The sequence below is a fragment of the Rahnella sp. ATs2 genome (assembly GCF_051851855.1).
In the GTDB taxonomy this organism is placed as follows: Bacteria; Pseudomonadota; Gammaproteobacteria; order Enterobacterales; family Enterobacteriaceae; genus Rahnella; species Rahnella variigena.
In genome coordinates, this window is record NZ_JBLYPL010000007.1 from 230,687 (window position 1) to 288,357 (window position 57,671).

A 57,671-nucleotide genomic window follows, 5' to 3' on the forward strand; every position below is an offset into this window, starting at 1 on the left:
TCTTGTTAACAGACAGGTAGTTATTGAATGGATCTTCAGCCAGTTGCTTCACGCCCAGGGAGATACGTTCACGTTCTGCGTCAACTTGCAGGACCACAGCTGCGATTTCGTCGCCTTTTTTGTATTCACGTACTGCTTCTTCGCCTGCAACGTTCCAGGAGATGTCAGACAGGTGAACCAGGCCGTCGATGCCGCCGTCCAGACCAATGAAGATACCGAAGTCAGTGATTGACTTGATTTTACCTTCAACACGGTCGTTCTTGTTGTGGGTCTCTGCGAATTGCTGCCATGGGTTGTTTTTGCATTGTTTCAGGCCCAGGGAGATACGACGACGTTCTTCGTCGATATCCAGAACCATAACTTCAACAACATCGCCCACGTTAACAACTTTAGATGGGTGGATGTTTTTGTTAGTCCAATCCATTTCAGAAACGTGAACCAGACCTTCAACGCCTTCTTCGATTTCTACGAAGCAGCCGTAATCAGTCAGGTTGGTAACGCGACCAGTCAGTTTAGTACCTTCTGGGTAACGTTTAGCGATAGCGACCCATGGATCTTCGCCCAGTTGTTTCAGACCCAGTGACACACGGGTACGTTCGCGGTCGAATTTAAGGACTTTAACAGTGATTTCATCGCCGACATTAACGATTTCGCTTGGGTGCTTAACGCGCTTCCAAGCCATGTCAGTGATGTGCAGCAGGCCGTCAACGCCGCCCAGATCAACGAATGCACCGTAGTCAGTGAGGTTCTTAACGATACCTTTAACTTCCATGCCTTCCTGCAGGTTTTCCAGCAGCTGATCGCGCTCTGCGCTGTTCTCAGACTCAATTACTGCACGACGGGAAACAACAACGTTGTTGCGTTTCTGGTCCAGTTTGATGACTTTGAACTCAAGATCTTTGCCTTCGAGATGCAGCGTGTCGCGAACAGGACGAACGTCTACCAGTGAACCTGGCAGGAACGCACGGATACCGTTCAGCTCAACAGTGAAACCGCCTTTAACTTTACCGTTGATAACACCGGTAACAGTTGCAGATTCTTCGTAAGCTTTTTCCAGCGTGATCCAAGCTTCATGACGTTTAGCTTTTTCACGGGACAGCAGAGTTTCACCGAAGCCGTCTTCAACAGCGTCCAGCGCAACATCAACTTCGTCGCCAACCTGGATTTCCAGTTCGCCCTGTGCGTTTTTGAATTGTTCTGCCGGGATTGCAGACTCAGATTTCAGACCGGCGTCAACCAGTACGATATCTTTGTCGATTGACACAACAACACCACGAACGATGGAACCAGGACGGGTTTCGATTGTTTTTAAGGATTCTTCAAAGAGTTGAGCAAAAGATTCAGTCATGTTGATAATCTTTAGGTTCTTAAGTTTAACGTCCATCTGGCTTCCTGCTGGATGGGGTTGTTTCAAATGCCCCGCTACAGATCCTTGCGGCGAGGTTAAAAAAAACTATAGCCAAAACTGGCACTGAATATTCTTCAGCACCAGATTACGGCTCGATTACCGGGTTTGTTTTTGCGGCAATCCTAGAATTTCTGTGGCATAAGCCAGCGCTTTTTCGATGACTTCGTCGATGGACATGCTGGTTGAATCCAGCAATAACGCATCGGAAGCAGCCACTAAAGGCGCAATAGATCTATTACGATCACGATCATCGCGTTCTTTGATCTCGGCTAAAAGCCGTTCAAAGTTAACACTAAAGCCTTTTTCCTGCAACTGTAGCATTCTTCTGTTTGCACGCTCTTCGGAACTGGCATCCAGAAATATCTTTACAGGGGCATCAGGGAAAACCACGGTGCCCATATCTCGACCATCGGCAATCAGGCCCGGTGTATCGCGGAATGCGCGCTGCCGGCGCAATAATGCTTCACGAACGCGGGGAAATGCCGCCGCCTGAGACGCCGTATTCCCAACTGTTTCGGTGCGGATTTCGTTGGTAACATCCTCACCTTCTAAAATAACGTGTAACTGCCCATCCTGAGCCACAAAACGAACATCGAGATGTGCGGCAAGCGGAACGAGCGCCTCTTCTGAGACAATATCAACCTGATGATGCAAAGCCGCCAGCGCTAATACGCGGTAAATCGCGCCGGAATCGAGCAGATGCCAGTTAAAGGCTTCGGCCAGTGCCTTGCACAACGTACCTTTACCTGCACCACTTGGCCCATCAACGGTGATTACCGGGGCTAAAGCCGTCATTTTTGTCTCCTTTCGGTGGGGTATACCCGCTTCATTAGTCTCACAGGACTAATTCAGGAGCGGCATTATACGCTGCCTTTACGACAACTGTTACCCCACAATTTTCAGTTGCCTAAAAAGCGGACGGTTCTGAGCCTGAAAACAAAAAAACGGACATCGTGTGATTGATGTCCGTTCGCTCAGTGGCATTCACAGTGAAAGACTATGCCAGAGTGCTGATTCCTGCCAGACGTTCAAAATAGTCCGGGAATGTTTTCGCCGTGCATTTCGGGTCCAGAATAGTCACCGGCGTATCCGATAACGCCACCAGCGAGAAACACATCGCCATGCGGTGATCATTATAGGTTCCGATCTCGGCAAACTTCAGTGATTTTGGCGGTTCAACGCGAATATAATCTTCGCCCTCTTCCACTGTCGCACCGACTTTACGCAATTCTGTCGCCATTGCCGCCAGACGATCGGTTTCTTTAACGCGCCAGTTATAGATATTACGCAGCGTCGTCGGGCCTTCGGCAAACAATGCGGCGGTAGCAATGGTCATCGCGGCATCTGGAATATGGTTCATGTCCATGTCGATGCCTTTCAGCTCGCCACGGGTACATTCAATGTAGTCATCAGCCCAGTGAATGGTTGCGCCCATTTTTTCCAGCACATCTGCAAAACGGATATCGCCCTGCATACTGTTTTTACCGATACCGGTCACGCGAACCGTGCCGCCTTTGATCGCAGCTGCGGCCAGGAAATAGGACGCGGAAGACGCATCGCCTTCGACCAGATAAGAACCCGGGGACACATATTGCTGACGACCTTTAATACTGAATTTCTGATACTGGTGGTTTTCCACTTCAATACCGAAGGTTTTCATCAGGTTAAGGGTAATGTCGATATAAGGTTTGGAAACCAGATCACCTTTAATCTGAATCGTCGTGTCGTTGTCTGCCAGCGGAGCTGTCATTAACAGCGCAGTCAGGAACTGGCTGGAAACGCTGCCATCAACACTGACGTCGCCACCACTAAAACCACCGCGCAGACGCAGCGGCGGATAATTTTCCTGCTCCAGATAATCAATCTGCGCGCCGCCCTGACGAAGTGCATCCACCAGATGACCGATCGGACGCTCTTTCATGCGCGGCTCGCCGGTCAGCACGACATCTTGTTCGCCCAGACATAACGCCGCAGCCAGCGGACGCATTGCGGTGCCCGCATTGCCCAGAAAAAGTTCCAGACCTTTAGCGTTGGAAAAAGCGTGGCCCAGACCATCAATTTCGCATTCGGTACGATCCGCCGATAAACGATGCGTAACGCCCAGTTGCGTCAGTGCGGTGAGCATATGGCGAACATCGTCGCTGTCGAGCAGGTTAGTCAGGCGGGTAGTGCCCTGTGCAAAAGCAGCCAGTAAAAGTGCGCGGTTGGAAACACTTTTTGAGCCAGGTAAATTGATGCTGCCGTTAACCAGTGCAACGGGTTGTAATGTCAGGGATTCCACTCTTTCTCCAATTCTTCTTTTCATAAAATGACCCCGGACATTGAGCCGGGGTCATTTTTAAGGCTACTTACTTAAGCATTCTGCGGGCCCGAAAGCCAGCACGCTTAGCCGTGGCGTTTTTCAAACTCTGCCATGAAGTCGGTCAGTGCTTTCACGCCTTCAATCGGCATCGCATTATAAATAGATGCACGCATACCACCAGCCACACGGTGGCCTTTCAATGCCTGCAGACCGGCTTCCTGCGCCTGATCCAGGAAAAGTTTGTCCAGAGAAGCATCAGCCATCTGGAAAGGAACGTTCATCCACGAACGGTTTTCCGCAGCCACCGGGTTACGGTAGAAACCGGTACGGTCGATAGCACCATACAACAGTTCGGCTTTCGCGCGGTTGCGTTTTTCCATTTCACGCAGACCACCTTGCTCTTTCAGCCACTTGAATACCATGCCTGATAAATACCACGCGAAGGTCGGCGGGGTATTGAACATAGAGTCGTTCTCAGCCAGCACGGTATAATCAAGAATGGAAGGCAATTCAGTGCGCGCTTTACCCAGCAAGTCTTCGCGAACGATAACCAGTGTCAGGCCGGCAGGACCGATGTTTTTCTGTGCGCCGGCATAAATCACACCAAAACGGCTGACATCAATCGGGCGGGAGAGAATGCAGGATGAGTAATCCGCAACGACGATTTTGTCACCAAAATCAGGCATTTCGTCGATAGCGATACCATCGATAGTTTCATTTGGGCAGTAATGAACGTAGGCAGAATCTGCATTCAGCTTCCATTCATTCATTGGCAGAATGCCACGTTTACCGTCAACGGTCGTCGTGACATCAATAACATTCGGTGTGCAATATTTTTTCGCTTCGTTGACTGCGCTGTGAGCCCAGTAACCACCATCAATATAATCGGCTGAGGATTTATCACCCAGCAGGTTCATTGGCACAGCAGCAAATTGCGCGCGTGCGCCGCCGTGGCAAAAGAGCACTTTGTAGTTCGAGGGAATATTCAGCAGATCACGGATATCCTTTTCGGACTCTTCAGCAACCTGGATAAACTCCTTACTGCGGTGACTGATTTCCATCACCGAGGTACCCAGTCCGTGCCAGTTACAAAGTTCCTGTTCTGCACGACGCAACACTTCAGCCGGGATCATTGCCGGACCTGCACTAAAATTATAAACCTGAGTCATTTCCCCTCACCACTTCTCTGAGACAGCCACATAGTTGCCTTTAATTTACCGGTTTTATCATTGGAAACAAGCCATCTGTAACGGTTATTCCTCATGACCTGATAAAGCGCGTTGAGATCTGCGTCACAAGGTTATTTACTCCCTGGAAAGCTGATTTAGCAGGATTATCTGTTCACACCCGCACAGTGCTCAGTGCTCTCACCCAGGTGATATTCTGACACCGTGGGCAGGTGGCTTTTTCACCTACTTTGAATGACTTAATCAGGCTGCACCGATGGCAGGCATAGAGCCCGCTGGTCATCATCAGGGTTTCGATATCGATATAATCTTCGGGTAAAACCGGCAACCCCGGCTCCACATCGTCTTCCTGACGGAAGTAAACGCTCAGGCCGCCATTGGCTTCCAGAAAAGCCAGCCGGACCTGTCCAAGATGTTCGACACCTTTTTGGCGCAACTCCATATAAAACTCGCCTTTGGTAATATTTTCCCTCGCCATGGTTTCCCACTCGAACATACCGTCGCGAATAATGATCAGCGGTTTGCCTTCCATCCAGTTCTGAAAATGGCGGCTTTTATCCATCAGCCAGGTAGAAAGACGGTAAAGCAGCAGGATGGAGAAGAAGACCGCAAACACCGGCAGCAAAGGTACATCGTCATAGAAAGTGACGTCACCGGCCGCAGAGCCCAGCGTCAGAATAATCACCACTTCGAATAAAGAAAGCTGGTTGACCCCGCGACGCCCGGTGAGTTTCAGAAATATAAACACCACTACAAAGATGAAAAAACAACGGAATGTTACCTCTCCCAGATACTCCAGAGGGAACTTATCCAGTGTCATACGTTTGATATCAAAAGCCTGCATAGATGCCTCACGGGAAGTGAAAACAGCGGCTTACGGACCGCGGATTTACAGACAAGCTTAGCGCGTTACAACGCGATTACATTCTTAACACGAATACATGGAGCTAATACGCAAAACCCCGTATCATTGCGCGTTTTTAGCACGCTCAAAAGTGAACTCAATGACGCAAACTTTTATTCCTGGTAAAGACGCGGCGCTGGAAGACTCCATTTCCCGCTTCCAACAAAAACTCACCGATCTCGGCTTTAATATCGAAGAAGCTTCTTGGCTGAATCCGGTTCCCCACGTCTGGTCAGTGCACATTCGCGACCGCGACTGCCCGCTGTGCTTCACCAACGGTAAAGGCGCCAGCAAAAAAGCTGCTCTGGCTTCTGCTCTGGGTGAATATTTTGAGCGTCTGTCGACCAACTATTTCTTCGCGGATTTCTATCTTGGCAAAGACATCGCCAATGGCGATTTCGTCCACTATCCGAATGAGAAGTGGTTCCCGCTGCCGGAAGATGACAGCCTGCCAGCTGGCATTCTGGATGAACGTCTGCACGATTTTTATGACGCAGAGAAAGAACTGGTTGCCAGTGATCTGATCGACCTGCAATCCGGCAATCCTGATCGTGGTATCTGCGCCCTGCCGTTTACCCGTCAGTCAGATCTGCAAACCGTTTATATTCCGATGAACATCATCGGCAACCTGTACGTTTCCAACGGGATGTCCGCGGGTAACACCGCTAATGAAGCGCGCGTTCAGGGTCTGTCCGAAGTCTTCGAGCGCTACGTCAAAAATCGCATCATTGCAGAATCCATCAGCCTGCCAGAAATTCCTGCTGAGGTTCTGGCGCGCTATCCGGGTGTGGTTGAAGCCATCGCCAAACTGGAAGAAGAAGGTTTCCCTATTCTTTCTTATGACGCCTCTCTGGGCGGCAATTATCCGGTTATTTGTGTGGTTCTTTTCAACCCGGCGAACGGCACCTGTTTCGCTTCCTTTGGTGCGCACCCGGATTTCGGCGTGGCACTGGAACGTACCGTCACTGAGCTGTTGCAGGGCCGCAGCCTGAAAGATCTGGATGTCTTCACTGCACCGACCTTCGATGACGAAGAAGTGGCCGAGCACGCCAACCTTGAAACTCACTTCATCGATTCAAGTGGTCTGATTTCGTGGGATATGTTCAAACAGGACGCAGACTATCCGTTTGCAGACTGGAGCTTCAGCGGCACCACTGAAGAAGAATTCGCCACTTTGATGGCTATCTTCGATAAAGAAGATGCTGAAGTGTATATCGCTGATTACGAACATCTGGACGTGTATGCCTGCCGCATTATCGTTCCGGGCATGTCCGACATCTATCCTGCAGAAGATCTGCTGCTGGCCAACAACAGCATGGGTGCGCATCTGCGTGACCAACTGCTGGCGTTGCCGGACAGTGACCTGCCAAAAGAAACCTATCTTGAGATGATCACTCAGCTCGATGATGAAGGTCTGGATGACTTCACCCGCGTACGTGAATTGCTGGGCATTGCCAGCGGTAAAGACAACGGCTGGTACACGCTGCGTGTCGGTGAGCTGAAATCTATGCTGGCACTGGCCGGTGGTGATTTGGATCAGGCGCTGACCTGGGCTGAATGGGCGCATGAGTTCAACTCTTCCGTCTACAGCGATGAGCGCAACAACTATTACCGTTGTCTGCAAACTCTGCTGCAATTGTCCCTGGAAGAAGATCGCGAACCCGCACAGTACTACAACGCCTTCGTGAAAATGTACGGTCAGAAAGCGGTTGAAGATGCTTCTGCAGCTATCAGCGGTGAAGTTCGTTTCCATAGCCTGTTTGCAGTTGATCCTGAACTTAAAGCATTGCCAGCCCACCAGGCGCTGCTTGGCGCATACGAAAAACTGCAAGTCGCAAAACGTCGTCACTGGTCGAAAGCGTAATCAAACGGACATGATGAATTGATTAAAGCCAGCGGGATTTCCTGCTGGTTTTTTTATTTATACATTCAACGCAGATCCTGCGCATGTGCTGCTCTCTTTGTCCGCAAAGGTTTGACTCAGCCATTAAAATGACGTGTAATTCCGCGCGAAATAATGTGCTTTTGGCGTTTTTACGACAAAAATATGACACTTATTTTTATGCATTTTTTTATGGGTTAAATCAAAGTGAAATTTACAGACTAAAAATAGTGATATTAATTAACATTAAAGCCTTATTATTAACCCGAAAGTAAAAATAATTTTGAGCACCCTCAACTTTATTTGCAAAAATTAAAATGTTTTTATATCAGCATTTTCAATGATTTAACACCAAAACCACCCCTTCAGTAGTACGCCGAAAACCACCAAAAACCGCCTCGTATGATCCACGTCAATTTTTACGTTATACTGCTTTGCTAGTATCTCGTTGCGCAGTGCATAGCCCTGAATAAGAGAGTTAATGTGAAAGCTGACAACCCCTTCGATCTCATTTTACCCGCCGCTACAGCAAAAGTTGCTGAAGATGCCGGCGTTTATAAAGCCACCAAACAGCCGTTAAAAACATTCTTTTTAGCCATTACTGCTGGCGTCTTTATTTCTATTGCTTTTGCTTTTTATATCACCGCCACCACAGGCACCGGAACCGTACCTTATGGTCTTGCAAAACTCGTCGGGGGCATCTGCTTCTCACTGGGTCTGATGCTGGTCGTAGTGTGTGGCGCTGACCTGTTCACTTCCACTGTGCTTATCGTGATTGCAAAAGCCAGCGGTCGTATCACCTGGGGGCAATTGGCGTGCAATTGGGTCAATGTCTATATTGGTAACCTGATTGGCTGCCTGTTCTTTGTGGCTCTGATTTGGTTCTCCGGTGAATACATGGTCGATAATGGCTTGTGGGGCCTCAATGTCTTGCAAACCGCTGACCATAAAATGCATCACACATTTATCGAAGCCGTATGTCTTGGGATCCTCGCTAACCTGATGGTTTGTCTGGCGGTATGGATGAGTTACTCCGGCCGTAGCTTGATGGACAAAATGTTCGCCATGATTTTGCCAGTGGGTATGTTCGTCGCCAGCGGCTTTGAACACAGCATTGCCAACATGTTCATGATCCCTTTAGGTATCGTAGTGAAAAACTTTGCGACACCAGAATTCTGGCAGGCTGTCGGGGCAACACCGGCACAATTCGCAGAACTGAACATCTCTAACTTTATCATCGACAATCTCATCCCTGTGACCATAGGTAACATCATCGGGGGCGGTTTGCTGGTAGGGTTAACGTACTGGGTTATATATCTTCGCGATGAGAAGCACCACTGATACAACGTGGCAGTCTTGTTACGACAGTTTTACTCGTGATTTTTAAAGAAATCCAAATTAGAAGGTAGGTGCAAAATGTCCAAGCTCAATGAAAAATTGACCAACGCATGGCAAGGTTTTAGTGCTGGTGAATGGCAGAATGGCGTAAACGTCCGTGACTTCATTCAGAAGAACTACACACCGTATGAAGGTGATGAGTCCTTCCTGGCTGCCGCTACCGAAGCGACAACCACCCTGTGGGATAAAGTAATGGATGGTATCAAACTGGAGAACCGCACTAAGGCTCCTGTTGATTTCGATACTGACGTTGCCTCTACCATCACTTCTCACGATGCCGGTTACATCAATAAATCTCTGGAAACTATCGTTGGTCTGCAAACTGACGCGCCATTGAAACGTGCTCTGATCCCATTCGGCGGCATCAAAATGGTTGAAGGTTCATGTAAAGTTTATGGCCGTGAACTGGATCCAGCGCTGAAAAAAGTTTTCACTGATTATCGTAAAACGCACAACCAGGGCGTATTTGATGTTTACACCAAAGACATCCTGAACTGCCGTAAATCCGGTGTTCTGACTGGTCTGCCAGATGCGTATGGCCGTGGCCGTATCATCGGTGACTACCGTCGCGTTGCACTGTACGGTATCGACTTCCTGATGGCCGATAAATACGCACAATTCCAGTCTCTGCAAGACGACCTGGAAAATGGCGTAAACCTGGAAATGACCATCCAGCTGCGTGAAGAAATCTCTGAACAACACCGTGCACTGGGCCAGATTAAAGAAATGGCTGCTAAATACGGTTGCGACATTTCTGGTCCTGCGACTAACGCACAGGAAGCTGTACAGTGGACTTACTTCGGCTACCTGGCTGCAGTTAAATCTCAGAACGGCGCTGCAATGTCCTTCGGCCGCGTATCAACTTTCCTTGACGTGTTCATCGAACGTGATATCAAAGCAGGCAAACTGACAGAAGAACAAGCTCAGGAACTGATTGACCATCTGGTCATGAAACTGCGTATGGTTCGTTTCCTGCGTACACCTGAGTATGATGAACTGTTCTCCGGTGACCCAATCTGGGCAACTGAATCTCTGGCAGGTATGGGCGTTGACGGCCGTACTCTGGTTACCAAAAGCAGCTTCCGCTTCCTGAATACCCTGTACACCATGGGGCCTTCACCTGAGCCGAACATGACCATCCTGTGGTCTGAAAAACTGCCAATGAACTTCAAAAAGTACGCAGCGAAAGTGTCTATCGATACCTCATCTGTACAGTATGAGAACGATGACCTGATGCGTCCTGACTTCAACAACGATGATTATGCTATCGCTTGTTGTGTGAGCCCGATGGTTGTGGGTAAACAAATGCAGTTCTTCGGCGCTCGTGCAAACCTGGCAAAAACCATGTTGTACGCAATCAACGGCGGCGTTGATGAAAAAATGAAAATCCAGGTTGGTCCTAAAGAAGCACCAATGATGGATGAAGTCCTGACCTTTGATAAAGTCATGGACCGCATGGATCACTTCATGGACTGGTTGGCTAAACAGTACGTGACTGCGCTGAACATCATTCACTACATGCACGACAAATACAGCTACGAAGCATCGCTGATGGCTCTGCATGACCGTGACGTTTATCGCACCATGGCGTGTGGTATCGCAGGTCTGTCAGTTGCTGCTGACTCCCTGTCTGCTATCAAATACGCAAAAGTTAGCACCATCCGTGACGAAGACGGCCTGGCTGTAGACTTCAAAATTGAAGGCGAATATCCACAGTTCGGTAACAACGATTCTCGCGTAGATGACATCGCTTGTGACCTGGTAGAACGTTTCATGAAGAAAATTCAGAAACTGCGTACCTACCGTGGCGCTGTAGCAACTCAGTCTGTTCTGACCATCACCTCTAACGTGGTTTATGGTAAGAAAACGGGTAACACTCCAGACGGTCGTCGCGCTGGCGCTCCATTTGGTCCAGGTGCTAACCCAATGCACGGTCGTGACCAGAAAGGTGCGGTTGCCTCTCTGACTTCTGTTGCTAAACTGCCGTTTGCTTACGCGAAAGATGGTATTTCTTATACCTTCTCTATCGTTCCAAATGCGCTGGGTAAAGACGATGATGTGCGTAAAGCAAACCTCGCTGGCCTTATGGATGGTTACTTCCACCACGAAGCGTCCATTGAAGGTGGTCAACACCTGAACGTGAACGTGATGAACCGCGAAATGCTGTTAGATGCGATGGAACATCCTGAAAACTATCCTCAGCTGACCATCCGTGTTTCTGGTTACGCAGTGCGTTTCAACTCACTGACTAAAGAACAGCAACAAGACGTTATTACTCGTACTTTCACCAAGTCCCTGTAATAACTCAGCCTTGTAATCTGGTCTGATAAAAGGCTCCACAATGTGGAGCCTTTGTTTCATCTCTCCCTGCCCTGCACTGTCTGCACGACAGTCTGTTTTGCCAGAGCGCTATACGTTGTGGATCTCTGGCAAAGCAGTAGCACCATTGCTGACAATCAACCTTATTGATTGTCTGGTATCATAAACCTGTGGTTTCCAGTTTATCTCTGCCAGGCCAGCACCCGCACATGTAGACTGCTATTCATTGGTCAATATGGAGAATAACCCGCAATGTCAGTTCAAGGTCGCATCCACTCATATGAATCCTGTGGCACCGTTGACGGCCCAGGTATCCGTTTCATTGTTTTCTTTCAGGGCTGCCTGATGCGTTGCATGTATTGCCATAACCGCGATACCTGGGACACGCACGGCGGGACAGAGATCAATGTTGATGATTTAATGAAAGAAGTCGTGACCTATCGCCACTTTATGAATGCTTCCGGCGGTGGTGTGACGGCGTCAGGTGGCGAAGCCATCCTTCAGGCAGAATTTGTGCGCGACTGGTTCCGCGCCTGCCAGAAGGAAGGGATTAATACCTGTCTGGACACCAACGGTTTTGTCCGCCGTTATGATCCGGTGATCGACGAATTACTGGATGTCTCAGATCTGGTTATGCTCGATCTTAAGCAAATGAACGACGATATTCACCAGAATCTGGTCGGCGTTTCTAACCACCGTACGCTGGACTTTGCCCGCTATCTGGCAAAACGTAATCAGCGCACCTGGATCCGTTATGTTGTGGTACCGGGCTGGTCAGACGATGATGAGTCCGCGCATAAACTCGGCGAGTTCACCAAAGACATGACTAACATCGAGAAGATTGAACTGTTGCCATATCATGAACTCGGCAAACATAAATGGACGGCAATGGGCGAGAAATACGGACTGGACGGTGTCAATCCGCCTACTAAAGAAATCATGGAAAGAGTGAAAAACATTCTCGCCAGCTACGGGCATAAAGTTATCTATTAAACACAGATATCAAGCCCATTAAAAAGACGCCATTTGGCGTCTTTTTTGCTTTGTGAGACTAAGATTCTCAATGAAACCATATCCAAAATAATTGGAGTTGCACCAAGGCGGCAAGTGAGGAGACCCCGATGAGCTGACCTAAGTCAGTGATTCGGGTCCCGAAGCGTAGCTAACGCAGTTGCAGCTTCAAGAATGAAGGGTACTACGCTGCGGCCACAGGATTATGAGTATGATCCGCTTTACGCATCAGCATCATCAGATAGACCAGCGAAACCACTGCGATCATCACAAACAGCAAACGGTCAGAATAACTCTGCATCAGCATCGCGGTCATTGTCGGTCCCGCAAGGCTGCCGATGGTGTAACTCATTAGCAACGCCTGATTCATCGCCACCAGCTCATCAGCACTCACTTTCTCACAGGCCCATGACATCGCGACCGGATACAGCGTAAAGCCCGCACATCCGAGGATAAACAGCGTCGGCGCCATCGCATACCCACTGAGCATGGCAATACTGCCGAGGATCACACAAAATATCTGGATGCGTAAAACCATCAGGCGACCATAGCGATCTGCCAGACGTCCTACCGGCCACTGTCCGATAATCCCCGCGCTGACCAGCAATGCCATCCAGTAACCTACGTTCGCATCACTCATTCCCTGATGCGCCAGGAACAGCGGCATCAGTCCGTAGAGTGAACCGAGGACAATACCGGAAATAATACAGCCATTTATCCCCAGACGTGCATTACGCCGTCTGAACATCGGCATCACCGCATGGCGCGGTTGTTCACTGTCCTGATCCTCAATATGTGTTAACAGCAAAGGCAGCATCGCAATCACAATCAGTGCAGTCACCCACGGTAAAACGCTGAAGATTGCCGTTGGTACGGTTCCGACCAGTAACTGCCCTGCTACCGTTCCGATGTAATACATGATCATATACGCCGCCAGCAGCTGGCCACGATTTTTGACTGTTCCGCTTCGTAACAGCGCACTTTCCACCACAACCCAGATCAGCGCACACCCAATCCCCGCGACGAAACGGGCCGAAACCCACGTCCAGAAACTCATGGATAGCGCCAGTCCTGCGGTGGCAACAGCAAATATTACACAGGAAAGGTAATAGCTTCGGTTGAAACCAATGCGTTTTATCAGCCCGCCTGCAAGCAAAGTGCCCAGCAGGTTACCGGTAAAATACGATGAACTGACCAGCCCGACCTGCCAGGTCGGTAGCTGTTCATGGCTGAGCCAAAGGGGTACCAGCGTGTTTAAAACGGCGATAGAAATCGTCAGCAAAAGGAGTCCGCACAAGAGCAGAGATACGGGGCGAGAATAGGCGGACATAGGACGTTGATGACCACAAACAGGAGGAAATTGCGCGCATCATGCCACTGACGAATTAAAAGTCAATCTGGCAAAAATTGACCTGAGCACAAACTGCAGAGTGATGATTGAAATCGTTAATCAAGCGCGTGTATCAGGAATCATGATGCTTTAATGACAAGTCAATATCACCATGATAACAAACGAGTTTGCATTTACCGCAACCGTTACATTTTGCGCTATCAACGCTGGGTTGATTTTGTTGATTAAAAAATATTGCCGTGCGCGGACACGCAATTTCGCACATCCTGCACAAGTCATCCATGCGACCAAGACATTGCGGCAAAATCACCGGACGCAAACTAGTATCCATCACGACAGCGGCATCCAGCGCACCATTCTCGCAGGATAACGTACAGGCGCCACAAGCATCACATTCCGCATACTCAATGGCCAGTATCGCCTTCCCTTCACGGATACTCAAAATACCCACCGGGCAAGCCTCTGCACAGCGACCACAGCCATCGCATTTTTGGATAAACTGCGACTCTGCTATTGCCTGAGGCGGACGCGCGCACTGGCGAACCAGCAATGCTTTCTCCGGGCTGACAGTTTGTTCAACAGCCTGTTTTGCGGGTGACAACAAACCGCGGAATAATCCACGGCGGCTGACGGTTCTGCTGCTCATCCAGGTCCGGTAGAAACCAGCGTCGCGTGGATCGCTCATCAGAAATACAGATCCGCTGTTTTCACATCCAGACCCTGCTGCTGGATCCAGCCAAAGAGCGTGGATTCCGCCAGTACAGCCACACCCACGTAAAACGGATGATCAGCTTTCTGCCGCAACAATTCCAGATAACGCCCTGACCACGGCAACAAATGCATTGTCAGAAATTCATTCAACAATGCCGGAGAGTTTTCCGCCAGCCACGCAGACATCATCAGTAGTAAACCAATGTGATCCTCTGGTTCTGCCTGTGTCAGGTGCGGTTCGATGCCGTTTTCGCGCATCCACTGCCGGAGCACCAGCGTTGAATCGCCAAACACGACAGACTCTTTGTCCAGATAGACCGAGCCCCACGGCGGTGCTGGCAGCGCGTAAGGGCCTACAAACAGGCGCTGATAGGCGTCCGCGAGGCTTTCTTGCGCCTGATCAATCTGGCTGAAATATTCATTCACCTGCACTTTGGCATCTTCAGTGGCACAGGGCCACAAGGGTGCCCATTCGCTGTTTTCCAGTAATGCAATTAAAGGCTGAACTTCGCGGGAATCTGGCGGATAAAATAATACGGCACCTAAAATCTTACCGGTTAAACTGATTGATTCTGCTGACATAATTCACTCTGCTTAGAGAGAACACGCCATCGCAAGCGACGTGTTCTCTGATAAATCGGACTACTGATCATTTAGCCGCTGACGGCCATTCCCACAGTCATATGCAAACCATAGAAAATGGCGCGACCAATCAGCTCACTGGCAAATACCAGCACGAACGCCAGAATCATTGATGCCAGTGCCGGACGTTTGCGCATAATCAGCGGACAGAACCAGCAGCCGAGACCGAGAATTACCAGCACCAGCCGCCAGACTGACAGCGAACCGTATTGCGGGATCAGGGCAGAAGCCGCCTGAACAGAACTGTTGATGCCTGCCAGACTTGCGCTTTGCAGCATAACGACTGCCATACTCACGACCAGCGCAGCAAGACTGATAACCGGCAACAGGCGCAGCCCGCAACCACTGATATTCGCACCACGAAGCAGCAGATAACCCAGAACCGGACCACCGATCAGCACCGTCAGCCCGAAATGGAAGAAGGTATACGCATTATCCCAGGTCGGCACGGTATCAATTTCATAAACGCGGCACATTGCGTAGACAAAGCCGATACCGGCCAGCATGGTGACGATCAACCAGATTTTGCCCAGTACGCGCGGCATCTTATTAACCATCGCCAGCAGCCAGTAAATCCCGCCTAAGGCAAAGAAGAATGATCCGCTACCGATTTCGTTGCTCAGCGGCGACGCCCCCAGCCGGTTCAGCGAGTTAAATGCACGCAGGGGTGAGCCCAGATGCAGAACTGAAGCGATAAAAGCAATCGCCATTAGTGCCCACAGGAAGAACATCGAAAGATGTATCCTTCGGACATCTTCTTTACTGCGTTGGGTGAGAAGCGCGATAGCCAGCACAATAAATGCACCCACCACACACTGCCCCAGAACCGTAAAGACCATTAAAGGCCATTCATGCCATCCGTTTCCCATCTCAAACCTCCTTCGGGTTAGCCAGATAACCCGTGGTATCGCCTACAGGACGGCAATTCGCATTGGGTTTGATGACGATATTTGGGTGTGTAAAATGTGAGGCCGGCAACGGAGCCACTTCAGCCAGATCACCGTATTTTGCACGCAGCTCTTCAATCGGCGCCATATCCAGCGCACGTAACGGGCAGGATTCCACACAAATCGGTTTCTTACCTTCCGCAATACGCTCATAGCAGCCGTCGCATTTGGTCATATGACCTTTGGCTTCGTTGTACTGTGGCGCACCGTACGGACACGCCATGTGACAATAACGGCAACCGATGCAAACGTCTTCGTTCACCACCACGAACCCATCTTCACGCTTATGCATCGCGCCACTCGGACACACTTTGGTACAGGCTGGATCTGCGCAGTGGTTGCAGGAAATCGACAGATAATACGCAAAGACATTCTGATGCCAGCCATCGCCGTCCTTCTGCCAGTCGCCACCGGCATATTCATAGATGCGGCGGAAACTGACGTCCGGCGTTAAGTTTTTGAAATCTTTACAGGCCAGTTCGCAGGTTTTGCATCCTGTGCAGCGGCTTGAGTCAATATAAAAACCATATTGAGTTGTCATGTTTTACTCCGTTAAACCTTAGCCACTTGCACAAGGTTGGTATGAGAGGGGTTACCTTTCGCCAGCGGTGAAGGTCTTTGAGAAGTCAGTACGTTAATGCTACCCGCACGGTCAATCTTTTTGCTGTCAGGGGAATACCAGGCACCTTCTCCGAGCGCCACAACGCCCGGCATCATGCGCGGCGTCACTTTGGCAGCAATCTGAACTTCGCCACGATCGTTGAAGATGCGGATCATGTCGCCGTTGGTGATGCCACGCTGCGCAGCATCCATCGGGTTGATCCACATTTCCTGACGGCATGCGGCTTTCAGCACATCAACGTTGCCGTAAGTGGAGTGCGTACGCGCCTTGTAGTGGAAACCGGTCAGCTGTAACGGATATTTGCTGGCCAGCGGATCGTCATAGTTTTCGAAACCAGCGGCATAGACCGGCAACGGATCAATGACATCGTCTTTAGAGAGTTCCCACTCAGAGGCAATTTTCGCCAGTTCCGCGGAGTAGATTTCGATTTTGCCAGACGGCGTGCTCAGCGGATTGGCCGCCGGATCTTCACGGAATGCTTTGTAAGCGACGTGATGCTGTTCAGGATCGCGTTTTTTGAACATGCCCTGTTTGCGGAAGGTGTCGAAATCTGGCAGTTCAGGCAATGCTTCACGGGATTGCTGATACAAATGACGCAACCACTCCTCCTGCGTACGGCCTTCGGTGAACTGCTGCTCAACACCCATACGGCGGGACAACTCGCTGGTCATCTCATAAATGTTTTTGCACTGGAAGCGAGGCGTGATCGCCTGATCAGCAAAAATGATGTAATCCATGTTGCCGCACGACGCATCGAGGCAGAAATCCATCTGCTCAGAGGCGGTACAGTCAGGCAGGATAATGTCGGCGTATTTCGCCGAAGACGTCATGTGATTATCAATCACCACAATCATCTCGCATTGCTGGTCATCCTGCAGAATATTGTGGGTGCGGTTGATATCAGAATGCTGGTTAATCAGGCAGTTACCAGCGTAATTCCAGATAAATTTGATCGGCACATCCAGTTTCGCTTTTCCGCGTACGCCATCTTTAGTGGCAGTCATTTGCGGACCACGCACAATCGCGTCCGTCCACATAAACATGGATATGCTGGTCTGAACCGGGTTTTCGAGCGTTGGCATACGAACAAACGGAATTTCGTAAGAGCCTTCGCGGGCACCGGAATTGCCGCCATGAACGCCCACGTTACCGGTCAGAATTGCCAGCATAGCGATTGCACGGGTGGCAATCTCACCATTTGCATGACGCTGCGGCCCCCAGCCCTGGGTGATAAATGCCGGTTTCGCCTGACCGATTTCGCGCCCCAGCTTGACGATTTTATCGACAGAAATACCGGTGATTTTTGATGCCCATTCCGGCTTTTTTGCCACGCCATCGGGGCCGGTTCCGAGAATATACGCTTTATAATGTGCATTCTGCGGGACACCTGCCGGTAATGTTTTTTCGTCATAACCGACGCAATATTTGTCGAGGAAAGGCTGATCGACCAGATTTTCAGTGATCATGACATGCGCAAGCGCCGCAGCCAGTGCGCCATCCGTACCCGGTCGGATCGGCACCCATTCGTCTTCACGGCCGGCACCGGTATCGGTATAACGCGGATCGACAATGATCATGCGGGCGTTGGAACGCTGACGTGCCTGTTCGAGGTAATACGTCACCCCGCCGCCGCTCATGCGCGTTTCGCCCGGATTATTACCAAACAACACCACCAGTTTGCTGTTTTCGATATCAGACGGGCTGTTGCCATCCGCCCAGCCACCGTAGGTATAATTCAAACCGGCAGCGATTTGTGCCGAACTGTAGTCACCATAATGATTCAGATAACCGCCGCAGCAGTTCATCAGACGGGCAATCAGCGTTTTACCTGGCGGCCATGAACGGGTCATGGTGCCACCCAGCGTGCCGGTGCCATAATTCAGATAAATGGCCTCATTGCCATAACGGCTAATTATGTCTTTCAGGCTGCCAGCCAGGGTATCGAACGCTTCGTCCCAGCTGATTGGCTTGAATTTACCCTCACCACGTTTCCCTACACGCTTCATCGGATACTTCAGGCGGTCAGGGTTATAAACACGGCGACGCATGGAACGCCCGCGCAGACAGGCGCGAACCTGATGCAATCCTTCATAATTATCATCACCGGTATTATCGGTTTCGACATAACGGATCTCGTTATCAACGACGTGCATTCTTAGCGGACAGCGGCTGCCGCAGTTTACGGTGCAGGCACTCCAGACAATTTTCTCGTCTGCGGTTTTAACCGAATCCTGACGTGTTTCAGCACGTATTGATTTAAACGGCAGTGATATGCCCCCGACGGCAGCGGCCATGCCGGCGAGCGTAGTTCCCCTAACCAGGTCACGGCGACTGATCCCTCCGCCTGAACCCGTTTTCTTACTGTTTGAATCCGACATTACTTACTCCGTTGCGCCCTCATCTGAAGGGCGAAAATTTAACAACCATGTCATTGAGCCTGGCTCCTGGGCCGTAGCTTCTTTAGACTTTTTCTATTTGAATCAAATTCGTATGCTGAGGATTTCCTTTCGCCAGCGGGGACGGGCGTTGAGTCGTCAGCGTATTCATGCAGGCACCATGGTCAATACGGTCACCACTCATATTGGCCTGATGCCATGCGCCCTGCCCCATAGCAACAACGCCGGGCATGATGCGCGGCGTTACTTTGGCTGCCACACGCACTTCGCCACGGTCATTAAACACTTTCACTTTGTCACCGTTCTCAATACCACGGGTTTTGGCATCCAGCGGATTGATCCACACTTCCTGACGGCATGCAGCCTGCAGCACGTCGATATTGCCGTAAGTGGAATGGGTGCGGGCTTTGTAGTGGAAGCCGAACATTTGTAGCGGGAACTGGCTGCGTTTCGGGTCATCCCAGCCTTCAAAGGTTGAGGCATAGACCGGCAGCGGACTGATTGTTTCGTCTTTTTGCAGCTCCCATTCGCTGGCAATTTTCGCCAGTGCAGAGGAATAAATTTCGATCTTTCCTGAGGGTGTTTTCAGCGGATTAGCGACAGGATCCTGACGGAATTTTTTATAGGCCACAAAATGCCCTGCCGGATCTTTACGTTTATAAATTCCCATTTCGCGCAATTCTTCATACGCAGGTAACGCCGGGTCTTTCGCTAGCATTTTGGTGTACAGATACTGCAACCATTCCCGCTGGGAGCGGCCTTCGGTGAATTTGTTGTAAACATCCGGACCAAGACGACGCGCCACTTCGCTCATCATCTCGTAAATTCCTTTGCGCTCGAATTTGGCAGAGGTCGCGGGCTGGATGAAAATCAGGTATCCCATATTGCCGGCGTAATCGTTGGGAATAATGTCTTCCTGTTCGACGGTCATAAGATCCGGCAGCAGGATATCGGCGTACTTCGCCGATGATGTCATGAAGTTTTCCAGCACCACAATCATTTCGCACTGCGAGTCATCCTGCAGAATATCGTGGGTTTTATTGATATCGGAATGCTGGTTGGTGATGGTGTTACCGGCATAGTTCCAGATGCATTTGATCGGCACATCCAGCTTGTCTTTACCGCGCACGCCATCTGCTTTGGCAGTCATTTCAGGTCCGCGCGCAATGGCATCGGTCCAGCTAAAACAGGAAATCTGTGTTTTCACCGGATTTTCCAGCACCGGCATTCTTTCGATAGTAATGGTATAGGTTGATTCACGCGCACCGCTGTTACCACCATTGATACCGACATTGCCGGTCAGAATCGGCAGCATAGCGATAGCCCGGGACGTCAGTTCACCATTGGCCTGACGCTGCGGGCCCCAGCCCTGAGAAATATAAGCAGGTTTGGCTTGTCCGATTTCCCGGGCCAGTTTAACGATGCGATCCACAGGAATGCCGGTAATACGGGATGCCCATTCAGGCGTCTTCGCCGTCGCATCTTCGCCCTGACCGAGAATGTACGCTTTGTAGTGGCTGTTTACGGGTGCATCCGCGGGCAAGGTTTTTTCGTCGTAGCCCACGCAACAGGCATCGAGGAAAGGCTGATCAACCATGTTTTCGGTGATCAGCACATGTGCAAGACCGGCGACCAGTGCAGCATCGGTTCCCGGGCGGATCGGGATCCACTCATCTTCACGGCCTGCAGCAGTGTCGGTGTAGCGCGGGTCGATCACGATCATTCGGGCACTGGAACGCTGACGCGCCTGCTCCAGGTAATAAGTGATACCGCCACCGCTCATGCGTGTTTCGGCAGGATTGTTACCGAAAAGCACCACCAGCTTACTGTTTTCAATATCTGATGTGCTGTTGCCATCATTACTGCCATAAGTGTATGGCATGGCGCAGGCGATTTGCGCTGTACTGTAAGTCCCGTAATGACTGAGGAAGCCGCCGTAACAGTTCATCAGGCGGGCAACCAGCGAGGCGTAAGGGGAAGAACGGGTGATATTGCCGCCGACAACGCCGGAGGTGTAGTTGATGTACACGGCCTCATTGCCATATTTAGCAACAATACGCTTCAGGTTATTGGCGATTTCATCAAAGGCTTCTTCCCAGCTGATGCGCCTGAATTTACCTTCGCCACGTTTACCGACGCGCTTCATCGGGTAATTCAGACGCTCCGGATGGTTCATTCGCCGGCGGATTGAGCGGCCACGCAGACAGGCGCGAACCTGATGGTCACCGTAGATGTCATGTCCGGTATTATCGGTTTCAACCCAGTACACTTCATCATCACGTACATGTAATCGCAGGGCGCAGCGGCTGCCGCAGTTAACCGAGCAGGCACCCCAGACCACTTTGTCTTCAGGTGCGGAATTTTTCGCCTCACCCACAGCCTGTGCCAGTGCTTTGCGGCTGAATGGCAGAGATACGCCGCCCGCGGCAATGGCCAGTCCTGCCAGCGTTGATGTTTTCATCAGCGTCCGGCGGCTGATACCACTTTTTATCGTGATGACTTCAGGTTCGATTACCGACATTTTCCTGCTCCGGTCATAAAGTAGTTACCCACTCAGAATGCAGGGATACTACTAATAAGGAGGTAGGAAACTTTGTCTGCTATCAAAAAAGGCAGGGTTGTGTTGGCGGAAATGAGGAATTCTTAACGCAGCGCACGATTTTATGCATAAAAAAAGCGCCCTCAGGCGCTTTTTCGCTATATTACTGAATATACAACGGCATTAGCCGATATATTCTAAACCGCCCATGTAAGGACGTAATACTTCCGGCACTTCAATACGGCCGTCAGCTTGCTGGTAGTTTTCCAGCACAGCCACCAGCGTACGACCCACAGCCAGACCAGAACCATTCAGGGTATGAACCAGACGTGGTTTTTTGTCAGTTTTGCTGCGGCAGCGCGCCTGCATACGGCGGGCCTGGAAATCACCCATATTTGAACATGAAGAAATTTCGCGATAAGTATCCTGCGCTGGCAGCCAGACTTCCAGATCGTAGGTTTTGCATGAGCCAAAGCCCATGTCGCCGGTACACAGCAGAACTTTGCGGTACGGCAGATTCAGCAACTGAAGCACTTTTTCTGCATGACCAGTCAGTTCTTCCAGAGCATCCATCGATTCTTCCGGACGAACGATCTGTACCATCTCGACCTTGTCAAACTGGTGCATACGGATCAGACCACGTGTATCACGACCGTAAGACCCGGCTTCTGAACGGAAGCAAGGCGTGTGCGCCGTCATTTTCAGTGGCAGAGATTCTTCTTCAAGAATTTCATCACGCGTCAGGTTGGTCAGTGGAACTTCAGCCGTCGGTATCAGCGCATAGTTGCTGCTGCCCGCTTCTTCACCCAGCGGTTTAGTATGGAACAGGTCTTCGCCAAATTTCGGCAACTGGCCAGTACCGTACAACGTTTCCTGGTTGACCAGATATGGAACGTAAGTTTCCAGATAACCGTGCTGTTCGGTGTGCAAGTCCAGCATGAACTGGGACAGTGCGCGATGCATACGGGCGATTTGCCCTTTCATCACCACAAAACGCGCACCGGTCAGCTTAACAGCCGCGGCAAAATCAAGACCACCGGCCATTTCGCCCAGCGACACGTGATCACGGACAGTGAAATCGTACTGACGCGGCGTGCCCCAGCGGCTCACTTCCTGATTGTCGTTTTCGTCTTTACCAGCAGGTACGGAATCATCAGGCAGGTTCGGAATAGCAGAAGCGATATCACGGATATCATTTTGCAATGCTTCCAGTTCAGCCTTCGCGGCATCCAGCTTCTCACCCAGCGTATTCACTTCCAGACGCAAAGGTTCGATGTCTTCGCCACGGGCTTTTGCCTGACCGATAGTTTTCGATCGTGCGTTACGTTCAGCCTGGAGAGTTTCCGTTTCTACCTGCAAGACTTTGCGGCGTTCTTCCTGAGAACGCAGCGTTTCCACATCGAGTTTAAAACCTCTGCGAGCGAGTTTTTCTGCAACTGCGTCTAGCTCATTACGCAGCATATTGGGATCGAGCATGCTAATCCTGTACGTGTCATTATTGAATGTTATTTTGACGATGCACGCTGACTGAAACGGCAGCGTGTCAAAGAGTTATCACGGGTAACCTTACCGCAACGATAAAGTTAGCGGTAGCGTTTTGTCGGGCTATTTTGATCTTGCTCGGCAAGCCATGCCAGCTTTTCGCCGATCTTGCCTTCCAGCCCGCGTGACGTCGGGTAATAATACTGCGTACGGGCCATTTCAGGTGGGAAATAATCTTCGCCCGCTGCGTAGGCGTTGGGTTCATCATGTGCATAACGATACTCCGCACCCAACCCCATTTCTTTCATCAGCTTGGTCGGCGCATTACGCAGATGTTCCGGTACATCGTAATCTGCCATTTCGCGCGCATCGCGCATCGCCGATTTGAACGCGGTATAAACCGCATTACTTTTCGGCGCACACGCCAGATACACAATCGCCTGAGCAATCGCCCGTTCACCTTCCGCCGGACCGACGCGCGTGAAGCAATCCCAGGCAGCAAGCGCCACCTGCATACCGCGCGGATCCGCATTACCGACATCTTCTGAGGCAATCGCCAGCAAACGGCGCGCCACATACAGCGGATCGCCGCCGGCAGTGATGATTCTGGCATACCAGTAAAGTGCGGCATCAGGCGAGGAGCCACGGACTGATTTATGCAACGCAGAGATTAAATCGTAAAAACGGTCGCCTTTATTATCGAAACGCGCGCTGCGCTCACCGGCTATTTCCGTGAGCAATTCTGGCGTTAACGTCCGGTAACCTTTGGCGTCAATTTCGGCCATATCGGCCATCATCTCAATACTGTTCAAAGCACGGCGCGCGTCACCATTCACCAGTTCGGAAAGCATGCGGCGGGTTTCCGGCGGGACACGGATTTTTTCATTGGCATAACCGCGCTCAGCGTTGGTCAGTGCCTGATCGATCACTTTCTCAATATCTTCCGCTGTCAGTGATTTGAGCAGATAAACACGTGCGCGGGAAAGTAATGCGGAATTGAGTTCGAACGAAGGGTTTTCAGTCGTCGCACCAATGAACGTTATGGTGCCGTCTTCTATGTGCGGCAGGAAAGCATCCTGCTGACTTTTGTTGAAACGATGGACCTCATCAACGAACAAGATCGTTCGCCGCCCGGCATCACGATTCTGCCGGGCACGTTCAATCGCTTCACGGATATCTTTTACGCCTGATGTGACCGCCGAAATACGCTCAACATCGGCATTAGCATAGCGGCCAATCAGTTCTGCCAGCGTCGTTTTCCCGGTACCCGGTGGCCCCCATAAAATCATCGAATGCAGCTGCCCTGCTTCAATCGCCCGCGGCAGAGGTTTGCCCGGCGCTAACAGATGCTGCTGCCCGATATATTCTGCAAGGGTTACTGGCCGCATACGGGCGGCCAGTGGCTGGAATTCGTTTTGGGAAAAATCGAGTGACAGATTACTCAAACTAACCTCACTGACGCTGGTCATCCACCGTCACACCCTTAGGTGGAGTAAATTTAAATTTAGCATCATCTACAGCCGCATTTTGCTCGCCCTTCAGGGTATAAGCACTTTTTTGGCCGTCCTGCTCAACCGCAGTAAAACTTTTGATGGTGCCGGTCGGCGTGACTGTGATTGCGAATTGCTTCAGATTGCCCGTAGAAGCTTTTGGCGTTAATTCAAAATCATCGCCTTTCTGCTTCACGTTGTATTTAGCCCAGTCGCTGCTGTCGTTACGGGTGATCAGCATGAACGGCGTATTGCCGGTCGCGTTTTTCAGCCAGGTCGCCGTGACCTGCTCAACGAACGGGTTGTAGAACCACAAGGTTTTGCCGTCAGAAACCAGAATGCTTTCATCTGGCGTCGTCATATGCCAGTTAAACAGGTTCGGACGTTTGACCCAAAGCTGACCTTCGCCCTGCTGGACGGCTGCACCATCATCGCTTGTGACAGTCTGAGTGAAGCTGGCGTGGAAAGTATTGAGTTTGCCCAGACGGGATTTGAGATCACTGCTGGCGTCCGCTAATACGGAAGCGGAGGTAAATGCGGTCAGTAAACACCCTACCATTAACAATTTTTTCATTCTTATACTTACCTCAGAAATCCATAAACTTCAGACGATGCCTTTTACACAGGCAAAAGACGTATGGTGCGAACTCTATCCGAGGCAGCGCTCCGGTGGTAGCTCAATCATCTGAAAAACATGTGTTTTACGCATCTTTGCAAATATCCTTCATCATTCGAACTGCCTCTGCGTTGGCTGCCTTCTATCACCCCGGTCACTTAGTAAGCTAAGCTCCCGGGGTTAGGTCAGTTGCCGCCCTGACTCAGCCCGAATGACTGTGGACATTAATTTTGGAAGGATTTACTCATGCGATGGCGGTGCCAGTACTTCACGGTTGCCGTTATGACCCGGCGTACTGACAATGCCCTGCGCTTCCATTTGTTCAACGATACGTGCCGCGCGGTTGTAACCAATACGGAACTGACGCTGAACGCCTGAAATTGATGCACGACGTTTGTCGACGACGAATGCCACAGCCTGATCAAACAGAGCATCAAGCTCTTCATCACCGTCCAGACCTAAACCGCCACCTTCACCATCGTCACCACCGGAAACAATGCTTTCGATGTATTTCGGACGACCGCGGGCTTTCCAGTCCTGAACTACCGCATGAACTTCCTGGTCACGGACGAACGCACCGTGAACACGCACCGGAATCGAGGAGTTTGGCGCCATGTACAACATGTCCCCCATTCCTAACAGGGATTCAGCACCGCCCTGATCCAGAATGGTACGGGAGTCGATTTTACTCGACACCGTAAAGGCGATACGGGTCGGGATGTTCGCTTTAATCAGACCGGTGATCACATCGACAGAAGGTCGCTGCGTCGCCAGAACCAGGTGAATACCTGCGGCACGGGCTTTCTGGGCCAGACGCGCGATCAGTTCTTCTACCTTTTTACCGACGGTCATCATCAGATCGGCAAACTCATCGACCATCACCACGATAAACGGTTCTTTTTGCAGGTATGGCGGCTCAGCAGCCATACCATCACCCGGCTTCCAGAATGGATCAGGAATTGGACGTCCCATCGCTTCCGCTTCCAGAATTCGTTCGTTATAGCCCGCAAGGTTACGTACGCCCAGCGCCGACATCAGTTTATAGCGACGTTCCATCTCGCCGACACACCAGCGCAGCGCATTGGCTGCATCTTTCATATCGGTGACCACTTCAGTCAGCAAATGCGGAATGCCTTCATATACCGACAACTCGAGCATTTTCGGGTCGATCATAATGAAGCGCACATCTTCCGGCTTGGATTTGTAAAGCATACTCAGGATCATGGCGTTAACGCCGACAGACTTACCGGAACCGGTCGTACCGGCCACCAGCAAGTGAGGCATTTTCGCCAAATCGGCGATAACCGGCTCACCCGAAATATCTTTACCCAGCACAATCGTCAGCGGAGACGTACTTTCTTTAAATTTCGCACAGTCCAGCACTTCCCGCAGATAAACGGTCTGACGTTTCTTGTTTGGCAATTCCAGGCCGACATAAGGCTTACCGGGAATAACTTCCACGACACGCACCGCAACGGCTGACAATGAACGTGCAAGGTCACGCGAAAGGTTAGAAATACGCGCGGCTTTAACGCCCGGCGCCAGATCCAGTTCGAAACGTGTAATGACCGGACCCGGTAATTTGCCGACGACGTCTGCTTTGATGCGGTAATCATTCAGGCGGGCTTCGATAAGGTTACCCATCTGTTCCAGCGCGAACTCGTCCACAGGTTCCGCTTCCGCCGGAGGCGATGTCAGCAAATCCAGTGATGGCAGCGGCGTAGTCGGTTTCACCAGCGGCTGTTCATTACGCATCAGGAACGGGTGGATCAGGCTGTCCATGTCAGGCTGCGCCGATGGCGATGACTGACGTGGCGCTTCATATTCCTGCGCATGTTGAACCGGTTCCGAAGCCCCAGCGCGCTGATAAGGTTGCTGAGCAAACGCGGCAGGTTGCGGTTCTTCTTCCGCTTGGGCTGACAACGTGAACAATGGCTCAGACGGCGTATCGTCCACCAGATCAGCCATTGGCGAGAAGCTGAAAGCATCGTGCTGACTGAGTTTCATCGCGGCAGCAGCAAAATCATCGGCAGGAGAATGGGAAATTTCTTCCTGATTATTTTGCGAATGATGATGCTGAACCAGACCGCTTTGCGGCTCGACTTCTTGCTGATAACGAGCCTGCTCGCGCGCAGCGAAAGCACTGCGTAATTCAGCTTCCTGCAAGGCGGCTTCAGCGTCCGGTTCACTTTCAGTCACCGCATCGCCGTAACGCTCTTGCTGCTGTTCGGCAAACGCCTGCTGCAATGCGGCTTCCTGCCTGGCTTCCTCGTCGGCCTGAGCCAGAGGATCGTTATGCCAGCTTTCCTGCCCGGTATTTTGCTGGGCCGCAGCTTGCGCATTTTCCTGTTGTTCGGCCATACGCTGAGACGGCAATTTAATACCGTACGATGCCAGCTCGCGACGCGTTGGAATACGCACCGGATTTGGACGCGGCAATTCTGGGCCAAACCCTTTTTTCACCTGCGGATTTTCATCACTCACAGCGCTGAAAGCAGGCATAAAGGTATTGGTTGCAGAAGATGCCGCAGACTGCCCTGCCTGAGCCAGACCCGTAGCAAGTGCAGCCGTAGCGGCAACGCTGGCGGCCTGCGCGGCATCGGGTACCGGCGAACTGAAATCAAACGGTGAACGACTGGGTTCAACGGCTGTTTGCCAGTTCCCGAGACTCGGGCCATCTTCCTGATTGCGCTCAACCGGCGCAGGAGAAGGTGATTGCTGTACCGGCTGCGGATGGCGCGGCACCGGCGTTTCTTCCGGAATTTCGAAATTATAGAGCGGCGGCGCGGTTGAAACCGGCGTAGACGGATAAGGTGAAATCTCAGCCACCGGCGGTTCTGCAGCATAAGGATCAGCTGCTGGCGCTGGTGTCACGACCGAAGCCGCTTCAGCGACTGCTGCGGCTGTTTCAGGAACAGCAGAAGAAACAGGAGCAGAAGGTGCTGGTGCTGCTGGATGCTCATTAACTGAAGGCGCAGAGAACAGGACGTCATCGTCATCGGTATCAGCAGTCACTGCGGCAGCCGCAGGAATCGCTGCTGTTGCCGCTGCACCTGCGACGGCAGGAGCAACTTTAGCTACCGGTTTGGCTTCGTCGTCTTCGAGTAACGGATCGTCGTGCTCGTCGTAGTCATAATCATCGTCACGACGGGAACGGTTGGTCACGATGTTGGTGACACCGAGCACGGCACCGCCAATTTTCTCGGCAATGGTCAGCCATGACCAGCCGGTAAACAGTGTCAGTCCGGCTGCCCACACACATAACAACACCAGCGTCGCACCCACGTTGTTGAAATACGGCGTCATCGCTGTACTCAACAAACTGCCGATGACACCACCGGAAGCGAAGTAGTAAAGGTCATCAATATTGACTGATGCCAGACCACAAGACGTGACAATGAGCGCCAGCGTCCCGATAAGGCGCAGCGAAAGGGCAAAATAATCGACGAAATCCTGTTTATCCCGCTGACGAAACGCCGCCCAGCAGAGGCATAGAATAATTGGGGGAATAGCGTAACCAAATACGCCAAAGATGAAGAACAGCGTGTCAGCCATCCAGGCTCCCACACCACCGCCCCAGTTATGAATTGGCCCATGCCATGCGGTCTGAGACCAGCTTGGATCAGAGGGGTTAAAACTCACCAATGCCGCCATTAAATAAGCAGCAAAAATCGCTACCACCACCAGCAAAGCCTCCAGAAGACGGCGACCATTGCTCAGCTTTTTAAGGGTAACTTCTTTATCTTCTGTATATTCCTGGCTCAAGAAAGGCTCTCCAGGTTCCTGTGAACTGAGAAAAAGCAACAGCGCCGAGAGTCCCCGGCGCCATAGCTGTATAGATACACAGGAGTGTAGCTAAAATTACAAGGTTTTGCACCTGAACAATTACCGGGTTTTGATGACCAGGCGATTTGTCTGTTTTACTTCTTCCATGACCACATAGGTTCGGGTGTCGTTAACACCTGGAAGACGAAGTAATGTCTCACCTAACAGCTTACGGTAGGCGGACATGTCAGGTACGCGGGTTTTCAACAAATAGTCGAAGTCCCCTGAAACCAAGTGACACTCCTGAATATCTTCGAGTTTTTGTACTGCCGCGTTAAATTGCTCAAACACATCCGGCGCGCCACGGTTGAGGGTAATCTCAACAAACACCAGCAACGAGGCATCCAGATAATGCGGGTTAAGCAATGCGGTATAACCATTGATGAAGCCCTGACGTTCCAGACGACGAACGCGCTCCAGACATGGAGTTGGAGATAATCCCACACGTTTGGAAAGCTCGACGTTTGAAATCCGGCCATCCTTTTGCAATTCGTTGAGGATGTTACGGTCAATACGGTCGAGATCTTTTCCCGGACGTTTTTTGTTGTCTACCATTATTATTGTCTCTCTGCTGTCCTTCCCTGCACCTGCCATACCCCAGCCAACTTCAATGTCTAAGGGTTGTCCCAAGCGAAGACCCGATTATTAAGGTTTACGCATCCCAAAGCCGCGTTGATCCCCTGTCAAAAGGAACACGACCGTAAAACGGATACTCAAAAGAAATAACCCTGCGAAATTAATAGATTGCATACAGCCAACCTGATTCACTAAACCCTGCTGCAACAAAAACGCAAAAAAGCAAGACCAGAACGGGTCCGGTAGCAGCCAATTGCATAAATTCAAGTCACAGACAGGCAGTTAATTTCTTCTTCCCCTGATGTTTTCGCAAATGCACAGCGGATTGTCAAAGTAAAAGAAGCAAAATCAGAAGAACGTGCCAACCTGAAAAGCTGATCCCCCCTTTTTAGCTGTCTTTTCTCTTTGGACAATAACAACTCAGTGCGCGAAATAATTCAGCCAAAACCCCACAACCTGCCGTGAATTGTGACTAAAAGACCGCACTCTGTTAAACAACATTCACAGCGACTGACATCACCGCCGTTGTTTTTCACGCTGTTCATCAAACAGTTAAGTGTCTGATAATCAGCAAAGGAAACCTTTTTACCCGTGTTTCTCTGTAAAAACTATCAGACAAATCGTTAACAACATCTGAGTTTGCTTTTTTTACTGCGCCGTTTTCCCTACAATCGGTCTATCGCTTGTCGCTACCGCGGAGATGAATTACGCATGAGTACGGTTAAACACAGTAAATTATTGATTTTAGGTTCTGGTCCGGCGGGTTATACCGCAGCAGTTTATGCAGCACGCGCCAACCTTAATCCGGTGTTGATTACCGGTGTTGAAAAAGGCGGTCAGCTGACCACAACCACCGAAGTCGAAAACTGGCCGGGCGATCCGGAAGGTCTGACCGGTCCGGGCCTGATGGAACGTATGCATGAACATGCGACCAAATTTAATACTGAGATTATTTTCGACCACATTAACAAAGTCGATTTGCAGAACCGTCCGTTCCGCCTCACCGGCGACAGCGGCGAATACACCTGTGACGCACTGATCATCGCCACCGGCGCATCCGCACGTTATATCGGTCTGCCTTCTGAAGAAGCGTTCAAAGGTCGCGGCGTTTCTGCCTGCGCCACCTGTGATGGTTTCTTCTACCGTAATCAAAAAGTCGCAGTGGTTGGCGGCGGGAATACCGCAGTTGAAGAAGCGCTTTATCTGGCGAACATTGCCTCTGAAGTACACCTGATCCACCGTCGCGACAGTTTCCGTGCTGAAAAAATTCTGGTTGACCGTCTGAATGACAAAGTGGCCAGCGGTAATATTGTTCTGCACACCCATAAAACCCTGAACGAAGTGGTCGGCGATCAGATGGGTGTTACCGGCGCGAGCTTGCTCGACGTGCGCACTGACGAGAAATCTCAGGTGGATGTTGCTGGTGTATTCATCGCTATCGGTCACAGCCCGAACACCGGCATTTTCGAAGGCCAGCTGGAACTGAAAGACGGCTACATCAAAGTGCAGTCCGGTTCCCACGGCAATGCGACACAAACCAGTATTCCGGGTGTTTTCGCCGCAGGCGATGTCATGGACCATATCTACCGTCAGGCGATCACGTCTGCCGGTACCGGTTGTATGGCCGCGCTGGATGCCGAACGCTATCTGGACGGTTTATCGCAAGCACCGGATTTGTAAGCATCTCCCCTTCTGTTTGCCCTTAAAAAGAGGCGGCGTGATTGCCGCCTTTTTCATATTTTCAGTTTGCGGTCTGAGCATGTAACATAAGCGCCCTCCCATCCGGATTGCTGCACAGACTGAAGCCTGATGAATAAAACACGACAACAAGAACTTACCCGCTGGTTAAAACAACAAAGCTCCCGCGCCAAAGGCTGGATCCGACTGTCTATGATGCTGGGTCTGCTTTCTGGTTTACTGATCCTCGCACAGGCCTGGCTGATGGCCGGATTACTGCACAGCCTGATTATCGAGCACACTCCGCGTGATGCGCTGCTGCAAAGTTTCCTGTTAATGGCACTCACCTTTGTGTTGCGTGCCGTCGTGACCTGGCTACGTGAACAGGTGGGCTTTATCTGCGGACGCGTTATCCGACAGGAAATGCGTAAACTGGTGCTGGATCGTCTGGAAAAACTGGGTCCTGCATGGATCCAGGGCAAACCGGCGGGCAGCTGGGCCAGCATCATTCTTGAACAAATCGAAGATATGCAGGATTACTATTCCCGATATCTGCCACAAATTGCACTTGCCGGTATTATTCCTCTGCTGATTTTAGTCAGCGTCTTCCCGATTAACTGGGCCGCAGGGCTGATCCTGCTGGTTACCGCACCGCTGATCCCGCTGTTTATGGCGCTGGTTGGAATGGGTGCGGCAGATGCTAACCGCCGCAACTTTGTCGCGCTGGCACGTCTGAGCGGAAACTTCCTCGACAGTCTGCGCGGTCTGGATACGCTTCGCCTGTTCCACCGCGGGACGGCAGAAATCGACCAGATCAAACGCTCAACGGAACACTTTCGCGCACGCACAATGGACGTTCTGCGTCTGGCCTTTTTATCTTCCGCAGTCCTGGAATTCTTCGCTTCCATCTCCATTGCGGTTGTCGCGGTGTATTTCGGTTTCTCTTATCTCGGCGAACTGAACTTTGGCAGCTACGGCACGCCTGTGACCCTTTTCGCCGGTTTTCTGGTGCTGATACTTGCCCCGGAGTTTTTCCAGCCTCTGCGTGATCTGGGCGCGTTTTATCACGCCAAAGCGCAGGCCGTCGGCGCAGCAGAAAGTCTGGTGACGTTCCTGAGCGCTGAAAGTGCCGATATGGGTGACGGTGATCAGAATTTCCCGGCCGGTAAAACGGTTGATCTGGAAGCCCGCGATCTGATTATTCAGTCGCCGCAGGGTAAAACGCTGGCCGGTCCGCTGACCTTCAGTATTCCGGCAGGACAACGTATCGCCATCGTTGGCCTGAGCGGTGCGGGTAAAAGTTCATTGCTAAACGCCCTGCTCGGCTTCCTGCCTTATCAGGGTTCCGTTACCGTCAGCGGTATGGAACTGAAATCATTACGCAACGATGAATGGCGTAAACAGCTGAGCTGGGTCGGCCAGAACCCACATCTGCCCGAACAAACCCTGCGTGCCAACATTCTGCTCAATCAGCCGGATGTCAGCGATGAACAGCTTCAGTCTGCCATCGACCGTGCGTATGTGAGTGAATTCCTGCCGCTGTTACCGCAGGGACTGGAAACCGAACTGGGCGACAGCGCGGCGCGTTTATCCATCGGTCAGGCGCAGCGCGTGGCCGTAGCCCGCGCCCTGCTCTCGCCGTGCAGTTTATTACTGCTTGATGAACCCACCGCCAGCCTCGACGCACACAGCGAAAAACGGGTAATGAGCGCGCTGAACGACGCGTCTAAAGCACAAACCTCCCTGCTGGTGACGCATCAGCTGGAAGACACCCGGGACTACAACGAAATCTGGGTGATGGATAAAGGCCTGATCGCCGAGCGCGGCACCTTCGCGCAACTGGTGGCTCAGGATGGTTTATTCGCCAGCCTGCTTTCTCAGCGGAATAAGGAGCTGTAAACATGAAAACTCTTCTGCCTTATCTCGCGCTGTATCGCCGTCACTGGTTCCGCCTGTCTCTGGGCATCATTCTGGCTATCGTCACTTTACTGGCGAGCATCGGGCTGCTGACGCTTTCGGGATGGTTCCTCGCGGCCTCCGCCGTGGCGGGTATCGCCGGTTTATACAGTTTCAACTACATGCTTCCTGCCGCCGGTGTGCGCGGGGCTGCGATATTTCGTACTGCAGGCCGCTATGCCGAGCGTCTGGTCAGCCACGACGCGACATTCCGTGTGCTCGCACATCTGCGCGTGTTTACTTTCACCAAAATCATGCCGCTGTCTCCGGGCGGTATTGCCCGTTTTCGTCAGGCCGATTTACTGAACCGGCTGGTGGCCGATGTCGATACGCTGGACCATTTGTATCTGCGGGTGATTTCTCCGCTGGTAAGTGCACTGGTGGTAATCCTGCTGGTGACGTTTGGCCTGAGTTTCCTCGATGTTAAGCTGGCGCTGACCCTCGGTGCGATCATGCTGGTGCTGATGCTACTTCTTCCAGTGATTTTCTACCGGGCGGGTAAACCGGCTGGCCGCGAACTGACGGCGCTGCGCAGTGATTACCGCATGCAGCTGACGTCATGGTTACAGGGTCAGTCCGAGCTGGTGGTCTTTGGCGCTCAGCCACGATTCCGCCAGCAACTGAACGATATCGAGCGCCGCTGGATGTTGCGCCAGCAGCAGCAGGCAAAACTGACCGGTTTGTCGCAGGCGATGGTGATTGCAGCAGCCGGTCTGACCGTGACGCTAATGCTGTGGCTGGCCGCGGGTGGCATCTGCCAGTTCCCGCAGCCCGGCGCACTGATTGCTTTGTTCGTATTTACTCCGCTGGCCGCTTTCGAAGCGCTGGGGCCGGTCGCTGCGGCATTCCAGCATCTGGGGCAAGTCATCGCTTCCGCTCAGCGCGTCAGCCAGATTATTGACCAGCCCGCAGACGTAACCTTCCCGACACAAGGTCCTGTTGCCGCTGAACACGTCAGCCTGTCGCTGCAAAATCTGAACTTCACCTATCCCGGACAACCGCTTCCGGTGCTGAAAAACGTCACGCTGGATGTCCGGGCCGGTGAACATATTGCCCTGCTCGGCCAGACCGGGTGTGGCAAATCCACCTTGCTGCAATTGCTGACCCGCGGCTGGGATATCACCCGCGGCACGCTTGAAATCAACGGTCATGCTATCGGTGACTACGATGAAGCAACGCTGCGTAAGATGATCACCGTTGTCAGTCAGCGCGCACATGTCTTTAACACTACGCTGCGCGAAAACCTGCGTATAGCATCACCGCAATGCACCGATGAGCAGATCGCGGAAGCCCTGAGACAGGTTGATTTAGATGTGTTGCTGAAAAATGAAGGCCTGAACGCCTGGCTCGGTGAAGGCGGGCGTCAGCTTTCCGGTGGTGAACAGCGTCGTATCGGGCTGGCGCGTGCTTTGCTGCATGACGCTCCGCTGTGGTTGCTCGATGAACCGACAGAAGGGCTTGATGCGGAAACGGAACAACATATTTTGGCACTGCTGCACAAGCATTGTCAGAATAAAACGCTACTCTTAGTGACGCACCGGCTGCACGGTCTGGAAACTTTCGACAGGATTTGCGTCATGGAAGAAGGTCAGATTGTGGAGCAAGGTGATCATGCGTCGTTAATTGCTGCACAGGGCCGGTATGCGCGGTTTTTGTCACGTACCTGACGTCGTAGTTGCCAGTTTAGCGGCGGCCCGTGAGTCGCCGGATAAGGAGATCTATGCGGTTAGTAAAGCTTGAGGCCAATTCGGTTAATTTTCCGGATCCTGAAACTGCCTTGCAGGAGCCGAATGGCCTGCTGGCTATCGGGGGTGATCTCACCGCCCCTCGCCTGCTTTCCGCGTATCAGTACGGCGTTTTCCCCTGGTTTGAACCGGGAGAGATGATCCTCTGGTGGTCACCCGACCCCCGTGCAATTTTAGTTCCGGATGAACGTCACGTCAGCCGGAGTCTGAAACGTTTCATGCGCAAAATGCCTTTTCGTTTCACACTTAACCAGCAATTTGAAAATGTCATACGCGCGTGTGCCATGCAGCGTGAGGACGGTACCTGGATCGGACCGCTGGTTCAGCGCGGTTATCAGGAATTGCATGAAGCCGGACGTGCGCATTCAGTTGAAGTCTGGGAAGGAAATGAACTGGTTGGCGGATTATACGGTGTTTCTGTTGGCGGGTTATTTTGCGGCGAGTCGATGTTCAGTCGCCGTGAAAACGCTTCAAAAGCCGCGCTGATGGTTTTTTGCCAACATTTTTCCCGCAATGGTGGAGAACTGATTGACTGTCAGGTGCTCAACCCTCACACTGCGTCGCTGGGTGCGAGAGAGATCCCCCGCCGCCAATTTTTGCAGCAGTTATCCGAACTTTCGCAACGCGCGTTAGCGCCGGATTGCTGGTTGCCACAAGACTTATCCCCACATGATGAAGACCTGCCGGTGTTCCCGAAGGATAGGGAATAGGTGCGGTCATGGACCATACTTCTTTACATAATGTGGGTTTTTCGGCATTATCTTGCCGGTTAAAAACTATGGTAGTTAGACCTAGAGGATTCGATGGCCAAAGAAGACAACATTGAAATGCAAGGCACCGTACTTGATACGCTGCCAAACACTATGTTCCGCGTAGAATTAGAAAACGGACACGTAGTTACCGCACACATCTCCGGTAAAATGCGTAAGAACTACATCCGCATCCTGACGGGCGACAAAGTCACTGTAGAGCTGACCCCGTACGACCTGAGCAAAGGCCGCATTGTCTTCCGTAGTCGTTAATAAGCGGCTCACTCATCGCTGATTTTCCGGCGATACCTGAGGATACCCTTTTCGCCCTTCCTGCTGTTGCAAGGGCGTTTTGTGGTATCCGCAATCCGGCATTTGTTCCACGATGTATTCCACTATCCTTTCTGAAATCCCTCACTAATTACTGCAATTAAATAAAGAATTTCGGAAAGAAAAAAGGCGATGTTTTCACATCGCCTTTTGTTTTTTTCATCACAGATGAAAATTAATGCACCGCACCTTCCGGTTTTTTCTTCTGCGCACTCATGAAGTGATAAGTCAGCTTGTCAGCCGCTTTATCCAGAGCCACAGAGACGGAACCACCATCCACCAGTGAACCAAACAGCAGTTCGTTGGCGAGTGGTTTCTTCAGGTTTTCCTGAACGGTACGGGTCATCGGACGCGCACCCATCGCACGGTCGTAGCCTTTCACGGTCAGCCAGTCGCGAGCTTCATCGCTGACTTCCAGAGAAACGCCTTTCGCATCCAGCTGCGCCTGCAGTTCAACGATAAACTTATCGACAACCTGCTGGATAACTTCCGTAGACAGATGGTTGAACCAGATAACGTTGTCAAGACGGTTACGGAATTCCGGCGTAAAGGTACGCTTGATCTCTTCCATCGCATCCGGACTGTTGTCCTGATGAATCAGACCAATCGATTTACGTTCCGTTTCACGCACACCGGCGTTAGTGGTCATTACCAAAATCACGTTACGGAAATCGGCCTTGCGCCCGTTGTTATCGGTCAGCGTGCCGTTGTCCATCACCTGCAACAGCAGGTTGAAGACATCCGGATGCGCCTTCTCGATTTCATCGAGCAGCACGACGGCGTGAGGATGTTTAATCACCGCATCCGTCAGCAAACCGCCCTGGTCAAAGCCGACATAACCCGGAGGCGCACCGATCAGACGACTGACCGTATGACGCTCCATGTATTCCGACATATCAAAGCGCAGCAGTTCGATATCCAGCGCTTTCGCCAGTTGCACCGTGACTTCTGTTTTACCCACACCGGTAGGACCGGCGAACAGGAACGAACCGACAGGCTTGTGATCCTGACCCAGACCGGCGCGGCTCATCTTGATCGCTTCAGTCAGTGCTTCAATCGCAGGATCCTGTCCGAAGACCAGCATTTTCAGACGGTCGCCCAGATTTTTCAGCACATCGCGGTCTGTCGCAGACACGGTTTTTTCCGGAATGCGGGCAATACGCGCCACAACGCTTTCAATATCGCTGACGTTAACGGTTTTCTTGCGTTTGCTGACCGGCATTAACCGGCTGCGCGCGCCCGCTTCGTCGATGACGTCGATGGCTTTGTCCGGCAGATGACGGTCATTGATATACTTGACCGACAACTCAACTGCCGCTCGCACCGCTTTCGCGGTGTAACGCACATCGTGATGCGCTTCGTATTTGGTTTTCAGGCCGTTAATGATCTGAACCGTTTCTTCCACGCTTGGCTCAGTAATATCAATTTTCTGGAAGCGACGTGCCAGAGCACGGTCTTTCTCAAAGATATTGCTGAATTCCTGATACGTGGTGGAACCGATCACGCGGATTTTCCCGCTGGAAAGCAATGGCTTGATGAGGTTTGCGGCATCCACCTGACCGCCCGATGCCGCACCGGCACCAATGATCGTGTGAATTTCATCAATAAACAGGATGCTGTTCTTATCCTGCTCCAGCTGTTTCAGCAGAGATTTGAAACGTTTTTCGAAATCACCGCGGTATTTAGTGCCCGCCAGCAACGAACCGATATCCAGAGAATACAGGGTGCAGTCGGCCATCACTTCCGGCACATCGCCCTGCTCGATTCGCCATGCCAGACCTTCGGCAATCGCAGTTTTACCCACGCCGGATTCACCCACCAGCAGCGGGTTATTCTTACGGCGACGGCAGAGCACCTGAATGGCGCGCTCCAGTTCTTTGTCACGGCCAATCAGCGGGTCAATACCACCTACACGCGCTAACTGGTTGAGATTAGTGGTGAAGTTCTCCATACGATCTTCCCCCGCCGACTGCTCTTCGTTAACTGGGTTTTCCGCATTGTTTTGCGCCTGGCTGCCCGATTCATCTTTACGGGTGCCATGCGAAATAAAGTTCACCACATCAAGGCGGCTGACGTCATGTTTGCGCAGGAGATAGGCTGCCTGAGATTCCTGTTCGCTGAAAATCGCGACCAGAACGTTAGCGCCAGAAACTTCGCTGCGGCCAGAAGATTGCACGTGGAATACCGCACGTTGCAGAACGCGCTGGAAACTCAGCGTAGGCTGGGTGTCACGTTCCTCTTCACTGGCGGGTAAGGTGGGTGTGGTTTGCTCGATGAAGGCTTCCAGCTCCTGGCGTAATGCCACCAGATCGACTGTACAAGCTTCAAGCGCTTCACGGGCAGCAGGGTTGCTGAGCAACGCCAGCAACAGGTGCTCCACGGTCATAAACTCATGCCGGTGCTCACGGGCTCTTGCGAAAGCCATGTTGAGACTGAGTTCAAGTTCTTGATTGAGCATAGGCACCTCCCAAATAGATTGCCTTAATCAGGCTTTTTCCAGCGTACACAGCAACGGATGCTCATTCTCCTTGGCGTACTCATTTACGTGTGCGACCTTGGTTTCGGCGACTTCGGCTGTATAAACACCGCATATCGCTTTGCCTCTGTAGTGCACCTGGAGCATCAGTTGCGTTGCACGTTCAATATCATAAGAAAAGAACTTTTGCAGAACGTCAATCACAAATTCCATTGGAGTGTAATCGTCGTTGTTTAATATAACTTTATACATAGATGGCGGTTTTACCTCATCCTTTTGCTTATCCGCCGCCAAATGTTCAAAATTTAGCCAGTCTTGATTATTGCCCATTGCCTGTTCATCACCTGTGAAGATCGTATCGGAAGCCAAATACACAAGCATGAAGGCTTTCTGCAGAGCCTCACGCCGTTATTACCGTATTTTACCATCTCTGGCCTCACCTTGCCGCTGCACAAAATGTTTTACGTGCAACCGATAACGCGGATGAAAATTTAACAAAATATGTCAATAGCGTTACCTGCTTCAAACTTTGGTCATCTGCTCCCCCGGGACAAATGCCGTTTCCTTGACGTCTTTATCTATTCCACTAGAGTGTAAATTCGTGAGCCGGACGGGGTTTAAACCGGCCTGAACAGGCGCTTATCGCCGACGTTCTGGCCTACGTGCTCACTCAACTGGCTTTATCTATTTACTACCAGACTAGTCATGAGAGGGATGTAGAAGCATGCAGACGGGTACGGTTAAATGGTTCAATAATGCTAAAGGCTTTGGCTTCATTTGCCCGCAAAATGGCGGTGAAGACATCTTCGCTCACTACTCCACAATACAGATGGAGGGTTACCGGACTTTAAAAGCCGGCCAGCAGGTCAATTTCGACGTTCATGAAGGCCCAAAGGGGAATCATGCCAGCCTCATTATTCCTGTGGAAAGTGAAGCGGTCGCCTGACCGGTTCAGCATCACGTATCAAATAACACGTCTACTGCAAATGCCGGTCACTCACTGACTGGCATTTTTATTTATGGGGGAGAATGGCTCAGGCTTCAAGCCCTCTTTACGAAAATAAAGTACATTTTTTAGACACCAATTGCTAAGACACGACATAAACAAAATCAAATCTAAACACAATCTCAACAAATCACGTTCAATTTCTCCATACTTTTCCCCGTTGCACAGTCGTTTATGCATCTCCTGTTGAAATATCGGTAACAAAAACCCGGTTGCAAATAACAGGTAAAGACCATGACGACTCTCCATTATCCTGGCGTAGAAAAAGCCCCGCTTTCAGGCTTGCAGTTGATGAAGGCACTCCTCACCAACCGCATCACGCCGGGGCCGTCCTGGAAATTACCGCGCTATCGCCTTAAATTCCTTTTCCGCACGCTGAAGCAGCCGCGCAGAACGTTTGCACTGCTCGATTATCTGGCGCAGCATCCGCAACGTGATGAAATTCTGTTGGCAATGCCCGGCCTGCCAGCGAAATTACATCGCACCTATCAGGCAGCCAATATCAATCAGGCTCAGGCCCTGAAGCGGATCACCGATCATTACGATATGATTCAGGACTGCCTGCCGGACGCCATTAATCACGGCTATCTGAATAAAAAACCGATGGCGATAGCCACCCTGACCGGTAAAGAAGAACAGCGTTATGCCATCACCTTTAACGCCGTCAGCCGTCTGGATAAAGAAGGCGAAGCGACGCTGTCCTTCAATAATCCGCAGGGAGAACCGATAGCTATCGTGACGTTCTCTTTTATTGAGTATCAGGGTCAGCCGACGCTGTTTATTGGCGCATTGCAGGGGCCGCGCGCCCATGTGGATCACCAGGAAATTCAGACAGCTACTAAAGCCTGCCATGGGTTGTTCCCGAAACGTCTGGTGATTGAAGCGCTGACAACGCTGGCGGATGTAACAGGCATGACGCAACTGATTGCCGTCGGCAACCACACGCATATTTATGAGGATCCGCGTTACAAAAAACGTAAAGGAATGGTGTATGCCGATTACGACAGCTTCTGGGAAACGCTGGATGCAAAACAGGGCGAAGACGGTTATTTCCATCTGCCGCGCCAGATTGCGCACCGCCCGCTGGAAGAAATCGCCAGTAAACGCCGTTCCGAGTACCGCCGCCGTTATCTGCTGTTAGATGACCTGGAAAGCCAGATCCGCCAGACATTCACCAGCGGACACGGCAATCCGGTTACTGTCGCCCAAACTCAGGCTGCTTAATCGGCTCTCCCGCGCGCCAGCCAGGCCACGCGGGAAAACATCTGTCGCAGCAACGGGGGAATCGATGAGGTTCCCCGTAACGATGCCGCCATCGCCACGTCTATTGCCAGATCCGGCTTCGAACTACGGTGAACAGCTTTATCAAGAATGCGCCTTGGCGACATTGGCGCGTTATCCGGTATTCCCGCATTCTTGCGGTAAACATCTTCAAAACCCTCGCGATACAGAAAGTATTCAATGTCCTGCGCGGGTAAGGCCGTCAGCCGGTAACGCAACGTATCTTCATGGCTTTCCACATTAGCCATCACCGTCGCCGCGTATTTTCGCCCCGCTTCATCACCATCGACCAGCGCATGCCATTCAATGCCCATTTGCCGGGCAAAACGCAGCAACGGCTTGAGCCCGCACTGAGCAAATTCGATCACCTTTATCCCTTCAGATTCAAAATGATAACCACATTGCCGCGCCAGCTGATTCAGCAACCAGACTTCCGTTTCCCCTTCAACCAGCAACCAGCAACGGGCGAACAAAGAAGACGGCCGGTTAAAGCGAATATGAAACGCAATGCGGCGGCTGTCTTCCAGACTCAGCCCTTCCGGACCAATGCCATACGCCGCCACGCGACCGGATTCACGCACCAGACGACAAATTTGTTCGACCGGTACCAGTGAGAGCAAATCGCCGGAATTGGTGGTGGTGATCCGCTGCAACGGCAGCTGATCCAGCAGGCCCCACGCGACAGAAAGCATGATCGGATGCAGGCGGGTTTCGGGGTCTTCAATAAGCAACAGCGGTCTGGCATCGGGATGCAACACCACTGAGCCTTTGGCCTGTAACAGCGTCGAGAACATGCCAAGCAGCATCACCCGCATACTGCGGCTGTTGGGTTCGGCAATCATACGGTTGATGTTATCCAGAGAACGCCATGCCCGGCGGCTTTCTGCGCGGCCATGACGTTTTTGCTGCCACGGCACGCTGTTCGATGTCCCCTGCTCGGCAAAATAATGTTCCAGCAACTGCTGCATCGCCGAAAGCCCGCTACGCAGTTCGCTGTTTTTCAGCGTCTGCGGGCTGTGGACCAGCTCCCGTGTCAGTTCATCCAGTTGTTTAGCCAGTTCTTCGTTATTAGCCGCCAGCCGTGGCGCCAGTGTTTCACTGCGCAGACGGCGGATAAAACGCGCATCGCGTAAACGTAATACCGGATTGAGGCGGATCAGCGCCTGCGCCAGCGGATCAATCGTCGTCAGATTTAAAGGCTGACCGCTGGACGACAGGAAGCTGCGCAGCGTCATGACGCTGCCATCGTCGTCGAGTTCGCCTTCCAGCCGGTAATAAATCCGGTTGAGTTTGTCGGCACATTTCACCCAAAGCGGTGAGAGTGAATTAAACCGCGGCGACATATGATGACCGGCCTGATTCTCACAGAACGTAAATACCACGTGCAGGTACTGGGATTTGGATTCCTCCTCGCCGGCGGGGAAATAGAAATCCTCTTCTTTAAAGCAGTACAGTTTGGGTTCCGGGGAAAGCAGCAGAGTTAACGCGTCGAGCAGACTGGATTTACCCCAGGCATTCTCACCGATGAGAACGGTGTTGGTCGGAAAGGATTCGCCCTCCCCCTGTCGGGAGGCGCCGGTAATCGATGCGCCACGTTGAGCGGGCTGTGTCAACGTTAAAGACAGGCGGTTAATGCCGCGAAAACCGACAATATCAATACGTTCCAGATACATCAGACGCCTCCTGTGCGCTCAAAACTTTCCTGAGCATGGCGTTAAAAAATGGTTCAGGTCAAGCGTGCAAAGATATCTCTGCGTGCCGAAGCTGCTTTACAGTCAGATAACTTTTCGTTAGCGTGGCGGGCGGCCTTTTCTGCGCCGCGTTCCACTTATGGGATCTCACTTTTCAGGGACTTTTGCATCATGTATTCCGGGCTGTTAATTATTCTCCTGCCGCTGATCGCCGGCTACCTTATTCCGCTAAAAAACCGGCCCCTGCTGCATATTGTTAATCAGTTGCTGAGCTGGATGGTGTACGTCATCCTTTTCATTATGGGCATCAGTCTGGCTTTCCTCGATAATCTCAGCACAAATTTACTGCTGATTTTCAAATATGCGGCGGTCTGTTTCCTGTGCATTTTTGTGATGAACTACGCCGCGTTGTGGCTGCTCGAACGCCGCCGTCCGTGGAAATCAGAGCACAAACAGGAAAAACTGCCGTCGCGTATTCACATGGCGCTGGAATCTTTAAAGTTATGCGGTGTGGTGATCGGTGGTTTCGCCCTCGGCCTGACCCAATGGCACTGGCTGACCTTCGCCTCGCAGGCCAGCGAAATTGCGCTGTTATTCCTGCTGGCACTGGTCGGCATACAGCTTCGCAACAGCAGCATGACGCTGCGCCAGATTATCCTTAACCGTCGCGGAATGATGGTCGGGGTGGTGGTCGCCGTCAGTGCGTTAGCCGGTGGTGCAATCGCCGCGTTATTGCTCGGCCTGCCGCTGAAAACCGGTCTGGCGCTCGCCTCCGGCTACGGCTGGTATTCGCTTTCCGGCATTGTGCTTACCGATTCTTTTGGCCCGGTGATCGGCAGCGCCGCGTTCTTTAACGATCTGGCCCGCGAACTGTGCGCCATTATGCTGATCCCGACACTGGTGCGTACCAGCCGCTCGACGGCGCTCGGCTTGTGCGGTGCCACGTCAATGGACTTCACCCTGCCGGTGCTACAGCGCAGTGGCGGCCTGGATATGGTTCCGCCCGCCGTCGTTCATGGATTCGTATTAAGCCTGATAGCGCCTGTGCTGATGGCATTCTTCTCCGCCTGACACATGTTTTCCCGCTGCTTTCCGGCAGCGGGCAACTCCCCTGTAAAACTTGCGATAAATCAATTCCCCTTCACTTAGTCCTAAAAACCCCTTCATTTCTGTCCCTGCCAGTTTTAGGCTTGCATTAAAACAAGCATTCTAAATGCAACTTTAAAAAGGACCTCATTATGTTTTGTGTGCAATGTGAACAAACAGTCCGTACCCCGGCGGGCAACGGCTGCGCTTATGCGCAGGGAATGTGTGGCAAAACGGCAGAAACCTCTGATTTACAAGACTTACTGGTCGCCGTGCTCGAAGGCCTGTCCGCCTGGGCGCTGACCGCACGAGGCTACGGGATTATCGATGAAGAGATCGACAGCTTCGCGCCCCGCGCCTTTTTCTCCACCCTGACTAATGTGAATTTCGACTCTGACCGCATCGTCGGCTATGCCCGTGAAGCCATAATCCACCGCGAATCTCTGGCCGTGCGTTGCCGCCTGATGGATCCGCAAATCACCGTCAGCCATCCGCTGGCCTCGCTGGAACTGGTCAGCGATAGCCTCCATGAGCTGCAACAACAGGCGCAGCAGTTTGCGCTGAACGGCGACAAAGCGCAGATTGGCGATGACATTCATGGTCTGCGGATGCTGTGTTTGTACGGCCTGAAAGGTGCAGCGGCGTATATGGAACATGCCCACGTTCTGGGGCAGTCTGACCCCGCCATTTACGCCGAATATCACCGTCTGATGGCGTGGTTAGGCACGCAGCCTGCGGACATGGGTGAACTGCTCGCAAACGCGATGGCAATCGGCAAAATGAATTTTGGTGTGATGGAAATTCTGGATAAGGGCGAAACCGATGCCTATGGTCACCCTCAGCCGACCAACGTCAATGTCCGTCCGCTGGCGGGTAAAGCGATTCTGATTTCAGGCCACGACCTGAAAGATTTGCAGATGCTGCTCGAGCAAACCGCCGGTACCGGCATCAATATTTATACCCACGGCGAAATGCTGCCGGCACACGGTTATCCTGAACTGAAAAAATTCCCGCATCTGGCCGGTAACTACGGCAGCGGCTGGCAAAATCAGCAGGTGGAATTCGCGAAATTCCCGGGGCCGGTGGTGATGACGTCCAACTGCATTATTGACCCGAACGTCGGCAACTACGGCGACCGGATCTGGACACGCAGCATCGTCGGCTGGCCGGGCGTCCAGCATCTGGAAGGTGAAGATTTTGCGCCGGTGATTGCGCAGGCCTTGCAGCTTCCGGGCTTTCGTTACAGCGAAATTGAGCAGGAAATAACGGTCGGATTTGGCCGCCAGACATTGCTCGGCGCGGCGGATACCGTGATTGATCTCGTCGCCGCTAAAAAACTGCGCCATATCTTCCTGATCGGCGGGTGCGACGGCAGCCGCGGCGAGCGCAGTTACTTCACCGATCTGGCACGCAGCGTGCCGCAGGATTGCCTGATCATGACGCTGGCCTGTGGCAAATACCGTTTTAACAAACTGGATTTCGGTTCCATCGAAGGCCTGCCGCGCCTGCTGGACGTCGGCCAGTGTAACGACGCCTACTCTGCCATTATTCTTGCGGTCAATCTGGCCGAGAAATTAGGCTGCGGTGTGAATGATTTACCGCTGAGTCTGGTGCTTTCCTGGTTTGAACAAAAAGCCATTGTGATCCTGCTGACGCTGCTGTCGCTCGGCGTAAAAAATATCGCTACCGGTCCGACGGCACCTGCCTTCCTGACCGATAACCTGCTGGCAATCCTGAATGAAAAATTTGGCCTGCGCGCAATCACTTCGGTTGAGCAGGATCTGAAAACCATGCTGCCGGAGTAAGCTGAAATGAATTTTCCTTTATTTCCCGATCAGCCGACCGTGGTGTGCCAGAACCGCATGCAGGTGTATTCCGTCACGCAGGAAACACCGGATGTCCGCACGCTGGCGCTGATAAATCACGATGTGTATCCGTATCGTCCTGGTCAGTTTGCGCTGGTCAATATTGGTCAGAGTGGCGACGTACAGCGCGCATATACGCTGTCTTCCACACCGGGTCAGAGCCGTTTTATTCAGCTGACGGTGCGCCGCATTGAAGGAGGCGCAGGTTCAGAGTGGCTGAATGAGCAGGTAAAACCCGGTGATTATCTGTGGTTGAGTGACGCGCAAGGGGAATTCACCTGCGACACGGAACAGCCCTTGCTATTACTGGCTGCAGGTTGCGGCGTAACGCCGGTGATGTCGATCACGCGCGATATTCTGGCACATCATCCGGCGCAAAGCGTGCAGGTGTTTTACAGCGTGCGCAGCCCGCAGGACATTATCTTTGCCAGCGAATGGCAGCAGCTGGCGGCGCGCTATCCGCAACTGAATCTGACCCTTCTTGCTGAAAATGGTGCACTGCCGGGGCAAATCGCCGGGCGTCTGAGTCAGGATTTACTGCAAAGCCGGGTGCCGGATATTAAGACACGACGCGTGATGATTTGTGGCCCCGCGCCCTATATGCAACTGGCGGGTGACTGGGCAAAAGAACTCGGTGTGGCGGCGGGCAACATCGTCAAAGAGCAATTTCAGGCGACTGAAACCGTGGTATCTGCCGATCAGCAACTGACCCTGACCCGCCTGACGCCTTTGCAGAATTACCGCGTTCCGGTGGGAACGACATTGCTGGCTGCCATGGAACAGCACAATTTGCCTGTCACCGCTGCCTGCCGTGCAGGCGTCTGCGGCAGTTGTAAAACCCGGATACTTTCCGGTGATTACCAGACTACCAGCCGCATGACGCTGACCGATGAAGAAGTCGCCCGGGGTTATGTGCTGGCCTGTAGCTGTCAGCTTCAGGGTGACGTCACCCTCGCCTGATCACACATTAACGCACTGCCCGCACATGACTTTTTACAGTCTTCGCGGGCAGATTTACAATTCTTCACCTCCCTCCTGCGCATATTTTTGTATGGTTTAAGGCTGAACATTCAAGGATGTAATCAGTGGACTATGCTTAATCCACTTATTTGAAAATTAGCCCTAATCATTCGAGTTGGATCAAGGCGGCAACTGAGTGAATTCCCGGGAGCATACATAAGTATGTGACCGGGGTTCGCGAAAGCAGCCTACGCAGAGGCAGCTCGAAGGATGACGGGCGCACCGGAGTGACTATGAAACAAAGCGTAGCAGCATACCTGGCGAAAACTCTTGAAGCAGCAGGCGTAAAAAGGATCTGGGGCGTCACCGGCGACTCCCTGAACGGACTCAGCGATAGCCTGAACCGCATGGGGACTATTGAATGGCTGGGCACGCGCCATGAAGAAGTCGCCGCCTTTGCCGCCGGTGCCGAAGCGCAAATTACCGGTGAACTGGCGGTGTGCGCCGGTTCCTGCGGGCCCGGCAACCTGCATCTGATCAACGGCCTGTTCGACTGCCACCGTAATCACGTTCCGGTGGTGGCGATTGCCGCGCATATTCCGTCGAGCGAAATCGGCAGCGGCTATTTTCAGGAAACCCATCCGACAGAATTATTCCGCGAATGCAGCCACTACTGCGAGCTGATCAGTAATCCCGAACAGTTGCCGCAGGTGCTGGCGATTGCCATGCGCAAAGCCATTCTCAACCGTGGCGTGTCCGTGATTGTGCTGCCAGGCGACGTGGCGCTTAAACCTGCGCCGGAAGACGCCAAAATCAGCTGGTATCCGCCGGTACTGCCTAAAGTCACACCACAGCCGACCGAACTGGAAAAGCTGGCCGAACTGCTGAACGGTTCGACGAACATTACGATGATGTGCGGCAGCGGTTGTGCGGGTGCGCATGACGAAGTGATTAAGCTGGCTGAAACCCTGAAAGCGCCTGTCGTCCATGCGCTGCGCGGTAAAGAACATATCGAATGGGACAATCCGTACAGCGTCGGGATGACCGGTCTGATCGGATTTTCTTCCGGTTACCACGCCATGCTCAATGCCGACACGCTGATCCTGCTCGGCACGCAATTCCCGTATCGGGCGTTTTATCCGACCGATGCCAAAATCATTCAGATTGATATCAATCCGGGCAGCATCGGCGCGCATTGTCACGTGGATATGGCGCTGGTCGGCGACATCAAATCTACCCTGACCGCCCTTCTGCCGCAGTTGCAGGTGAAGAACGAACGCAAATTCCTCGACAAAGCGCTGAAGCATTACGAAGAGGCACGTAAAGATCTCGACGGGCTGGCCACGCCGAACGACAAGCAGGCCATTCACCCGCAATATCTGGCACAGCAGATCAGCCGCTTTGCTGCTGCCGATGCGATTTTCACCTGCGACGTCGGTACGCCGACCGTGTGGGCATGTCGTTATCTGCAAATGAACGGCCAGCGCCGTTTGCTCGGTTCCTTCAACCACGGCTCGATGGCGAACGCCATGCCTCAGGCGATTGGCGCGCAAGCCATCGACCGCTCACGTCAAGTCGTTGCGCTGTGCGGTGACGGCGGTTTCGCGATGCTGATGGGGGATTTCCTGACGCTGGCGCAGCAAAAGCTGCCGGTTAAAATCATCATCTTCAACAACAGCGTGCTGGGCTTTGTGGCAATGGAAATGAAGTCAGGCGGTTACCTGACTGACGGTACCGAGCTGAAAAACCCGGATTTCGCCGCCATTGCCGAAGCCGCGGGCATCAAAGGGATCCGTGTCGAGAAAGCGTCTGATATCGACACTGCTTTGCAGGATGCCTTCGCCTACGAAGGGCCGGTACTGATTGACGTGATCACCGCCACCGAAGAACTGGCAATGCCACCGCAGATTAAATTCGAGCAGGCAAAAGGTTTCAGCCTTTACATGCTGCGCGCAGTGATCAGCGGCCGCGGCGACGAAGTGGTCGATCTGGCAAAAACCAACTGGCTGCGATAACCCCGACAGGGCTATAGTGCATGATTAGACAAACTCTCATATGCAGCCCTAAATAGTCCGGATTGAAATAAGGCGACAAGTTTGCGAGTCCCCGGGAGCTTAGATAACTAAGTGACCGGGGTGAGTAAACGCAGTCAACGCATCAGCAATTCGAAGTATGACGGGCATTCACCCAGAAGGAAGCCACGTTGATCGACTTACGCAGTGATACCGTAACCCGCCCCAGTGAAGCTATGCGTCAGGCCATGGCCAGCGCTGAAGTCGGCGATGATGTCTACGGCGATGACCCAACGGTAAACGCTTTACAGGACATGGCAGCAACACTTTGTGGTAAAGAAGCCGCGCTGTTTTTACCGACCGGAACGCAGGCCAATCTGGTGGCGTTACTGACGCATTGCCAGCGCGGCGAAGAATATATTGTCGGCCAGAAAGCCCACAACTATATGTATGAAGCAGGCGGCGCAGCGGTACTCGGCAGCATTCAGCCGCAGCCTCTGGACATGGACGCCGACGGTTCTATTCCGCTGGATAAAGTTGCCGCAGCCATCAAACCCGACGATATCCATTTCGCGCGTACCCGTCTGCTGAGCCTGGAAAACACGCACAGCGGCAAAGTGCTTCCGCTGGATTATCTGCAAAAGGCCTACGCGTTCACCCGTGAAAAAGGACTGGCATTGCATATCGACGGCGCGCGCATTATGAATGCGGCTGTGGCGCAGAACGTTGAACTGCGTGAAATTACACAGTATTGCGACACGCTGACCATTTGCCTGTCGAAAGGTCTGGGTGCGCCGATTGGCTCTCTGCTGGTCGGCAGCAAAGAGTATATCCAGCGAGCTAACCGCTGGCGCAAAATGACCGGCGGCGGTATGCGTCAGTCGGGCATTCTGGCGGCGGCGGCAATTTATGCGCTGGAAAATAACGTCGCACGTCTGAAAGATGACCACGACAATGCGCAGTGGCTGGCAGAAGAACTGAGCAAAATCGGCGTTGAAATCGCAGAGCCCGGCGCGCAAACCAACGTGCTTTACATCAAACAAAGCGCGGAACTGGCTGCTAAAATGGGCCCGTGGATGCGCGAGCGCGGCGTGATCATCAGCGCAGGTCCTGTGACCCGCGTGCTGACGCACATCAATATCAGCCGTGAAGACCTGCAAAAAGTGGTCGCGTTGTGGCAGGAATTCCTGCACCAGCACGCCTGATAGTCCGTTATGTCTGCGGCGGTAACCTGCGGGTTACCGCCGTACTTTCTGAATTCTCTCCCTACACTGACTGAGCAAATGGAAATGCCAATCTCGACACAAACTGGCCGGGTCGTCATTCTCGGTGCCAGCGGATATATAGGACAACACCTTACCGCCCACCTGAGCCGGAATGGTTTTCAGGTGACGGCAGCCGCACGCCGGATAGAGTGGCTGCAACAGCAAAAATGGCCGCATGTGCGCTGCTGTTTTGCCGATGTTTATCAGAGTAAAACACTGGCCGCTGCCTTTGAAGGCGCTGACGTGCTGGTGTATCTGGTTCACGCCATGACGGAAGATGATGACCTGCTGGAGAAAGAGCGGCAGGCCGCGCAGCATACCCTCCTGGCACTGAAAGACTCTCAGATAAAGCACATCGTTTATCTCGGTTCGATGCAGCCTGAAGACAATCACTCCCCGCATTTACAGGCCAGAAAACTGACCGGTGATTTGCTGCGCATGAGCAATATTCCGGTGACCGAACTGCGCACCGGCATTGTCATTGGCGCGGGTTCAGCGGCGTTCGAAGTGATGCGGGACATGGTCTATAACCTGCCGGTGCTGACGCCGCCGCGCTGGGTGCGTTCAAAATCCTCACCGGTTGCGCTGGAAAATCTGCTCAATTATTTACAGGGCCTGGTGACATTACCGGCCACCGGGAACCGTATTCTGGAAGCCGCCGGGCCGGAGTACATCAGCTATCAGACGTTGTTTGAACGCTTTATCGCCATGAGCGGAAAACGCCGCTGGCTGATCCCCATTCCCCTGCCGACTTCTTTTGTTTCGGTGTATTTTCTCAGTCTGATCACGTCTGTTCCGACGTCGCTCGCAAAGGCACTTATCCAGGGGCTGAACCATGATTTGCCCGCCGACAGCGCAGAATTGCAAAGATTGATTCCACAGGATCTTATCTCAATTGATGACGCGATCTGCACCACGCTTGAGCAGGAACAAAAGCAGGTGATGGATTCACCGGACTGGGGATATGATCCCGATGCCCGTGCGCGCTGGCGTCCCGGTTACGGTTATTACCCGAAGCAAGCCGGTTTCACGCTGGAAACGTCCGCCTCAAAAGCCTCGCTTTGGAAAGTCGTGCAGCAACTTGGCGGTCAGGAAGGCTATTTTTATGCCAACGGATTATGGAAAACCCGCGCGCGCATGGACGATTTACTCGGCGGCGGTGTGAAATACGGTCGTCCGGATCGGGATTTCCTGAAAATTGGCGATAAAATTGATGGCTGGAAAGTGATCGGTCTGAAACCTCAGCGCGAACTGGCGTTGCTGTTCGGCATGAAAGCGCCGGGTTTGGGGCGTCTGACCTTCACCATCACCGATAACGGTGAAAGCCGCAGTCTGGATGTTCGTGCGTGGTGGCACCCTGCCGGATTCAGCGGTCTGCTGTACTGGTTCAGTATGATGCCCGCTCATCAGTTTATTTTTCGTGGCATGGCAAAGCGTATCGCCAGCCTGGCCCGTCAGAAAGATCGTTGCGGACGCTAAAGGGGGTTAATTAATCCGCTTTCGCACACAGCTTGCACCCTTTCTCATTGCAACCCGCACAATTTCACGAAAGAATGGCACCCTTATTGCTCAGGGGTGCCAGAACTCCGACGCAGCAGACATTTTTTCTCTATTTCTGAAGGCATTGGCCTGTATATGAAGGTTTTGGTTACCGGCGCGAGCAGCGGTTTAGGGCGTAACGCCGTCGAGTTTCTGCGAAATAAAGGCATTAAAGTCAGAGCGACAGGCCGTAATGCCGCTATGGGCTCACTTTTGCAGAAAATGGGCGCAGAATTTATTCATGCCGATCTCACCACGCTTATCTCTTCGCAGGCGAAAGCGCTGCTGGCCGATATCGATACCGTCTGGCACTGTTCGGGGCTGATGTCGCCCTGGGGCAGCGAACAGGAATTCGAACTGGCGAATGTGCGCGCGACGCGACGCCTGGGCGAGTGGTCTGCGGCATATGGCGTGGAAAACTTCGTCCATATTTCATCGCCGGCCATCTATTTCGATTTCCATCATCATCGGGACATTCAGGAAGACTTCCGTCCGCACCGTTTTGCCAACTCTTTTGCGCGCAGTAAAGCCGCCGGTGAGCAGGTGATCCACACGCTGGCGATGTCTAACCCGCAAACCCATTTCACTATTTTGCGACCGCAGGGGATTTTTGGCCCGCACGATAACGTGCTGTTGCCGCGCCTGATGCAAATGCTGAAATATGGCGGAACGCTGATGCTGCCGCGCGGCGGTGAAGCGCTGGTAGATATGACGTATGTTGAAAACGCCGTCCATGCGATGTGGCTGGCCACCCAAACACAAGCCACAGAATCAGGCCGCGCATTCAATATCACCAATCAGCAACCCCGCCCGCTGCGTACGCTGGTCAAGCAGCTGATGGAAAATCTGGATATCAAATACCGCATCCGCTCAGTGCCGTATCCGCTGCTGGACATGATGGCGCGGGGCATGGAGCGCATCAGCAAAAGCTCCCACAAAGAACCGGTGCTGACACATTACAGCGTGGCAAAACTGAATTTTGACCTGACGCTGGATACCCAACGCGCGCAGAAAGAACTCGGCTACGTGCCGGTGATTTCTCTCGATCAGGGGATTATCCGCACCGCCGACTGGCTGCGCGATCACGGTAAACTTCAGGGACTGCACGGTATCGGGCCAAAACGAGACTGACAAAAGTGCGACTGACCGCAATGGTCAGCCGCGCTGATCAGCTATTGGGATCCGGAAACTGCTGCAACAATGCCTGCGCAATGGCTTCGGTCTGAGCATCCGCATTCCCGCGATAATCACTCTGCCTGAAATGCATCTGGAACGCTGCAATCACCCGCTTTTGTTGCTGCGGTGTCATATTATCGTCCACTGTATATCCGTACGCTTTCAGCAAGGCCAGTAAATGCGCCTGATCCACCAGCTGTTGCGGATTACGCCCCGCCAGATACTGTTTCACAAGATCCGCATCCGGCCAGACACCCACGCCGCGTTTCGCCATTTCCTGCCACGGAAATAATGGCCCGGGATCGTCCTTGCGCTGCGGCGCAATATCACTGTGTCCCACCACATTGCGTGGCTCAATCTGATAGCGCGCGATAATCTCTTTGCTCAGATTTGCCAGCAAATCGATTTGCGCAGGCGGGAACGGATAGAACTTTTTGCCGAGCAAATAATGGCTGTAGCCTTTATTTTCCAGCTCGATGCCCACCGACGTATCGTTCAGATTGGTGCGCCCGCGCCAGCCACTGGCACCCGCGTGCCAGGCACGCATGTTTTCCGGCACCAGTTGCCACGCCACGGGTTTACCGTCTTCCAGCGGCGGTTTTGCCGGAATAAGATAATGCGCGCTGACGTGCTCATCGGTTAGCGTATTTAATGCGTTGTGGAAATCTTCAGCAGTGTAATGGATGACCAGAAAGCGGATCCGCTGATCCGCACCCTGGGCCTGCCGCGTTGTTTCCAGCCGGAACGGCGCATCGTCCGGCTGTTGGCTGGCGTGCTGACAACCGGCCAGCATCAGTAATGCGGCGGTTAACAAACCACGCCTGATACGCTGGCCGATCATTTGCGATGCACAATGACAGCCGTACCGGAGACGCTCACCATCAGCATGCTGCTGTCTTTGCCCACGGTTTCATAATCGATATCAATACCGACAACGGCATTCGCGCCACGTTCTTTCGCCTGCTCTTCCAGTTCACGGAAGGCAATTTCACGCGCCTTGCGCAGCTCTTTTTCATACGCGCCTGAGCGCCCGCCGACGATATCGCGCACACCGGCAAAGAAATCACGGAAAATATTTGCGCCTAAAATCGCTTCGCCTGTCACCACGCCACAATATTCAGCGATAGTGAAACCTTCGAGGGTCGGAGTGGTTGAAACTTGCATGAGTATTCCTTATCAGTTGTCGTCCAAAGCCTGGCATTCATTTCATTTACAGCATAAACCATGCGTGCGGGATCGAGGTATCAGCCGGTGACTGATTTTCTCTTCGCCATGCATTAAGCCAAATCGGTTTTATACTGTATGGTAAAGAAAGTCATGGTGAAAATGTTCAATCTTTCAGTAAGGAATACGATGAAAAAGAAAACTCTTGTCGCCGCAATCCCGTTGGTGTTCATGTTAAATGCCTGCACAACGGTCGAACCTGCATACAAGGACATTGGCAGCCGTACCGCGCCGTGTGTCGACGGCGGCCCGGACAGCGTGGCTCAGCAATTCTATGATTTCCGCATTAAGCAAGGCGGCAGCGGCTTACCAAACTCCAGCCAGCTTGCCGCTTACCGGCCTTACCTGAGTACGGCGTTGTATAATGCGTTACTCAAAGCGCAATCCCAGCCTAAAGTCGATCTCGCCGCCACACCGAATGAAAAAACCGGTAACGGCGCAGTCGACGGCGATATCTTCTCCAGCCTGTTTGATGGCCCGACGTCCGCTTCCGTGGACAGCGCCTCAACCATTCCAAACACTGACGCCCGCAACATTCCTCTGCGCGTGACCTTCACACATGAGAAGGACAAAGGCGCATCCACCAGCTGGAAAGATGAAGTGTTAATGGTACGCGAAGGCAAATGCTGGACAGTCGATGATGTCCGCTACATGGCGAATCTTGATTTTGCTTCCAGCGGAACATTACGCCAGGTTTTAGAACATCAGTAATCGCTCTGCTTTCTAAAAAAACCTCGTGAAAAAGGTTGGTCAGTGATGAATAACGTCATTGACCAACACCCCCGTCACAGATAGTTAACAATATGTTGTGCTAGACTTTAGCCTTCCTGCGGCAACACATAATTTTTAAGCCGCGATCGTTGCATAACTATGCTGTGGAAGTTACCATCTGCGGCATCAATGGCTATTCACTATTTGCGCATGAGTATTCAACTTAATAGCATCAACTGCTTCTACGGCGTGCATCAGGCGCTTTTTGACATTCAGCTTAACTGCCCCGCCGGTGAGACTTTGGTTTTACTCGGACCCAGTGGCGCAGGTAAAAGCTCCCTGTTACGTGTTCTGAACCTGCTGGAAATGCCGCGTTCAGGGACGTTGCAAATCGCCGGTAATACCTTCGATTTCACCCGTAAACCGGACGAGAAAGCCGTTCGCGAACTGCGTCAGAATGTCGGAATGGTCTTCCAGCAATACAATCTGTGGCCGCACCGCACCGTGCTCGACAACTTACTGGAAGCCCCGATGCGTGTTCTGGGTCTGACCAAAGATGTCGCGATGCAACGCGCCGGGAAATTGCTGACCCGTCTGCGTCTGACCGATTACGCGGATCGTTTTCCGCTGCACCTTTCCGGTGGCCAGCAACAGCGTGTGGCGATTGCCCGTGCGCTGATGATGGAGCCTCAGGTTCTGCTGTTTGATGAACCGACGGCGGCGCTGGATCCGGAAATCACCGCTCAGATCGTCAGCATCATCCGCGAACTGGCCGGTACCGGCATTACCCAGGTTATCGTGACCCATGAGGTTGAAGTGGCGCGTAAAACCGCCAGCCGCGTGGTGTACATGGAAAACGGCCGCATCGTCGAACAGGGTGATGCCTCCATTTTCGCCCAGCCGCAAACCAAAGAGTTTGCCAGCTATCTTTCCCATTAACTGTATTTTCACCAATACATTGATTGATGTTTTCTACGGAGTTAGCGATGAAAAAATTAGTAATTGCCGCGGTTCTGGCTACCGTCAGTTTGTCAGCCAGCGCGGCTGATACCATCCGTTTTGCGATGGAAGCGTCTTATCCTCCGTTTGAGTTTGTAGACTCCAGCAATCAGATTCAGGGCTTCGATGTTGATCTGGCGAACGCTATGTGTAAAGAGATGCAGGCAACCTGTACTTTTACCAACCAGGCCTTCGACAGTCTGATCCCAAGCCTGAAATTCCGCCGTTTTGACGCGGTGATTTCCGGTATGGACATCACGCCTGAACGTGAAAAACAAGTGTCCTTCACCAATGCTTACTACGACAACTCCGCTATTTTCATCGCGCATTCTGGTCAGTTCGCTGACGTTGCAGCGCTGAAAGGCAAACGTGTCGGTATGCAAAACGGCACCACCCATCAGAAATTCCTGATGGATAAGCATCCTGAAATCACTGCCGTGCCTTACGACAGCTATCAGAATGCCGTGCTGGATCTGAAAAATGGTCGTCTGGACGCGGTATTCGGTGACACCGCCGTGGTGAACGAATGGCTGAAGCAGAACAAAAACCTGGCCGCTGTCGGTGACAAAATCACTGACCCGACATACTTCGGTACCGGTCTGGGTGTTGCAGTTCGTCAGAACAATACTGAATTGCTGACTAAACTGAATGATGCTCTGGCAAAAGTGAAAGCAGACGGCACTTACAAAACGCTGTATTCAAAATGGTTCCAGCAATAAGTTTGCCTATCAATGACTGAATTCCAACCTTTAGCAAGCGCCGCCGGGATGACCGTCGGCCTTGCCGTTTGTGCGCTGATCCTCGGCCTGGTGCTGGCGATGATCTTCGCTGTCTGGGAATCCGCGCCGTGGAAGCCGCTTAGCTGGCTGGGCACCGCGTGGGTCACCGTGCTGCGCGGCCTGCCGGAAATCCTGGTGGTGCTGTTCATCTATTTCGGTTCTTCTCAGCTGCTGATGGTGCTGGCCGATGGCTTTAGCATCAATCTTGGTTTGTTCGCGATCCCGATCAAGCTGCCGATTGAGAATTTCGAAGTCAGCCCGTTCGTCTGTGGCGTGATCGCCCTTTCCCTGCTGTATTCGGCTTATGCATCGCAGACTTTACGTGGCGCACTGAAAGCCGTGCCGCAAGGTCAGTGGGAATCCGGTCAGGTGCTGGGCATGAAAAAATCAGCGATTTTCTTTCGCCTGATCATGCCGCAAATGTGGCGTCATGCATTGCCGGGGCTGAGCAATCAGTGGCTGGTGCTGCTGAAAGATACCGCGCTGGTGTCGCTTATCAGCGTAAATGACCTGATGCTGCAAACCAAAAGCATCGCGACCCGTACTCAGGAGCCCTTTACCTGGTATGTGATTGCGGCCTGCATTTATCTGCTTGTCACCCTGTTCAGCCAGTTCGTGATTAAACGCATCGAACTGCGTACCACCCGCTTTGAACGGAGTGCTTCCTGATGTGGGAATATTTACCTGAAGTCCTCAAGGGATTGCACACCAGCCTGACGCTGACCGTGGCGGCGCTGATTGTGGCGCTGCTGCTGGCGATGATTTTCACCGTGATTCTGACGCTGAAAGTGCCGGTCGCCAGCCAGATTGTGAAAGGTTACATCACGCTGTTTACCGGCACGCCGTTGCTGGTGCAGATCTTCCTGATTTACTACGGTCCGGGTCAGTTTCCGTCGATTCGTGAAATTCCGTGGTTATGGGAAGTACTGTCGCAACCGTGGCTATGCGCGATGTTTGCGCTGGCGCTGAACAGCGCGGCATATACCACGCAGCTGTTTACCGGTGCGGTACGCGCCATTCCTTCCGGTCAGTGGCAATCTTGTGACGCGCTGGGTATGTCGAAGCCTCAGACCCTGCGTATCCTGCTGCCATACGCGTTTAAACGTGCGCTGTCGTCGTATTCCAACGAAGTGGTGCTGGTGTTTAAAAGTACCTCGCTGGCCTACACCATCACGCTGATGGATGTTATGGGTCACAGCCAGCTGATGTATGGCCGCACGTATGACGTGATGGTCTTCGGTGCCGCCGGTCTGGTGTATCTGTGCGTCAACGGTTTACTGACCCTGATGATGCGTCTGATTGAACGCCGTGCGCTGGCATTTGAACGCCGTAACTGATTAAGCAGAAAATACCTGAAGGGACGAGAAATCGTCCCTTTTTTTGTGCCTGTAAAACCGGCTCCATGCCAATTAATAATTTTTTAATCAAATTTATTGCATACAAATTCATTTAATGGCACTTTAATTAACGGTCTCACTTCCTGCCAGTTACCCGATTATATTAATAAAATCAGTAAACTGTACCGTGAAGGGAATG

45 protein-coding genes (1 of these 45 cut by a window edge) are annotated in these 57,671 nt (G+C 52.3%); 23 read left to right on the plus strand and 22 right to left on the minus strand.

The genetic code is table 11. From position 1 onward, the window contains the following. The 5 genes from rpsA to ACJY2G_RS09535 form a co-directional block, all read right to left on the minus strand. On the minus strand, positions 1–1,348 hold the 5' portion of the coding sequence (gene rpsA, locus ACJY2G_RS09515; protein ID WP_095925166.1) for a 30S ribosomal protein S1. It extends 326 nt beyond the left edge of the window; only the first 1,348 of its 1,674 coding nucleotides appear in the window; it begins with the start codon at positions 1,346–1,348; its stop codon lies off the left edge, out of view. A 156-nt stretch (positions 1,349–1,504) separates the two neighbouring features. Continuing rightward, positions 1,505–2,203, minus strand: coding sequence for a (d)CMP kinase (cmk, locus tag ACJY2G_RS09520; RefSeq protein ID WP_112287348.1), 699 nt, complete (start codon positions 2,201–2,203; stop codon positions 1,505–1,507). Positions 2,204–2,405: 202 nt separating this feature from the next. Further along, complete coding sequence (gene aroA, locus ACJY2G_RS09525; RefSeq protein ID WP_112287347.1) at positions 2,406–3,689, minus strand: 3-phosphoshikimate 1-carboxyvinyltransferase; 1,284 nt, start codon at positions 3,687–3,689, stop codon at positions 2,406–2,408. 104 nt (positions 3,690–3,793) lie between these two features. Beyond that, positions 3,794–4,879, minus strand: coding sequence for a 3-phosphoserine/phosphohydroxythreonine transaminase (gene serC, locus ACJY2G_RS09530; RefSeq protein ID WP_120161216.1), 1,086 nt, complete (start codon positions 4,877–4,879; stop codon positions 3,794–3,796). Between the two features lie 172 nt (positions 4,880–5,051). After that, positions 5,052–5,741, minus strand: coding sequence for a DUF421 domain-containing protein (locus ACJY2G_RS09535; protein ID WP_120161214.1), 690 nt, complete (start codon positions 5,739–5,741; stop codon positions 5,052–5,054). 160 nt (positions 5,742–5,901) lie between these two features. Between ACJY2G_RS09535 and ycaO the strand changes: the two genes are divergently transcribed. The 4 genes from ycaO (at position 5,902) to pflA (ending at position 12,393) form a co-directional block, all read left to right on the plus strand. Further along, the gene (gene ycaO, locus ACJY2G_RS09540; protein ID WP_120161212.1) at positions 5,902–7,665 is read left to right on the plus strand and encodes a 30S ribosomal protein S12 methylthiotransferase accessory factor YcaO; all 1,764 of its coding nucleotides are present in this window, start codon (positions 5,902–5,904) and stop codon (positions 7,663–7,665) included. Positions 7,666–8,166: 501 nt separating this feature from the next. Next, positions 8,167–9,024 (plus strand): formate transporter FocA, encoded by an 858-nt coding sequence (gene focA, locus ACJY2G_RS09545; protein ID WP_120161210.1) that lies wholly within the window; start codon positions 8,167–8,169, stop codon positions 9,022–9,024. A 75-nt stretch (positions 9,025–9,099) separates the two neighbouring features. Next, a complete protein-coding gene (pflB, locus tag ACJY2G_RS09550; protein ID WP_439291669.1) occupies positions 9,100–11,382 on the plus strand; it encodes a formate C-acetyltransferase in 2,283 nt (760 codons plus the stop codon). A gap of 270 nt (positions 11,383–11,652) precedes the next feature. Beyond that, on the plus strand, positions 11,653–12,393 hold the full coding sequence (pflA, locus tag ACJY2G_RS09555; protein WP_120161208.1) for a pyruvate formate lyase 1-activating protein: 741 nt from the start codon (positions 11,653–11,655) through the stop codon (positions 12,391–12,393). A gap of 202 nt (positions 12,394–12,595) precedes the next feature. Here pflA and ACJY2G_RS09560 read toward each other — a convergent pair whose 3' ends face one another. The 12 genes from ACJY2G_RS09560 to lrp all read right to left on the minus strand — a co-directional run bounded on the left by ACJY2G_RS09560 (position 12,596) and on the right by lrp (position 29,587). Continuing rightward, positions 12,596–13,741, minus strand: coding sequence for an MFS transporter (locus ACJY2G_RS09560; RefSeq protein ID WP_120161206.1), 1,146 nt, complete (start codon positions 13,739–13,741; stop codon positions 12,596–12,598). Between the two features lie 133 nt (positions 13,742–13,874). Continuing rightward, positions 13,875–14,447 (minus strand): 4Fe-4S binding protein, encoded by a 573-nt coding sequence (locus tag ACJY2G_RS09565; protein WP_430319197.1) that lies wholly within the window; start codon positions 14,445–14,447, stop codon positions 13,875–13,877. Further along, the gene (gene dmsD / locus ACJY2G_RS09570) at positions 14,447–15,055 is read right to left on the minus strand and encodes a Tat proofreading chaperone DmsD (protein ID WP_430319198.1); all 609 of its coding nucleotides are present in this window, start codon (positions 15,053–15,055) and stop codon (positions 14,447–14,449) included. The genes ACJY2G_RS09565 and dmsD overlap by 1 nt, the downstream gene beginning before the upstream one ends. Before the next feature lie 71 nt (positions 15,056–15,126). Then, positions 15,127–15,984, minus strand: a complete 858-nt coding sequence (locus ACJY2G_RS09575; RefSeq protein WP_430319199.1) for a dimethyl sulfoxide reductase anchor subunit family protein — start codon at positions 15,982–15,984, stop codon at positions 15,127–15,129. A gap of 1 nt (position 15,985) precedes the next feature. Next, positions 15,986–16,603, minus strand: coding sequence for a DMSO/selenate family reductase complex B subunit (locus tag ACJY2G_RS09580; protein ID WP_095922658.1), 618 nt, complete (start codon positions 16,601–16,603; stop codon positions 15,986–15,988). An 11-nt stretch (positions 16,604–16,614) separates the two neighbouring features. Further along, the gene (gene dmsA / locus ACJY2G_RS09585; RefSeq protein WP_439291670.1) at positions 16,615–19,062 is read right to left on the minus strand and encodes a dimethylsulfoxide reductase subunit A; all 2,448 of its coding nucleotides are present in this window, start codon (positions 19,060–19,062) and stop codon (positions 16,615–16,617) included. 82 nt (positions 19,063–19,144) lie between these two features. After that, positions 19,145–21,601, minus strand: a complete 2,457-nt coding sequence (gene ynfE, locus ACJY2G_RS09590) for a selenate/tellurate reductase subunit YnfE (RefSeq protein ID WP_430319201.1) — start codon at positions 21,599–21,601, stop codon at positions 19,145–19,147. A gap of 201 nt (positions 21,602–21,802) precedes the next feature. Continuing rightward, entirely contained in the window at positions 21,803–23,095 is a 1,293-nt protein-coding gene (gene serS, locus ACJY2G_RS09595) for a serine--tRNA ligase (RefSeq protein WP_112287299.1), read from the minus strand. Between the two features lie 107 nt (positions 23,096–23,202). After that, the gene (locus tag ACJY2G_RS09600) at positions 23,203–24,546 is read right to left on the minus strand and encodes a replication-associated recombination protein A (protein ID WP_120161457.1); all 1,344 of its coding nucleotides are present in this window, start codon (positions 24,544–24,546) and stop codon (positions 23,203–23,205) included. 7 nt (positions 24,547–24,553) lie between these two features. Beyond that, the gene (gene lolA, locus ACJY2G_RS09605) at positions 24,554–25,165 is read right to left on the minus strand and encodes an outer membrane lipoprotein chaperone LolA (RefSeq protein WP_120161194.1); all 612 of its coding nucleotides are present in this window, start codon (positions 25,163–25,165) and stop codon (positions 24,554–24,556) included. A 282-nt stretch (positions 25,166–25,447) separates the two neighbouring features. Further along, positions 25,448–28,972 (minus strand): DNA translocase FtsK 4TM domain-containing protein, encoded by a 3,525-nt coding sequence (locus ACJY2G_RS09610; RefSeq protein WP_430319202.1) that lies wholly within the window; start codon positions 28,970–28,972, stop codon positions 25,448–25,450. 120 nt (positions 28,973–29,092) lie between these two features. Continuing rightward, positions 29,093–29,587: a leucine-responsive transcriptional regulator Lrp gene (gene lrp / locus ACJY2G_RS09615; protein WP_013574775.1), complete on the minus strand. Its 495-nt coding sequence runs from the start codon at positions 29,585–29,587 to the stop codon at positions 29,093–29,095. Positions 29,588–30,319: 732 nt separating this feature from the next. On the opposite strand from lrp, the gene trxB reads away from it, so the two are divergent. The 5 genes from trxB to infA all read left to right on the plus strand — a co-directional run bounded on the left by trxB (position 30,320) and on the right by infA (position 36,008). Further along, on the plus strand, positions 30,320–31,288 hold the full coding sequence (gene trxB / locus ACJY2G_RS09620; RefSeq protein ID WP_120161190.1) for a thioredoxin-disulfide reductase: 969 nt from the start codon (positions 30,320–30,322) through the stop codon (positions 31,286–31,288). A 129-nt stretch (positions 31,289–31,417) separates the two neighbouring features. Then, complete coding sequence (gene cydD / locus ACJY2G_RS09625) at positions 31,418–33,184, plus strand: heme ABC transporter permease/ATP-binding protein CydD (RefSeq protein WP_430319203.1); 1,767 nt, start codon at positions 31,418–31,420, stop codon at positions 33,182–33,184. Positions 33,185–33,186: 2 nt separating this feature from the next. Then, the gene (gene cydC / locus ACJY2G_RS09630; protein WP_430319204.1) at positions 33,187–34,908 is read left to right on the plus strand and encodes a heme ABC transporter ATP-binding protein/permease CydC; all 1,722 of its coding nucleotides are present in this window, start codon (positions 33,187–33,189) and stop codon (positions 34,906–34,908) included. A gap of 53 nt (positions 34,909–34,961) precedes the next feature. Further along, on the plus strand, positions 34,962–35,696 hold the full coding sequence (aat, locus tag ACJY2G_RS09635; RefSeq protein ID WP_430319205.1) for a leucyl/phenylalanyl-tRNA--protein transferase: 735 nt from the start codon (positions 34,962–34,964) through the stop codon (positions 35,694–35,696). A 93-nt stretch (positions 35,697–35,789) separates the two neighbouring features. After that, on the plus strand, positions 35,790–36,008 hold the full coding sequence (infA, locus tag ACJY2G_RS09640) for a translation initiation factor IF-1 (protein WP_002211347.1): 219 nt from the start codon (positions 35,790–35,792) through the stop codon (positions 36,006–36,008). Positions 36,009–36,240: 232 nt separating this feature from the next. Here the strand turns inward: infA and clpA are convergent, their stop codons facing one another. Beyond that, entirely contained in the window at positions 36,241–38,523 is a 2,283-nt protein-coding gene (gene clpA / locus ACJY2G_RS09645) for an ATP-dependent Clp protease ATP-binding subunit ClpA (protein ID WP_112287293.1), read from the minus strand. A 27-nt stretch (positions 38,524–38,550) separates the two neighbouring features. Next, on the minus strand, positions 38,551–38,871 hold the full coding sequence (clpS, locus tag ACJY2G_RS09650) for an ATP-dependent Clp protease adapter ClpS (RefSeq protein ID WP_013574769.1): 321 nt from the start codon (positions 38,869–38,871) through the stop codon (positions 38,551–38,553). Positions 38,872–39,265: 394 nt separating this feature from the next. On the opposite strand from clpS, the gene cspD reads away from it, so the two are divergent. Then, positions 39,266–39,487 (plus strand): cold shock-like protein CspD, encoded by a 222-nt coding sequence (gene cspD / locus ACJY2G_RS09655; protein ID WP_015696601.1) that lies wholly within the window; start codon positions 39,266–39,268, stop codon positions 39,485–39,487. 294 nt (positions 39,488–39,781) lie between these two features. Then, positions 39,782–40,771 carry a VirK/YbjX family protein gene (locus ACJY2G_RS09660; protein ID WP_430319206.1) on the plus strand — a complete coding sequence of 330 codons (990 nt, stop codon included), beginning with the start codon at positions 39,782–39,784 and terminating at the stop codon, positions 40,769–40,771. Here the strand turns inward: ACJY2G_RS09660 and ACJY2G_RS09665 are convergent. Further along, the gene (locus ACJY2G_RS09665) at positions 40,768–42,501 is read right to left on the minus strand and encodes an ATP-dependent nuclease (RefSeq protein ID WP_112287291.1); all 1,734 of its coding nucleotides are present in this window, start codon (positions 42,499–42,501) and stop codon (positions 40,768–40,770) included. The genes ACJY2G_RS09660 and ACJY2G_RS09665 overlap by 4 nt on opposite strands. A 189-nt stretch (positions 42,502–42,690) precedes the next feature. On the opposite strand from ACJY2G_RS09665, the gene ACJY2G_RS09670 reads away from it, so the two are divergent. From ACJY2G_RS09670 to ACJY2G_RS09700, 7 genes are all read left to right on the plus strand, one after another. Continuing rightward, positions 42,691–43,590, plus strand: coding sequence for a lysine exporter LysO family protein (locus ACJY2G_RS09670; RefSeq protein ID WP_112287398.1), 900 nt, complete (start codon positions 42,691–42,693; stop codon positions 43,588–43,590). 167 nt (positions 43,591–43,757) lie between these two features. Then, positions 43,758–45,410, plus strand: a complete 1,653-nt coding sequence (gene hcp / locus ACJY2G_RS09675) for a hydroxylamine reductase (protein WP_439291671.1) — start codon at positions 43,758–43,760, stop codon at positions 45,408–45,410. A gap of 6 nt (positions 45,411–45,416) precedes the next feature. Next, on the plus strand, positions 45,417–46,430 hold the full coding sequence (hcr, locus tag ACJY2G_RS09680) for an NADH oxidoreductase (RefSeq protein WP_430319209.1): 1,014 nt from the start codon (positions 45,417–45,419) through the stop codon (positions 46,428–46,430). Between the two features lie 293 nt (positions 46,431–46,723). Beyond that, the gene (gene poxB, locus ACJY2G_RS09685) at positions 46,724–48,445 is read left to right on the plus strand and encodes a ubiquinone-dependent pyruvate dehydrogenase (protein WP_112287288.1); all 1,722 of its coding nucleotides are present in this window, start codon (positions 46,724–46,726) and stop codon (positions 48,443–48,445) included. Between the two features lie 188 nt (positions 48,446–48,633). Then, positions 48,634–49,647 (plus strand): low-specificity L-threonine aldolase, encoded by a 1,014-nt coding sequence (ltaE, locus tag ACJY2G_RS09690; protein WP_439291672.1) that lies wholly within the window; start codon positions 48,634–48,636, stop codon positions 49,645–49,647. An 84-nt stretch (positions 49,648–49,731) separates the two neighbouring features. Further along, positions 49,732–51,186 (plus strand): DUF2867 domain-containing protein, encoded by a 1,455-nt coding sequence (locus ACJY2G_RS09695; RefSeq protein WP_439291678.1) that lies wholly within the window; start codon positions 49,732–49,734, stop codon positions 51,184–51,186. Positions 51,187–51,342: 156 nt separating this feature from the next. Next, on the plus strand, positions 51,343–52,377 hold the full coding sequence (locus tag ACJY2G_RS09700) for an NAD-dependent epimerase/dehydratase family protein (RefSeq protein WP_112287286.1): 1,035 nt from the start codon (positions 51,343–51,345) through the stop codon (positions 52,375–52,377). 37 nt (positions 52,378–52,414) lie between these two features. On the opposite strand, the gene ACJY2G_RS09705 is transcribed toward ACJY2G_RS09700, so the two are convergent. Next, a complete protein-coding gene (locus tag ACJY2G_RS09705) occupies positions 52,415–53,263 on the minus strand; it encodes an N-acetylmuramoyl-L-alanine amidase (RefSeq protein WP_430319212.1) in 849 nt (282 codons plus the stop codon). Continuing rightward, the gene (locus tag ACJY2G_RS09710) at positions 53,260–53,586 is read right to left on the minus strand and encodes a heavy metal-binding domain-containing protein (protein ID WP_112287284.1); all 327 of its coding nucleotides are present in this window, start codon (positions 53,584–53,586) and stop codon (positions 53,260–53,262) included. Before ACJY2G_RS09710 ends, ACJY2G_RS09705 begins: the two co-directional genes overlap by 4 nt. A gap of 189 nt (positions 53,587–53,775) precedes the next feature. Between ACJY2G_RS09710 and ACJY2G_RS09715 the strand changes: the two genes are divergently transcribed. From ACJY2G_RS09715 to artM, 5 genes are all read left to right on the plus strand, one after another. Further along, entirely contained in the window at positions 53,776–54,357 is a 582-nt protein-coding gene (locus ACJY2G_RS09715) for a lipoprotein (protein ID WP_112287283.1), read from the plus strand. A gap of 210 nt (positions 54,358–54,567) precedes the next feature. Next, the gene (gene artP / locus ACJY2G_RS09720) at positions 54,568–55,296 is read left to right on the plus strand and encodes an arginine ABC transporter ATP-binding protein ArtP (RefSeq protein ID WP_120161454.1); all 729 of its coding nucleotides are present in this window, start codon (positions 54,568–54,570) and stop codon (positions 55,294–55,296) included. A gap of 47 nt (positions 55,297–55,343) precedes the next feature. Further along, the gene (gene artJ, locus ACJY2G_RS09725) at positions 55,344–56,075 is read left to right on the plus strand and encodes an arginine ABC transporter substrate-binding protein (RefSeq protein WP_112287282.1); all 732 of its coding nucleotides are present in this window, start codon (positions 55,344–55,346) and stop codon (positions 56,073–56,075) included. Between the two features lie 12 nt (positions 56,076–56,087). Further along, positions 56,088–56,804 (plus strand): arginine ABC transporter permease ArtQ, encoded by a 717-nt coding sequence (gene artQ / locus ACJY2G_RS09730; RefSeq protein WP_013574753.1) that lies wholly within the window; start codon positions 56,088–56,090, stop codon positions 56,802–56,804. Continuing rightward, positions 56,804–57,472, plus strand: a complete 669-nt coding sequence (artM, locus tag ACJY2G_RS09735; protein WP_112287281.1) for an arginine ABC transporter permease ArtM — start codon at positions 56,804–56,806, stop codon at positions 57,470–57,472. Before artQ ends, artM begins: the two co-directional genes overlap by 1 nt. The last annotated feature ends 199 nt before the right edge of the window (positions 57,473–57,671 follow it).

Bases quoted from the DNA above. Each gene is read 5' to 3' on its own strand.
- ACJY2G_RS09575 (WP_430319199.1), bottom strand. From the start codon at position 15,984: ATGGGAAACGGATGGCATGAATGGCCTTTAATGGTCTTTACGGTTCTG.
- ynfE (WP_430319201.1), bottom strand. From the start codon at position 21,601: ATGTCGGTAATCGAACCTGAAGTCATCACGATAAAAAGTGGTATCAGC.
- ACJY2G_RS09715 (WP_112287283.1), top strand. From the start codon at position 53,776: ATGAAAAAGAAAACTCTTGTCGCCGCAATCCCGTTGGTGTTCATGTTA.
- lolA (WP_120161194.1), bottom strand. From the start codon at position 25,165: ATGAAAAAATTGTTAATGGTAGGGTGTTTACTGACCGCATTTACCTCC.
- artQ (WP_013574753.1), top strand. From the start codon at position 56,088: ATGACTGAATTCCAACCTTTAGCAAGCGCCGCCGGGATGACCGTCGGC.
- clpA (WP_112287293.1), bottom strand. From the start codon at position 38,523: ATGCTCAATCAAGAACTTGAACTCAGTCTCAACATGGCTTTCGCAAGA.
- ycaO (WP_120161212.1), top strand. From the start codon at position 5,902: ATGACGCAAACTTTTATTCCTGGTAAAGACGCGGCGCTGGAAGACTCC.
- ACJY2G_RS09670 (WP_112287398.1), top strand. From the start codon at position 42,691: ATGTATTCCGGGCTGTTAATTATTCTCCTGCCGCTGATCGCCGGCTAC.
- hcr (WP_430319209.1), top strand. From the start codon at position 45,417: ATGAATTTTCCTTTATTTCCCGATCAGCCGACCGTGGTGTGCCAGAAC.
- ACJY2G_RS09660 (WP_430319206.1), top strand. From the start codon at position 39,782: ATGACGACTCTCCATTATCCTGGCGTAGAAAAAGCCCCGCTTTCAGGC.
- ACJY2G_RS09535 (WP_120161214.1), bottom strand. From the start codon at position 5,741: ATGCAGGCTTTTGATATCAAACGTATGACACTGGATAAGTTCCCTCTG.
- hcp (WP_439291671.1), top strand. From the start codon at position 43,758: ATGTTTTGTGTGCAATGTGAACAAACAGTCCGTACCCCGGCGGGCAAC.
- cspD (WP_015696601.1), top strand. From the start codon at position 39,266: ATGCAGACGGGTACGGTTAAATGGTTCAATAATGCTAAAGGCTTTGGC.
- dmsD (WP_430319198.1), bottom strand. From the start codon at position 15,055: ATGTCAGCAGAATCAATCAGTTTAACCGGTAAGATTTTAGGTGCCGTA.
- ACJY2G_RS09710 (WP_112287284.1), bottom strand. From the start codon at position 53,586: ATGCAAGTTTCAACCACTCCGACCCTCGAAGGTTTCACTATCGCTGAA.
- artJ (WP_112287282.1), top strand. From the start codon at position 55,344: ATGAAAAAATTAGTAATTGCCGCGGTTCTGGCTACCGTCAGTTTGTCA.
- ACJY2G_RS09705 (WP_430319212.1), bottom strand. From the start codon at position 53,263: ATGATCGGCCAGCGTATCAGGCGTGGTTTGTTAACCGCCGCATTACTG.
- ACJY2G_RS09665 (WP_112287291.1), bottom strand. From the start codon at position 42,501: ATGTATCTGGAACGTATTGATATTGTCGGTTTTCGCGGCATTAACCGC.
- poxB (WP_112287288.1), top strand. From the start codon at position 46,724: ATGAAACAAAGCGTAGCAGCATACCTGGCGAAAACTCTTGAAGCAGCA.
- cmk (WP_112287348.1), bottom strand. From the start codon at position 2,203: ATGACGGCTTTAGCCCCGGTAATCACCGTTGATGGGCCAAGTGGTGCA.
- pflA (WP_120161208.1), top strand. From the start codon at position 11,653: ATGTCAGTTCAAGGTCGCATCCACTCATATGAATCCTGTGGCACCGTT.
- clpS (WP_013574769.1), bottom strand. From the start codon at position 38,871: ATGGGCAATAATCAAGACTGGCTAAATTTTGAACATTTGGCGGCGGAT.
- dmsA (WP_439291670.1), bottom strand. From the start codon at position 19,062: ATGTCGGATTCAAACAGTAAGAAAACGGGTTCAGGCGGAGGGATCAGT.
- serC (WP_120161216.1), bottom strand. From the start codon at position 4,879: ATGACTCAGGTTTATAATTTTAGTGCAGGTCCGGCAATGATCCCGGCT.
- artM (WP_112287281.1), top strand. From the start codon at position 56,804: ATGTGGGAATATTTACCTGAAGTCCTCAAGGGATTGCACACCAGCCTG.
- pflB (WP_439291669.1), top strand. From the start codon at position 9,100: ATGTCCAAGCTCAATGAAAAATTGACCAACGCATGGCAAGGTTTTAGT.
- cydC (WP_430319204.1), top strand. From the start codon at position 33,187: ATGAAAACTCTTCTGCCTTATCTCGCGCTGTATCGCCGTCACTGGTTC.
- artP (WP_120161454.1), top strand. From the start codon at position 54,568: ATGAGTATTCAACTTAATAGCATCAACTGCTTCTACGGCGTGCATCAG.
- trxB (WP_120161190.1), top strand. From the start codon at position 30,320: ATGAGTACGGTTAAACACAGTAAATTATTGATTTTAGGTTCTGGTCCG.
- ACJY2G_RS09565 (WP_430319197.1), bottom strand. From the start codon at position 14,447: ATGAGCGATCCACGCGACGCTGGTTTCTACCGGACCTGGATGAGCAGC.
- cydD (WP_430319203.1), top strand. From the start codon at position 31,418: ATGAATAAAACACGACAACAAGAACTTACCCGCTGGTTAAAACAACAA.
- ACJY2G_RS09700 (WP_112287286.1), top strand. From the start codon at position 51,343: ATGAAGGTTTTGGTTACCGGCGCGAGCAGCGGTTTAGGGCGTAACGCC.
- ACJY2G_RS09560 (WP_120161206.1), bottom strand. From the start codon at position 13,741: ATGTCCGCCTATTCTCGCCCCGTATCTCTGCTCTTGTGCGGACTCCTT.
- serS (WP_112287299.1), bottom strand. From the start codon at position 23,095: ATGCTCGATCCCAATATGCTGCGTAATGAGCTAGACGCAGTTGCAGAA.
- aat (WP_430319205.1), top strand. From the start codon at position 34,962: ATGCGGTTAGTAAAGCTTGAGGCCAATTCGGTTAATTTTCCGGATCCT.
- ACJY2G_RS09580 (WP_095922658.1), bottom strand. From the start codon at position 16,603: ATGACAACTCAATATGGTTTTTATATTGACTCAAGCCGCTGCACAGGA.
- infA (WP_002211347.1), top strand. From the start codon at position 35,790: ATGGCCAAAGAAGACAACATTGAAATGCAAGGCACCGTACTTGATACG.
- ACJY2G_RS09695 (WP_439291678.1), top strand. From the start codon at position 49,732: ATGCCAATCTCGACACAAACTGGCCGGGTCGTCATTCTCGGTGCCAGC.
- lrp (WP_013574775.1), bottom strand. From the start codon at position 29,587: ATGGTAGACAACAAAAAACGTCCGGGAAAAGATCTCGACCGTATTGAC.